Annotated in this window: 43 protein-coding genes and 3 pseudogenes (1 of these 46 only partly in view); 24 read left to right on the top strand and 22 right to left on the bottom strand. The window is 63.4% G+C overall.

Features of this window, described 5'->3' with window-relative positions; genetic code table 11:
- Positions 1-149: 149 nt before the first annotated feature.
- A complete protein-coding gene (locus tag ENE74_RS15090) occupies positions 150-2597 on the bottom strand; it encodes a strawberry notch family protein (protein WP_127691742.1) in 2448 nt (815 codons plus the stop codon).
- A 496-nt stretch (positions 2598-3093) separates the two neighbouring features.
- The gene (locus tag ENE74_RS15085; RefSeq protein ID WP_127691741.1) at positions 3094-3993 is read right to left on the bottom strand and encodes a LysR family transcriptional regulator ArgP; all 900 of its coding nucleotides are present in this window, start codon (positions 3991-3993) and stop codon (positions 3094-3096) included.
- Positions 3994-4066: 73 nt separating this feature from the next.
- Here ENE74_RS15085 and ENE74_RS15080 point away from each other — a divergent pair, with 73 nt between their 5' ends.
- The 5 genes and pseudogenes from ENE74_RS15080 to ENE74_RS15060 form a co-directional block, all read left to right on the top strand.
- Positions 4067-4687: a LysE/ArgO family amino acid transporter gene (locus ENE74_RS15080; RefSeq protein ID WP_127691740.1), complete on the top strand. Its 621-nt coding sequence runs from the start codon at positions 4067-4069 to the stop codon at positions 4685-4687.
- A complete protein-coding gene (locus tag ENE74_RS15075; protein WP_127691739.1) occupies positions 4684-4884 on the top strand; it encodes a hypothetical protein in 201 nt (66 codons plus the stop codon). The genes ENE74_RS15080 and ENE74_RS15075 overlap by 4 nt, the downstream gene beginning before the upstream one ends.
- Before the next feature lie 3 nt (positions 4885-4887).
- Positions 4888-5208, top strand: coding sequence for a DMT family transporter (locus tag ENE74_RS15070; protein WP_127691738.1), 321 nt, complete (start codon positions 4888-4890; stop codon positions 5206-5208).
- Positions 5135-5557, top strand: a complete 423-nt coding sequence (locus ENE74_RS15065; protein WP_338142993.1) for a LysE family translocator — start codon at positions 5135-5137, stop codon at positions 5555-5557. Before ENE74_RS15070 ends, ENE74_RS15065 begins: the two co-directional genes overlap by 74 nt.
- A pseudogene (locus ENE74_RS15060) lies at positions 5494-5934 on the top strand (tyrosine-type recombinase/integrase); the annotation flags it as partial. The gene ENE74_RS15065 and the pseudogene ENE74_RS15060, both read left to right, overlap by 64 nt.
- Positions 5935-6247: 313 nt before the next feature.
- Here ENE74_RS15060 and ENE74_RS15055 read toward each other — a convergent pair.
- Both ENE74_RS15055 and ENE74_RS15050 read right to left on the bottom strand, forming a co-directional pair.
- Positions 6248-7639, bottom strand: a complete 1392-nt coding sequence (locus tag ENE74_RS15055; protein WP_120253636.1) for a hypothetical protein — start codon at positions 7637-7639, stop codon at positions 6248-6250.
- Entirely contained in the window at positions 7636-12477 is a 4842-nt protein-coding gene (locus tag ENE74_RS15050) for a DEAD/DEAH box helicase family protein (RefSeq protein ID WP_120253635.1), read from the bottom strand. The genes ENE74_RS15055 and ENE74_RS15050 overlap by 4 nt, the downstream gene beginning before the upstream one ends.
- A gap of 563 nt (positions 12478-13040) precedes the next feature.
- On the opposite strand from ENE74_RS15050, the pseudogene ENE74_RS15045 reads away from it, so the two are divergent.
- A pseudogene (locus ENE74_RS15045) lies at positions 13041-13672 on the top strand (tyrosine-type recombinase/integrase).
- A gap of 168 nt (positions 13673-13840) precedes the next feature.
- Here ENE74_RS15045 and ENE74_RS15040 read toward each other — a convergent pair.
- The 4 genes from ENE74_RS15040 to ENE74_RS15025 all read right to left on the bottom strand — a co-directional run bounded on the left by ENE74_RS15040 (position 13841) and on the right by ENE74_RS15025 (position 16836).
- Positions 13841-14338 carry an RcnB family protein gene (locus tag ENE74_RS15040; RefSeq protein ID WP_051887035.1) on the bottom strand — a complete coding sequence of 166 codons (498 nt, stop codon included), beginning with the start codon at positions 14336-14338 and terminating at the stop codon, positions 13841-13843.
- Between the two features lie 81 nt (positions 14339-14419).
- Positions 14420-15766, bottom strand: coding sequence for an ATP-binding protein (locus ENE74_RS15035; protein WP_120253634.1), 1347 nt, complete (start codon positions 15764-15766; stop codon positions 14420-14422).
- The gene (locus ENE74_RS15030) at positions 15760-16497 is read right to left on the bottom strand and encodes a response regulator (protein ID WP_037522488.1); all 738 of its coding nucleotides are present in this window, start codon (positions 16495-16497) and stop codon (positions 15760-15762) included. Before ENE74_RS15030 ends, ENE74_RS15035 begins: the two co-directional genes overlap by 7 nt.
- A gap of 81 nt (positions 16498-16578) precedes the next feature.
- Complete coding sequence (locus tag ENE74_RS15025; protein ID WP_120253633.1) at positions 16579-16836, bottom strand: EF-hand domain-containing protein; 258 nt, start codon at positions 16834-16836, stop codon at positions 16579-16581.
- 224 nt (positions 16837-17060) lie between these two features.
- Between ENE74_RS15025 and ENE74_RS15020 the strand changes: the two genes are divergently transcribed.
- The 4 genes from ENE74_RS15020 to ENE74_RS15005 all read left to right on the top strand — a co-directional run bounded on the left by ENE74_RS15020 (position 17061) and on the right by ENE74_RS15005 (position 23107).
- Positions 17061-17471 (top strand): hypothetical protein, encoded by a 411-nt coding sequence (locus ENE74_RS15020; RefSeq protein ID WP_051887041.1) that lies wholly within the window; start codon positions 17061-17063, stop codon positions 17469-17471.
- A gap of 139 nt (positions 17472-17610) precedes the next feature.
- A complete protein-coding gene (locus ENE74_RS15015; protein WP_037522490.1) occupies positions 17611-18684 on the top strand; it encodes an efflux RND transporter periplasmic adaptor subunit in 1074 nt (357 codons plus the stop codon).
- Complete coding sequence (locus tag ENE74_RS15010) at positions 18681-21776, top strand: efflux RND transporter permease subunit (RefSeq protein ID WP_206517729.1); 3096 nt, start codon at positions 18681-18683, stop codon at positions 21774-21776. Before ENE74_RS15015 ends, ENE74_RS15010 begins: the two co-directional genes overlap by 4 nt.
- Positions 21773-23107, top strand: a complete 1335-nt coding sequence (locus ENE74_RS15005; RefSeq protein ID WP_120253631.1) for a TolC family outer membrane protein — start codon at positions 21773-21775, stop codon at positions 23105-23107. Before ENE74_RS15010 ends, ENE74_RS15005 begins: the two co-directional genes overlap by 4 nt.
- Before the next feature lie 14 nt (positions 23108-23121).
- On the opposite strand, the gene ENE74_RS15000 is transcribed toward ENE74_RS15005, so the two are convergent.
- The 5 genes from ENE74_RS15000 to ENE74_RS18300 all read right to left on the bottom strand — a co-directional run bounded on the left by ENE74_RS15000 (position 23122) and on the right by ENE74_RS18300 (position 26238).
- Positions 23122-23541, bottom strand: a complete 420-nt coding sequence (locus ENE74_RS15000; protein ID WP_120253630.1) for a hypothetical protein — start codon at positions 23539-23541, stop codon at positions 23122-23124.
- A gap of 176 nt (positions 23542-23717) precedes the next feature.
- Complete coding sequence (locus ENE74_RS14995; protein ID WP_051887045.1) at positions 23718-24023, bottom strand: hypothetical protein; 306 nt, start codon at positions 24021-24023, stop codon at positions 23718-23720.
- A gap of 31 nt (positions 24024-24054) precedes the next feature.
- A complete protein-coding gene (locus ENE74_RS14990) occupies positions 24055-24720 on the bottom strand; it encodes a DUF4410 domain-containing protein (RefSeq protein ID WP_080727357.1) in 666 nt (221 codons plus the stop codon).
- Positions 24717-25559 carry a hypothetical protein gene (locus tag ENE74_RS14985; RefSeq protein ID WP_120253629.1) on the bottom strand — a complete coding sequence of 281 codons (843 nt, stop codon included), beginning with the start codon at positions 25557-25559 and terminating at the stop codon, positions 24717-24719. Before ENE74_RS14985 ends, ENE74_RS14990 begins: the two co-directional genes overlap by 4 nt.
- Positions 25560-25776: 217 nt before the next feature.
- The gene (locus tag ENE74_RS18300) at positions 25777-26238 is read right to left on the bottom strand and encodes a hypothetical protein (protein WP_164847498.1); all 462 of its coding nucleotides are present in this window, start codon (positions 26236-26238) and stop codon (positions 25777-25779) included.
- A 607-nt stretch (positions 26239-26845) separates the two neighbouring features.
- Here ENE74_RS18300 and ENE74_RS14980 point away from each other — a divergent pair.
- The 4 genes and pseudogenes from ENE74_RS14980 to ENE74_RS14965 all read left to right on the top strand — a co-directional run bounded on the left by ENE74_RS14980 (position 26846) and on the right by ENE74_RS14965 (position 30802).
- The gene (locus tag ENE74_RS14980; protein WP_127691736.1) at positions 26846-27604 is read left to right on the top strand and encodes a hypothetical protein; all 759 of its coding nucleotides are present in this window, start codon (positions 26846-26848) and stop codon (positions 27602-27604) included.
- 38 nt (positions 27605-27642) lie between these two features.
- A pseudogene (locus ENE74_RS14975) lies at positions 27643-29019 on the top strand (NAD-dependent succinate-semialdehyde dehydrogenase).
- A 5-nt stretch (positions 29020-29024) separates the two neighbouring features.
- Positions 29025-30437 carry a dihydrolipoyl dehydrogenase gene (locus tag ENE74_RS14970; protein ID WP_127691735.1) on the top strand — a complete coding sequence of 471 codons (1413 nt, stop codon included), beginning with the start codon at positions 29025-29027 and terminating at the stop codon, positions 30435-30437.
- Between the two features lie 185 nt (positions 30438-30622).
- Positions 30623-30802, top strand: coding sequence for a hypothetical protein (locus tag ENE74_RS14965; protein WP_127691734.1), 180 nt, complete (start codon positions 30623-30625; stop codon positions 30800-30802).
- 65 nt (positions 30803-30867) lie between these two features.
- Here ENE74_RS14965 and ENE74_RS14960 read toward each other — a convergent pair whose 3' ends face one another.
- Entirely contained in the window at positions 30868-31056 is a 189-nt protein-coding gene (locus tag ENE74_RS14960) for a hypothetical protein (RefSeq protein WP_127691733.1), read from the bottom strand.
- 280 nt (positions 31057-31336) lie between these two features.
- Here ENE74_RS14960 and ENE74_RS14955 point away from each other — a divergent pair, with 280 nt between their 5' ends.
- The 4 genes from ENE74_RS14955 to ENE74_RS14940 all read left to right on the top strand — a co-directional run bounded on the left by ENE74_RS14955 (position 31337) and on the right by ENE74_RS14940 (position 36621).
- Complete coding sequence (locus tag ENE74_RS14955) at positions 31337-32020, top strand: type IV toxin-antitoxin system AbiEi family antitoxin domain-containing protein (RefSeq protein WP_127691732.1); 684 nt, start codon at positions 31337-31339, stop codon at positions 32018-32020.
- Entirely contained in the window at positions 32017-32868 is an 852-nt protein-coding gene (locus tag ENE74_RS14950) for a nucleotidyl transferase AbiEii/AbiGii toxin family protein (RefSeq protein ID WP_127691731.1), read from the top strand. The genes ENE74_RS14955 and ENE74_RS14950 overlap by 4 nt, the downstream gene beginning before the upstream one ends.
- Before the next feature lie 302 nt (positions 32869-33170).
- Complete coding sequence (locus tag ENE74_RS14945) at positions 33171-34259, top strand: AAA family ATPase (RefSeq protein WP_127691730.1); 1089 nt, start codon at positions 33171-33173, stop codon at positions 34257-34259.
- Positions 34192-36621, top strand: coding sequence for a S8 family peptidase (locus ENE74_RS14940; RefSeq protein WP_206517728.1), 2430 nt, complete (start codon positions 34192-34194; stop codon positions 36619-36621). The genes ENE74_RS14945 and ENE74_RS14940 overlap by 68 nt, the downstream gene beginning before the upstream one ends.
- Positions 36622-36657: 36 nt before the next feature.
- Here the strand turns inward: ENE74_RS14940 and ENE74_RS14935 are convergent, their stop codons facing one another.
- Together ENE74_RS14935 and ENE74_RS14930 are read right to left on the bottom strand one after the other, a co-directional pair.
- Complete coding sequence (locus ENE74_RS14935; RefSeq protein ID WP_127691729.1) at positions 36658-37266, bottom strand: hemerythrin domain-containing protein; 609 nt, start codon at positions 37264-37266, stop codon at positions 36658-36660.
- A gap of 175 nt (positions 37267-37441) precedes the next feature.
- Entirely contained in the window at positions 37442-37804 is a 363-nt protein-coding gene (locus ENE74_RS14930) for a hypothetical protein (RefSeq protein WP_127691728.1), read from the bottom strand.
- A 187-nt stretch (positions 37805-37991) separates the two neighbouring features.
- Here ENE74_RS14930 and ENE74_RS14925 point away from each other — a divergent pair, with 187 nt between their 5' ends.
- From ENE74_RS14925 to ENE74_RS14905, 5 genes are all read left to right on the top strand, one after another.
- The gene (locus ENE74_RS14925; RefSeq protein WP_241242026.1) at positions 37992-38366 is read left to right on the top strand and encodes a response regulator; all 375 of its coding nucleotides are present in this window, start codon (positions 37992-37994) and stop codon (positions 38364-38366) included.
- 207 nt (positions 38367-38573) lie between these two features.
- Entirely contained in the window at positions 38574-39569 is a 996-nt protein-coding gene (locus ENE74_RS14920; protein ID WP_127691726.1) for a tetratricopeptide repeat protein, read from the top strand.
- Positions 39554-42067: an NACHT domain-containing protein gene (locus ENE74_RS14915; protein ID WP_241242025.1), complete on the top strand. Its 2514-nt coding sequence runs from the start codon at positions 39554-39556 to the stop codon at positions 42065-42067. The genes ENE74_RS14920 and ENE74_RS14915 overlap by 16 nt, the downstream gene beginning before the upstream one ends.
- Positions 42068-42215: 148 nt before the next feature.
- Positions 42216-42653 (top strand): hypothetical protein, encoded by a 438-nt coding sequence (locus ENE74_RS14910; RefSeq protein WP_127691725.1) that lies wholly within the window; start codon positions 42216-42218, stop codon positions 42651-42653.
- A gap of 100 nt (positions 42654-42753) precedes the next feature.
- The gene (locus ENE74_RS14905; RefSeq protein ID WP_127691724.1) at positions 42754-43776 is read left to right on the top strand and encodes a hypothetical protein; all 1023 of its coding nucleotides are present in this window, start codon (positions 42754-42756) and stop codon (positions 43774-43776) included.
- Between the two features lie 58 nt (positions 43777-43834).
- Here the strand turns inward: ENE74_RS14905 and ENE74_RS14900 are convergent, their stop codons facing one another.
- The 5 genes from ENE74_RS14900 to ENE74_RS14880 all read right to left on the bottom strand — a co-directional run bounded on the left by ENE74_RS14900 (position 43835) and on the right by ENE74_RS14880 (position 51100).
- Positions 43835-45982 carry a topoisomerase DNA-binding C4 zinc finger domain-containing protein gene (locus ENE74_RS14900; RefSeq protein ID WP_127691723.1) on the bottom strand — a complete coding sequence of 716 codons (2148 nt, stop codon included), beginning with the start codon at positions 45980-45982 and terminating at the stop codon, positions 43835-43837.
- Between the two features lies 1 nt (position 45983).
- Positions 45984-46757: a PP2C family serine/threonine-protein phosphatase gene (locus ENE74_RS14895; protein WP_127691722.1), complete on the bottom strand. Its 774-nt coding sequence runs from the start codon at positions 46755-46757 to the stop codon at positions 45984-45986.
- The gene (locus tag ENE74_RS14890) at positions 46735-47412 is read right to left on the bottom strand and encodes a vWA domain-containing protein (protein WP_127691721.1); all 678 of its coding nucleotides are present in this window, start codon (positions 47410-47412) and stop codon (positions 46735-46737) included. The genes ENE74_RS14895 and ENE74_RS14890 overlap by 23 nt, the downstream gene beginning before the upstream one ends.
- A 250-nt stretch (positions 47413-47662) precedes the next feature.
- On the bottom strand, positions 47663-48865 hold the full coding sequence (gene nhaA, locus ENE74_RS14885) for a Na+/H+ antiporter NhaA (protein WP_127691720.1): 1203 nt from the start codon (positions 48863-48865) through the stop codon (positions 47663-47665).
- Between the two features lie 210 nt (positions 48866-49075).
- The gene (locus ENE74_RS14880) at positions 49076-51100 is read right to left on the bottom strand and encodes a PAS domain-containing protein (protein ID WP_206517727.1); all 2025 of its coding nucleotides are present in this window, start codon (positions 51098-51100) and stop codon (positions 49076-49078) included.
- Between ENE74_RS14880 and ENE74_RS18545 the strand changes: the two genes are divergently transcribed.
- Positions 51062-51643: a hypothetical protein gene (locus ENE74_RS18545; protein ID WP_241242024.1), complete on the top strand. Its 582-nt coding sequence runs from the start codon at positions 51062-51064 to the stop codon at positions 51641-51643. The genes ENE74_RS14880 and ENE74_RS18545 overlap by 39 nt on opposite strands.
- Before the next feature lie 101 nt (positions 51644-51744).
- Here the strand turns inward: ENE74_RS18545 and ENE74_RS14875 are convergent, their stop codons facing one another.
- On the bottom strand, positions 51745-52519 hold the 3' portion of the coding sequence (locus ENE74_RS14875) for a DUF7146 domain-containing protein (protein ID WP_127691718.1). The gene runs 74 nt beyond the window's last position; the window shows 775 of its 849 coding nt (coding positions 75-849); its start codon lies off the right edge, out of view — the gene reads right to left on this strand; its stop codon occupies positions 51745-51747.

Here is a 52519-nt window from a genome sequence, read left to right as displayed (position 1 = left end):
GCCGACAATCCTAACGGCCCCAGCATTCAACCTTGTCAGGCAATTATCTGGAGTGAAATCATGGAAAACCGAAGGAAACCTGCGCCTCCCGCCACCACGCTCGACATAAACTGCGACTGCAAAGAATTCCTGTAATGTTGAGCTCAACATTACACATATTCGCGTGGGGAGAGGTCGATCTCGAGATCGGCGCGCTCGTCGGGGCTGAGCTGCCCCAACCGCCGATCAAGGATCGATTCCGCGGTCGTCACGAGCTGCAGCACCACCGATTGTCCCGCATCGAGATGATCCTTCACCGCCGCGATCACCGTCGGCAGCTTCATCGAGAGAAGGAGCTGGCCGAAGAAGCGCTGCTTGGTCGATTCGAAACGCGACCGGGCCGCCGCCTTGGCGCCGCTGTTGAGCGTGGCGTTCTCAAGCCGGTCAACCACCGCCGTCAGTTCGAGCGCCATTTCCATGTTGCGATGGATGATGGCCCAGGCATCGGCATAGGCGTCGTAGACAGCGATCTGGGCGGAGGTCAGTTCGTGGCGCAGGATGTCATATTCGACGCCAGCGAAGCTCAGCGCGCGTGCGGTGTAGAGGCCCAGGGCCTTGAGGTCGCGCACCACCAGTTCCATCGCGGCGATCCCGCCCTTGCGGATCTGGCTGATGAATTGCTCGCGATTGGCGAAGGCGGTTTCCGGTCCCCAGAGTCCCAGGCGAACCGCATAGGCGAGATTGTTGACGTCCGATGCGCCGGTCGCCGAGGCATAAAGCACCCGGGCACCGGGCAGATTATTCTGGAGCAGAACGCCGCAGATCCCCTGCTGCGACCCTTCCTTCTTGCCGAGCGCGCCTTCGCCGCCCGCGACACCGCCCATTTCATGAGCCTCGTCGAAGCCGATGACGCCTTCGAAATCCTCCCCGGCCCAGTCGATGATCTGCTGGAGACGGCTGGCATCGCCCCGCGAAGACCGCAGCGTCGGATAGGTGACGAACAATACGCCCTGCTCGAGCCGGATCGGCTCGTCGATCTTCCAGTTGCCGAGTGGCTGGATGTCGGCCGCAAGACCGCCGAGCGCATTCCAGTCCCGGCGCGCATCCTCGAGCAGAGCCTCGTTCTTCGAGACCCAGATATTGCGGCGCCGGCCAGCGAGCCAGTTGTCGAGGATGCAGGCCGCTACCTGCCGGCCCTTGCCCGCCCCGGTGCCGTCGCCCAGGAAATAGCCCTTGCGATAGGCCTTGCCGTCCTCGGCCTCCTCCAGCCCGACGCCCTCCCTGGCAGGCCGGAAACGCCCGGGGAGGAACTGGCTCCAGGCGTGGCCGGCATAGACCACGGTTTCGAGCTGCGAAGCAGACAGCAGGCGTTCGCTTACCGTGCGTTCGGGCAGGTTCGGCACATAGGCCGGCACCGGCGCTGCGATCGAACCCATGGCGACGGATTCGACAAGGGCGGTGGGATGTTCGCCGGCCGCCTCGAAGACGATCCGGCTGGGACGATAGGGGAGATAGACTCCGACCTGGTCGAGCAGCGGCGCCGGCGTCTCCAGCGTGCGATAGGCAACCGGCAGGACATTATTGCGCGCGGGGGCGTGGAATGGCCGCGGCGCCGGTTTGCTGCTCTTGACCGCGCGGAACAGCGAGAGAGTGGTGGAGCGCTTGGGGTCAGGTGCAGGTGCCCGGATTGCCCCCCGCTCAGGCACCTCGATAACCCCGATCAAGTCGCGGATCGAGGCGCGCTGGATCGTCGCAGGCATCGTTCCGCCGGTCACCTTGTCGATGACGAAGAGCCTGACCGCGATGGACGTACCATGTTTGACATAGCATTTTTCGAGGCGGACGGACGTCCTTACACTGACATCACGCAGGCTCGTCTCGAAAAGATCGCGCATGCGCGCATTGGGCCCGAACCAGTCGGGCATGATGGCGACAAGCCGCCCGCCCGGCATCAGCCGCCGAAGGGCAGCCTGAAGATGGCGCACAGCGGCATGGCTGTCGGCGCCAAGTCCGACCGACCGCGAAAAAGGCGGGTTCATGAGAATGAGGCTCGGCCGCGCGGCTGCCGCGAGGGTCGAATTGATCGTCGCGCCGTCATGGCCGGTGACGATGGCATCGGGAAAGACATGGGCAAGGCGGGCCCGGCGCACAGGCGCATATTCGTTGAGCTGCAGCGCTCTATATCCACGACATTGCGCGACGAGGAGCCCATTGCCGGCGCTGGGCTCGAGGATAACATCGTCGTCCTGCACATCGGCGAGCAGGACGGCGACAGCCGCGAGATCGATGGGCGTCGAGAATTGCTGCCATTCGATCTGGTCCTCGCTGCGCACCGTCTGGGTCGGCAGGCGGTCCAGCAGATCGCAGGCGGCAGTTACATCGGACAGAACGCGCAGCGGATAGGGAGCGAACTGGAGATAATGGGCGAGCGCATGTTCGAGCATTTCGAAGCTGTCGCGCTGGGTCCAGCGGCCATCGGCGTCGGAACCGCCGAAAGCCTCACACATCGCCGCATTGAGGTCTCCGCGCCCAAGAGGGCCGTCCGCGCGCAGGCGATCTACAATGAGGGTGGCGGCGCGGCGCTCGGAGGCAGGCGTGACATCGAAAAGGTTGGACATGGCGGGGTCTCCGGGACTGGCTGCTCCCATCGGCAGCTCCAGACCCTCGATCCCCCTTCCCTCTTCCTCGCTTGCTTCCGCCCTCGACTAGATCGGCGTAACCACATGCGAACAGCCCGTTTTACCAAGGTTCTGGCGGCCCCGGGTTTCTCAACCGTGTTTCCGGACTGATGATCAGGCGAATGCCCACGCAAAGTCATCGGCAACAGGAGAGCTACAACGTCGCGCCGCCCTGTGTCCGCTCAATGTGATTTCAAGTATGCAGCGACGTGCGACGTTAGGTCATCGACAGCGGTGCCGCCGCGCCGGAAAGTGGACTTCCCATTTATGACCGGCCTTGGGACGAATCCGTCGTTCGCGAAACAGCACCAGACCGGCAGGTATCGCCCGAAGCTGCCCTTCGATAATTGAGCGCCAAACAGTCGGTATCAAGTATTCTGGCGAGTGAATGATATCGGCGAGATTCTCCGCTGAACAAGAGAGTTGATCGACGCCCTCACGTCGGTTGCATCAGTCTCGATCGGGCGGTCCGGCGGACGGCGTCGGTAAGCGTTGTCAAAGCTGACGCGTGCAGTCGCGTCACGGTCCAGTACAACATCACCGAGATAGATGTGCCAGGCGTAAGCTCTGCGAGTAACCCTTGCTCGATCCGTGGCTGCGCCAACATGACCGGATGCATCCCCCAGGCCATGCCTTCGAGCGCGAAGTTCAAGAAGCCGAACGTGGATGGCACCCAGTGCATGGGGGCGTTCAGCTCGATGTTGTGGTTCTCGCGCGCCCAGCGCGCCTGTAGCCCGTCTCTGCGTTCAAAGCGAAGACAGGGCGCGCGGAGCAGCGCCTGCTCCGTAACCCCATCGGGGAAAAAGCGGTCGACGAAATCCGGGCTCGAGCAGGCCCGGTATTCGAGGCCGCCTAGCGGGATCGTCCGGCAGCCTTGAACCGCGCCAGGATCTGTAGAGACCGCAGCGACCACCTCGCCCGATCGTAGCCGATCGGTGGTATGGGCCTCGTCCTCGATGATGAACTCCAGCAGGAAGCCGGTAGCACGCGCGAAATCGGTCGCCGCCTCGGGGAACCATGTTGCGATGCTGTCAGAGTTGACAGCGACCTTAAGCGTAACGGGCGTATCCGCGGCGTTCGCCGGAAGTGAAAGGGATGGAGTGAGATCAGCTTCCAGGAGTTGGACCTGATCAATGTGCGCGCACAGGCGCCGTCCCAGATCAGTCGCGATGCAGGGCTGCCCCCTCACGATGACAATGGTGCCAAGCCGCTCCTCGAGCGCCCTCACGCGCTGGGACACAGCTGAGGGCGTTACACCGAGCCGTTCGGCCGCTCGCTCGAAGCTGCCCTCGCGGACCACGGCGGCAACGGCAGCGAGGGCGGGATAGTCGAGCATGATTTAGAACTACTTCACCAAGCTTAGAAGAACAAGTTTTTCTAAAGCACGCCGTGAAGGCATAGGCTGGCCGATGACAAATATTCTGCCCACCTTCCTCACAGGCTTCGCCATGTCGGCGGCACTGATCATGGCTATCGGCGCGCAAAACCTGTTCGTTCTGCGCCAAGGCCTGAAACGTGAGCATGTAGGGCCGATCGTCCTGTTCTGCGGCTGTGCCGACGCGATCCTGATCGCCGCCGGCGTTGGTGGTGTCGGCGCGCTCTTGGGTGCAATGCCTCAGTTGACCCTGACGCTCACCATCAGCGGCTCCGCATTTCTCGCGTGGTACGGGTTCAAGGCCTTTCAGAGGATGATGGCTCCGGAATCCATGACAGTGTCCGCGCAGGGAACGCTCACCGTAGGCCGCGCACTAGGAGCGACAGCGGCGTTCACCTTCCTCAATCCGCACGTTTACCTGGATACGGTACTGCTGATGGGGGCCGCCGGATCCGCTCATGCGCCAGCCCTGCGCCCGATCTTCGTGGCCGGTGCCGCGACCGCAAGCATCACCTGGTTCGCGGCGCTGGGTTACGGAGCACGCATCCTGACACCACTCTTTGCGCGGCCCTCGGCCTGGAAAGTCCTCGATGCCATCGTGTGCGTCGTGATGCTGACCCTGGCCGCATCCCTGATCGGAAGGATTGTCCTGTGACCAATTTGACGATGAAGCCTAGCAGGCCGGTACGCCAAAGCCGCAACGCCTTGATTCGGGGACAAACATTCTCGGTCGTGGCATGCTGGCAGTTGATGATCGCGACATCGCAGATTGCCGTCGAGCATCACTATGCCGCGCCCTGGAAGGGCGATGCCGACCGAAGCCAGGCATTAAGAACGCAGGCAAAAGGGTAAGCAATGGCGTGGATCGTACTCGGGATTGCAGTGATCACCGAGATCGCATGGGCGCTCACCATGAAGTGGGCGGCAACGCAGGCAAGCTGGAGCGCGGCATCCGTCCCGCTTCTCCTCAACTTCGTGAACATGGGGCTGCTGGCCTTCGCCATGCGCACGCTCCCCGCGGGAACGGCCTATGCGGTATGGACCGGTCTCGGTGCCGTCGGCGTCGCTATCATGGGTGTGATCCTGTTTGGCGAGCGGCTGAATGCCGTGCAGATCGGCTTCATTTCGCTCGTCATCGTGGGCGTCGTCGGCACCAAACTCTTTGCGAGCGCATAAGATGTGGAGAGATTTGCTTCTCGTTTACGGCGCCTACGTGCTGACGGCTGGAAGCCCTGGCCCCAGCACGATGGGAATCATGGGCGTCGCCATGCGTGATGGGCGCAGACCTGCCGCAGCGATGGCCGCCGGCGTCGTGACGACGTCGTTTGCATGGGGGCTGATCGCGGCGATGGGCCTTGCGACGCTGATCGTGCGATATGCCCAAGCACTCGTACTCCTCAAGATCGCCGGCGGGGCATATTTGCTCTGGCATGCCTTCAAGTCAGCACAATCCGCCATGCGATCGGATACCGGGTCAGTACCGGTTGCCGCTGGCGAAGCCAGATTCGCTTCCGTGCGATCGTGATGCAGCAGAAGACCGGACGACCGGTTCAATTCGAGCTGCTGCCAGACACCCGCACCAGCTTGCTGGCATGGCTAGAACATCGTGGCGGCACGGTAGGCGATTACGTTTTTCCAAGCCGTGTTGATCGTAACGGCCATCTTAGCACCCGCCAGTATGCAAGGCTGGTTGATGAATGGGTGACGGGAGTGGGGCTGATGTGCAGCGAGTATGGCACCCATTCGCTGCGCCGAACGAAGGCCTCGATCATCTACCGAGCTACTGGAAACCTACGCGCAGTCCAGATTCTGCTCGGCCATAGCAAGATCGAGAATACGGTGCGTTACCTCGGCATCGACGTTGAGGACGCGCTTGCCCTCGCCGAGAACACTGAAATTTAAGAAGCTAGTTGGCTCCTCATACCGATGAGGAGCCAACCTTACCGGGCTTGGGACATTTCTGCCGTACATCGGCGACGCGACGAACGACGGGTCCTATCAAATGCCGACGTTCAGCGATCTCGCCTTTGATTTCATTGGCCAACTGAGGTTGGGCCGACTACGGACCGACCGCTTTAGAAAAAGCGAACTGCGAAAGCGGACATGAAGCTCCCGATCCGCTGAACGGCACACATTGCAATCGACTCACTATCCTGTCGCTGTCGTGATCGGTCGCGTAGGTCAATTCTTCGCCATTGCGCCGAGATCTTGAGCGTCACGCGGCCGCAACGCCCGTGCCGCAAGGCGCGGCCTTCAGCTTTTCCGAGCTCCAGCACCAATCCTGCAGGGTGCAGGCGCGGCAGCAGAGCTTGGCCTCGAACACGTCGATCGGGCATGCGGGGGCACCGCGTTTGGCGTTCTGGATCTGCCGGTGGGCGCAGTGATGCGCCTCGTTGGTGATGAAGAACGATCGGCGCTCGTACGACCGCGCGGTGACCGGTTGCGGCTCGTCGGCCATATTGGCGAGCCGGCAGACTTCATGGCTGTGATACGCGCAGTCGACGACCGGACCTGCGCGCAGATAATGCGCCTCGAGCCCCGTCGCGACGAGATAGTTGCTGCCGGTCCTATCGCGCCGGACGGGCGAATTCGCCGTGTCGCTGACGAAGTTCGGAAACGCGCCGATCGGCGACAGTGCCGGCAGCTCCACCGGATAGCTCGCGCGGAGCTCGGCCAGCATCTGGTCGGAGCGTTCCAGCAGATCGCCGAGATGATCCTCGAAGAATTTGGGGTTGGCCGGGAGGATCAGGGCTGGCTCGCGTGCCCGGATGGTCAAGAGAGCGCCGTCCTTGCGCTGCGCGATCAGCCACGCATTGACGTAGATGCTGGGTTGAGGGGCATAGGGGTCGGTCGACACATCGCGCGTCACATGCGTGGCGCGGAACAGCCGACGGATGTCTCCTCCATTGGGTAAGTGGAGCACGAGCTCGTCGGGGTGAACGGGTTCGCGCTGCGCGGTTTTCAGCGCTTCAGCCGACAGCAATTGGTAGATATGGTCCGACCGCTCGACCATCTGGTTGGCCTGTAGCGCCAGCACATCCTCGGCCTCGATCACCTTCTTGAGGAAGGCCTTGCCCGGATCCTTGAGGATGACAATCCAGCGTGCCGATCCGATCGCGGCGCGCTGGACGATCGCGCCGCCTTTCGCCTCGACCCCGACGACATAATCGCGGACCTGCTCGAGCCGCTTCAGCCATTCCTTGGTGACCGGCGAGTCCTTGGGAGCACCGCCGTTCAAATGGTTGATCGCCGCCGCGACCACCTCGGCAGTTGGGCGGCCGGCATAGTCGCCCTGGCCGATAATCCACGAGGCATTCAAGGCCTTCGCCTCGAAGATCATCTCGGCGACGCGCGTGTGTTCGTCGACGCCGAGATAGTCGATGAACAACGTCGTCTCGCCGACTACCCGGGCCTCTTCGGCGCGGTTCTGGATTGACCAGCCCAGTGCGTCGAGGAAGGGGTCGAGCGCGACCCGCCGCACGTTGTGCTCGAGCATGTCGCCGACCGCCGCGCCGGCGAAATCAGGCTGGGCGGCGGCGCGCTCCGCGCGGGCGAGGGTGTCGATGACGGTCCGGCGGAAGGCGTCGAGCGTGGCTTCCGATGTCACCGGAACAGTTCCGGCAACTCGTACAGCAGTCGCCGTGCCTGGGGCCAGCCGCGGTCCACGAACAATTCGAGGATCTCTACCAGCTGCGCGCGGCGCGCCGCGTCGTCGAAGATCCAGCGGTGATCCGCGAGCGCACGGCCGACGACCTTGACCACGCGGTCGGCGCCCAGCGATTCGTCCTGGTAGCCGAACTTGCTGCCCGCGCTGAGGATGCCGTGGGCGATCAGCGCGAAGCAGCGCGCCGGCTCGCTATCGAGCAGCGTGTCGAGAAACTCGATCAATTCATGGAGCGCGCGGGGCGGCGCGACGTCGCCAATCCGATGCAGCGTCGGCGCCAGATCGTCGAGATAGTGCGCGCGCGCGGCCGTTCCCTGAAGGCCGTTGCCTTCATCCGACCGACCGCCGAGTGCCGCCGAGCGAATCCGCCGAACCGCATTGTCGAGCAGCTCGACGCTCGCCTGGATCCGGTCCTGATCCTGTTGCTCGCGCGGCAACGCTAGTTGCACGTCGAGCGCTGCCGCGGCGCGTTCGATGATCGCGGCCATGAGCGCCTGGGCACGTTCCCGCACCGCGATCCGCTCATCATCCTCATAGCCGGCGCCGATCAGCTGGCCCGCAACGCCGGTCGCCTCGAACAGGAAATCCTTCGCCTCCAGCAAATCTTCCGCGAGTTTCGCGGTGACGCGGGCATGGCTTTGCTCGCGCGCTGGCAGCAGCCAGAGCGCGGTGATCAATTCGGCGACATGATCCTCGATGGACCGACGGCTTGTTGTTCCCGATGGGAAGGTGCGATCGGCGAGACACAGCACGATCGGCTCGAGCGTGTCCGGCTCGGACAGCAGGCGCGACAGCACATGGCCCGCAAAGAAGCGCAGGACACCGGGATTGGGTTCATGGTTAGCGACCTTCACGATCCGCGGCCACATCAACTCGCGGTCGACAAACCACAATGCGGTCAAGCGTTGCGCCACATTCAGCCGGACGGCCGGGTGCGGATCGTCCAAGGCTGCATCGATGAGCGGCAGCAGGGCGTCGCGCGCCTGCGGATCGATCTGCAACAGGTCCATCGCCAATTCGGCGGCGTCGACCCGCGGTGCTGGCGACCCCCAGCTCGGAAAGTCGACGAACTGCTCTTCTGTGGTCTCGTCCACGAGCGGCGCGGCCAGCGTTCCGAACCAAGCCGTGAGCGCAGTCAGGCGAGCGACAGCGTCCGGTATTTCCTGGAGCGCCGCGCCCGAATTCGCGACGAGCGCGTGCGCACCCTTGACGATCGGCTCGCTCGCATTGGCGAGCACTTGGCCGTCCGTCATCCCGGATTTCTCGATCCGCGTGCGCAACTGCTCGATGTCGCTGAGCAAAGCGGCGGGATCGCCGATATCGGCATCGTCGCCGATCAGCGCGTAGCGCTCGCGCACGGCATCGACCTCGGCGAACAGCGCATTGCCCTCCGCGTCGTCCGGCGCGATGCCCGCTTCCTCGGCCCAGCTGCGTGCGCGCCCGTGGCTGACCGTGACCTTGAACGGGCGCGTATTCTCGACCGGTGCTGCTTCCTCGCCCGCGGCCTGGATCCAGGCGCGCGCCGCCTCGGTCACGAGGTTGTCGGCACCGATCGCGCCGAGTGTCTTGCGCAGGAGCATGGCGTGGGCGCGGTCGGGGTCGCTGAACCCGCTGACGTCGAGGGCAAGCATCGTCGCTTCGAAGCCGACGCGCTCGGCCGGCGACCGGCTCGGCAGGATCGCAAGCGCGGCGTCGATCGCATCCTTGCTGGTCTCGTTCGCGGTGATGAAGCTGCTGGCGCTCGCGATCGGCCAGGCCAAATCGCCCAGCACTTCGGGCCGCTCGGCGGCGGCGTGCAACAGGCGCGACCAGACGATCCCGTATCGGGCGCCCGCGCGGATCAGCGCCGCTGCTTCGCTGGCCCGCTCGGGCGGCGCCTCCGCCAGGAAGGTCAGCGTGGCCTGGAGGAGCTTTTCGGCGTCCGATGGATGCCGATCCTCGATGTCCCACGCCCAGACATAGCTGAGGTCGGCGACCAACGGGAAGGTGCCCGCGCTCGTTGCCACGTCCTCGACACGGGCAAGGTCGGCGCCGGTCTCACGGCCGGCCTGGCTCTCGACCGATGCGAGCATCGCCGTGATAGCGGCGGCGGGATGGGCCGCGAGAAAATCGGGAAAGGCTTCCGCCAGCGCGTAGCGGGCGAGCGAATAATCCTGCCGGCGCGTCGACGTCAGCGCCAAAATCTGGCTGTTACCGAGACTGGTCTTCGCTTCGTCGGTGACGTCATAGGCGAAGATCTGTTGGTAGATCGCCGCCGCGAATTCGGGATCGGCCGCGCTGATCTTGCCGATTTCGCGTGACAGAGCGGGCATGTCGGTCGCTGCATGAACCGCCAGCCGCTCCGGCGTCATCAATTGGCCGAGCGCCGCCCGCGATGCCGCGATATCGGTGTCGAACGTCTGGCCGACGAACTGGATCGCCGATTGGGGGAAGGCGCTCGGATTGACGAGCGCGATCGCCAGAAACGCGCGCGCGGCCGAGCCCAACTCGCTGCGCTCGGCGGGCGAGAGGTCCTTTTGCTTGAGCAGGACATAGAGCAGCACGCGGAGCGAGCCGATCGGCTCGTCCCAGCCGGCCGCGATCAGGGCGGGCAGGGCATTCGCGAGGGTCAGCCACGGCGCGACGACGATCGCGGCACCGTCTTCGGCGCGTACCGAGAGCGCGCCCAAGAGGTTGCGCACCACGCGGACGGCAGCCTCGCGCGTCGCCGGCACCTTCATGGCGTCAACGAGCGCCGCGGTGTCGGCGCGCACGACCGGCAATTCCGCGGCTTGGCGGGCGATGACGCTGCGGGCAATCGGGTCGGCCGCGCTGTCGCCGGCCACCGCGAGCGCGATCCGCCAGAAATCGCGATGGTCTTCGTTCGCGGCCCAGGCCTCGTTGAGGACGAAGCCGAGCGCGGGCGCCAAGGCGAGCGCGGCCGGCCCGACCAGCCGCGCGCCAAGCGCCTTGGGGTCGGACGGGTCGAGCAGCAACCGGCTGGCGGCGAAGTCGAACAGGATATGATGGCGAAACGCCAGGTCCCGGCCGTTGTTCGAGCGGACCAGCACGCCCTCATGTTCCATCTGATCGAGGTCGCTTGCTGACACTTGGCGCGCCACCTCGAGGGTGGCGGCGTGCAGGCCGCTCGTGGCGATCATCGCGTCGATCGTGGCGCGCAGGCATAAGGCCGCGCCGCTGCCATGGGCTTCGACCCGCTCTAGCCAGAAATAGGCGAGCAGGCTCGCCTGCGTGCCGATCCCGGCAAAGGCGCTTGGGCTGGTGCCGCGCGACAGGAGATCGGCCAGCAGTCGAGTGTTGAACGGTACGCGGGCCAGGGCCGCCAGCGGCGCCCCGCTCGCCTCGATCGCGGTCCCGATATCGGGCGAGCGCTCGAGGATCGCCGCGAATTCGCGGTCGGTCCATTCGGGCACCGATACGTGCCGAACCATCTTGAATGCCGGGTCGGCTAGGTTCGCGCTCGGCGGCTCGCCCTTGAAAAGCTCGCGAAACTGCCGGCCCAGGCGAAGATCGAAGCTGCGGATCGAGACGATTACGCGCCAGCGATGGCCAGCGAGGTCGAGTGTGCCCGCGATCAGCGCCTTAAACACCGCCTCGGCCGGGCCGCCGCGCGTCGCGTCGAGCGCGTCGATCACGACATAACACGGGCCGCTGCCCGGCCAGTTGGCCAGCACGTCAAGCATGGGATGCTCAAGGCCGAGCTGATCAGACAGTTCGTTAAGCGTCGCGACCGGCAGCCGATCCACCCCCAGCGCGACGACCGGTGCGCCGTCCGCGGCCAGCGCGCGCGATAGCGAATTGAGTACGCCGCTCTTTCCCGAGCCGGGCTCTCCGGTCAGGATCAGCGAGCCGGTCCTCGCCGCTGCCAGAATGTCGGGCAGGCAGTCGCGTTGCAGCGTGAAGGGATCGCCTTCCTTGGGCGTGAGCTGTTCGTAGGCGGCGAGCTGCACGGTGGTCGCAGCGGAATAGTCCATGAGCCTGTCGATCGACCGCGCAAAGGTTGGGCTCGCTCCTGGCGAGACGCCGTGCCGCGTCAATTCGGATCGGAGCAGCGCGCTGTCGAACCCGCCCCGGCGTTTCATCTGTTCGATAGAGATCTGCGACAGCACATCGAAGCAGCGATTGGCCTCGTCGCGCGAACCCAGCACCGGGGTCAGCGCCTCGATCGCCAGTTGCCGATCGCGGTCGGCAGGGTCGAGCTCGATGAACGCGATACAGCGGATGAGCCGGGCGATCTCCTCGGCGTCGGCTGCTTGGCCGTTCTTGGCGAACGACTGACGGATCAGATCTTCGAACGTATCGCGCAGTTCGCCCAAGGGACCGTCCGGCCGCATGCCGGCCAGCGCATGCGCAAGGCGCGCGATCTTAGCACCAGAACCCGGACCGTGAACCATCAGCAGCCGGTCGCGTGCCGGGTCGAGCGGGCGCGCCCAAACTTCGAGGCTGCTGCCACCCTGCGCTGCGATCCAGAAGCGGACGAACTGATCGACGACCGAGCCCAAAACGCTATCAAGCGCCGTTCCCATCGTGATCGTCGACTTCGCCTGAATCGCGACGATCCCCCCCTGGTCGGTTTCGAGGAGGATATCGTCGACCGGCGCGTTCGTCTCGAACCGGATCGATTTGATCCGTGTATCGGCGAGGCCGAGCAAATTGCCGAGCGGCAGTTCAACGAGCATTCGCGATGCGAACAGCGCGCCGACGCCGCCTTGATAGAAAATGCCCGAGGCCGTCGCGTTGCCGCCGCCGCCCTTGCGGGGTCGTTCTGTTGATGCGGGCAAGCTCGATATCTCCAGTCAGTCGGCGGCAGTTGACGCTATTTAGCGCGGCCGTCGTCGCAATGTCAGCGGCATTGGCGCTACAAGCCCATATTTTCTGATCCGGACATAGGGCGTCGACGGAAAGTCCTTCGGTGACCGGTAGAGATCGAGCAGCTGCTCGACGAGAGTCATCACTTCCGAACTATGCCCGGACCGCCGGAACTCGCGGTGAATGATCGAGATTGGTGCGCGTAGCTGCCGTCGCGCTCCAGATGAACAAGCGTCCGCTTACGCCATCTTGCCGCTGCAAAGCGGCGAGTCTCCAATTTTCCCCTTATCCTATCTGCGCCGCCTGAACGAACGTCGGCTTCGGTAACGGCGGCGGTCCGGTCGAACGGCGACTATTGAGGCGCGTTGCAGTCCGGCGGCTTTATGTCCGCCGAACGGTGGATTTTGGCACGAGCCGACGTTCCCGCACCTGCCGATCAACGGCGTATGTTGGTCGGCAGGTGCCTCGAGGCATTCCTGCTCATTAGCCTCCACAGCGTTCTTCAGAAGGCCAATCCGGACATTGGAGATTGATCATGGAGATGTCTGAAACTGAACCACCGCCACCAAGCGCCCGGTCTGGAATGCGGGAAAAACCGTAGGCGCGAAGCGCGCTCTGAAACCGAAGCAAATCTGGGAGATTCGTTTCTACCTCAATCAGCGCCGGCGCTTGCGAGATCGGGCGCTATCTGATCTGGCGATCGACAGCAAACTTCGGGGCTGTGACCTAGTGCAGATGAAGATCGGCGACATCGTCAGCGGCGGGCAGATCCGAACGCGTGCGATCGTCATGCAGCAGAAAACAGGTCGACCCGTTCAGTTCGAACTGCTCCCCGACGCTCGGGCCAGCCTGCTGGCTTGGCTCGATCGCCGGGGTGGCACGGTCGATGACTATGTCTTTCCCAGTCGGGTTGACCATAACGGGCATCTTAGCACACGTCAGTACGCCCGGCTCGTCGATGAATGGGTAACAGGGGTCGGTCTGATGCGAAGCGATTATGGTACGCACTCACTTCGGCGAACAAAGGCATCGATCATCTACAGGGCAATCGGCAATCTTCGTGCCGTCCAGATCCTTCTCGGGCATAGCAAGATCGAGAATACGGTGCGTTATCTCGGGACTGACGTGGAAGATGCGCTTGCTCTCGCCGAGAATACAGAAATTTGACCAATCGGCTCCTCGCCTTCGGCGAGGGGCCAACTTCGCGACGCGTGGGACATTTCCGCCGTTTCCGTAGCAAGGAGCCGAGCGGCGGAATTCGACGAAAGCTGACGTTAGCGGAAAGACCGTATGGGCCGCTGGCAGTCAGAAGCACTGCCAGCGAGTGTCGCTTTTTCACCAACCACCGGCAACGGACTGAATGATGACGCCGGTGTTTCGGGAGATCAGCACGAAATTCGTTCCCGCATAGCACCAGATATGGCCGGTCGGTGCTGGGGACAGTCCATAGCCGACCGGATTGACGACGACATAATGGCGCATCGACAGGGGGAGGGTGCCACCGACGATCCAAACGCTATGCGCATGTCTGGGCGGGATGGGGTAATAGCCGTAGCCGGGCGCGAAATAATGGCCATGGCGCGGCCCGTGATAATGGACAAATCCGGGGTGGCCGCGCCACCAGCCGGGACGGCCGCGATCGACGATGACGGTGCGGCTGTGCACGACCCCGGCGCGGGGCGCGACGGTCGTATGCCGGACGACCTGCGCCTCTGCGGCGGGACTGGCCATGATGGCCATGACGGACAGGAACAGGGTCGCGCTGCCTGCAAAAGCGGCGCTGACGCTGACACCGTGCTTCGTGAGGGATTGGGGATTGAAAAACCGGGGCATGATCGGACTCCTTGGGTGGGAAGCCTGATATGGATGGCCTTTGCATCATCCGGTCGGGTGCCATGTATCAGTCCGTGTCGGTCATGCCGGTCCGGTTCCTCCTGCACTGCGGAGCAACAGGATGGCGCGAAACCCGCCTTCCGCGCGATTTTCCAGCACCAGGTCGCCCCGGTAGCGCTGGGTCAGTGCCTGGACGATCGACAGGCCAAGGCCCACGCCCCCCGTCCTGCGCGCGCGCGACGGCTCGAGCCGCTCGAACGGTTCGGTCAGGCGCGGCAGGCTGGGTTCGGGTACGCCGGGGCCGTCATCCTCCACCATGATGCGGATGAACGGGCCGTCGGGTTCGACAAGGATACGCGCCTGTCCGCCGCCGTAGCGAACCGCATTGTCCAGCAGGTTGGCCATCATGCGCTGGAAGGAAATATGGGAGACATGGGCATGGACGGCATGGGGCAGGGGCGCGACGTCCACATGCTGGTTGCGCTGTAGGCGCTCTTCGGCGACCAGCGCCAGTTCGGCGCGAATGTCGCATGTCGCCATGTCCAGGTCGGTCGCGGCCGATTCCCATGCGAAGGTAAGCGTGTCGCTCAGCAGGTCGCGCATTTCCTCGATATCCTTGGCCGCCAGCGCGCGCTGCTCCTCATCCTCGATAAATTCGCTGCGCAGGTCCATGCGGGTCAGATAGGTGCGATAATCATGTGCGATGGCCGCGAGCATGCGCGTTCGTTCATCAAGCAGCGTCCGCAGATGCTGGCGCAATTGCCGGAACGCTTCGCCCAGTTCCACGATCTCGCGCGGGCCGTCGGGCTTCAGCGCATCCAGCCTGTCCTCGCGGACAGCGCGGGCCAGCCGTTCGACAGGCCGCGTCGTCTGCGCGGCCAGCCACAGGATGACAGCGATATCGACAATCGCAACCGCCGCCAGGAAGAGCATCAGATTGTTGACGATCTTGGTCAGCGGCGCTGCGACCATCTGTTCGATCATGATGGCATCGCCGCCGGACAGGGCGACCGATATCCGCACGGGGTTCATCGTGACGGCGGGGCGCATGTTGAGGTCTGCGGGGCCGATATCGCCTGATGTTTCGATGCGAAATGGCCTGCCGCCCAAAGCCTCCTGATAGCGGGACAGGGTCGCGGGCGTGGCAGAGGATGCCTGGCCCGCAGGCAGTGCCGCCAGCATGGTGACGCGCATGGTCGCATCGGAAAAGGCGCGGACAAGATCGGGATGCGATCTGGGCGGCGTGCGTTCGAATGCGGTGACGACCAAAGCGACCTTTTCGGGAACGGGCACCCGATATAGCGGGGCCATCTTGCGCATGTCCGTCTGTTCTAGGAACAGCAGAATGACGGCAATCATGGCCAGCAGATGGAGCAGGACGATGAGGCCTATCCGCTCTCGCAACCGGGGCGGGCGCAGCTTCAGCATCGGGTGACGGCCGGTGCGAACAGATAGCCGTCGCCCCGCACGGTCCGGATCATCACGGGTTCGCGCGGATCGTCGCCCAGCTTGCGCCGAAGCCGGCTCATCTGCACGTCGATGACGCGATCGACCGGACTGGCATGACCGCCTCGTGTCCAGTCGATCAGCAGTTCGCGCGACAGGATGCGGCGTGGGTGTAGCACCAGCGCATGGAGCAGGTCGAATTCGCTGGTGGTCAGGCCCACCGGCTCGCCCGCCGGGTTGGTCAGATCGCGGGCTCCCAGGCGCAGCAGCCAGCCGTCAAACCGGAAACTGTCGCCATTCTCCTCGCTGACGGCCGTGTCTATGTCACGGGTCCGGCGAATGATGGAGCGCAGCCGCGCCAGCAATTCCCGCTTGTTGAACGGCTTGGCGAGATAATCGTCGGCGCCGATTTCCAACCCGATGATCCGGTCGATCGGATCGTCCTTCGCCGTGACGATCAGGATCGGCAGGCGCGGCCAGCGGGCGCGCAGGCGCTGGCATATTTCCAGCCCATCCTCGCCGGGCAACATCAGGTCGAGGATCAGGCAATCGAGCCGTTCCAGCACGCCATCGACGTCGAGGCCGGCCGAATTTTCCATGGCCAGGACTTCAAACCCCTCACGGGTCAGCAACATGCGCACCAGATCTCGAATGCCGGGATCATCCTCGACAATCGCGACCTTGCCATTTGATGCCTGCGTTTCGGCCACCATGCCATACCTCTTTGTCGTCAGCGCCTGTGCCGATGGTGCAGCGCCCCCGGAACCATCTAGCATGGTTCCAGGGGCAATTGATCATTTGCCACGTTTTGCGGCGGCGGCGCGCAGTTCGTCCGGTGTGATCTTGCCGTCCTTGTCGGCGTCGATCATCGCGAAACCACGATCGCGGCGACCGGCCGCCTTCCATTCTTCCAGCGACAGCGCGCCATCCTGATTGGTGTCGGCCTTGATGAACATTTCCCTGGCCTTTGCCGACGCATCCTGCGCCATGGCGGTCGGGCTCTGGGCGATGACCGCGGCGGCCAGCGACAGGGCGATCGTCAGATATTTCATGTCATTCTCCTTGTATCAGGCCCAAAATGAGCGTGGCCGATATAGCGCGCGCCACCGCAGCATGTTCGATCCCCAGGTGAAGACAGATTACAGTTTGTAACAGCGCGATCCGGCGCCCGATCCCGCTGCAAATATCCGACACATTATGCGGCAAGGCCGTTCACGGCCCGGTGCGACATGTCCTGTCCCGCGCCTTTTGCTGACGCGGAGAAGGAGTATGCTTCATGACATTGCGCCAATTCACCACGATCATCGTTTCGACCCTGGCCATCGCAGCCAGCATATCGACGGCCGAAGCCCGCAACCGTTCCTTTCAATATAGCCACAGCCGCAACGTGCAGGGGCCGAATGGGCGAGGGCTGCACAGCAGCTACAACGCCTCGCGCGGCGGCGGGCAGGCAGCCATGACCCGCAATGTCCAGACCAATGACGGACGTGGCTTCAGCAGCCAGCGCGGGTATCAGGCGCAGGACGGGCAGTTCCACGGCTCCACCAGTCATGTGACCAACAGCGGAAAAAGCTGGGGGCGATCGACCAGCGCGACAGCCAATGGCGATGGGACCGCAACCTATCATCGCAACATGACCGGTCCCAATGGCGGGTCGGCCTCATGGTCCGGCACTATCGGCGACTGACCAGGCTGAACGCGCGCCTAGCGCCGCGAGCCTGTTACATAGCGTTACAAAGTGCGTATCAGATGGTTGCAGACCTGCTCCATTCCCTTGGCCTTGCATGAACCGGCCTGCCTCGGCGGCCTTTTCCCATGGGGATGGAATGGCACGTTTTGCCCATATCGTACCGATCGCGTTGCTGCTGCTTCCGGCCTGTCGGGATGAGCCGCAGGTCAGGGATGAACGACGCGCCGTGGCCGTCCAGCGCATTCGCGCCGATGCCGGCATCGGCACAACCTATGCCGGCGAAATCCGGTCCGCCTTCGAAAGCCAGATCGGTTTCGAAGTGGCGGGCCGGATCGTCGAGCGCAGGGTCGACCTTGGCAGCAGCGTCCATGCGGGCCAGACGTTGCTGCGTCTCGACAACAGCGATTATGCGCGGGCGCTGGACAGCGCGGCGGCGCAGAGCGGTTCGGCCCGGACCGCCGCCGCCGTGCAGCAGGCTGATCTGGCGCGGTCGCGCGAATTGCTGAAGCAAGGCTTCATTTCCCCCGCAGAGTTCGATCAGCAGAAGGCGGCGGCCGTTCAGGCGCAGGCGCAGTTGCGTGCCGCCGGCGCCCAGAGCGGAACGGCATCGGCGCAGCTGGGCCGCACCGTCCTCACGGCGCCGCGCGCCGGCGTCGTCACGCAGATTCAGGGCGAGGTTGGTCAGGTCGTGGGCGCGGGACAGGCGATCGTGACGCTGGCCGATCCGTCCCGGCCGGAAATCGCGGTGGCGCTCCCGGAAGGCAGTCTGGACCGGATCCGGTCCGCCTCACGATTGAGTGTGAGCGTGTGGAGCAGCCCGGGCCGGCGTTATGCTGCCAGGCTCCGCAGCATATCGGGCGCTGCCGATCCTGCGACGCGGACCTTTGCGGCACGCCTGTCCGTCGATGCGCCGGCACAGGCGCTGCTGATGGGCGAAACCGCCGAATTGCGGGTCGAAGGCGATGCCGGCGATGCCGCCGTCCGCGTGCCGCTGACCGCCGTGCTGCAATCCAACGGACGCGCGCAGGCTTGGGTACTCGACCGGCGAACGATGGTGGTGCAGCCGCGCGCCGTGCAGATCGGCGCGGCGCAGGGCGACATGCTGACCATCCGGTCCGGCCTGAAACCGGGCGAGACCATCGTCACGGCCGGGGTGCATCTGCTGCGTGCGGGCGAGAAGGTTCGTATCGTGCAGGTGCCGCAGTCATGAGCATCGACATGAAGGGCATGAACCTGTCCCGCTGGGCGCTCACCCATCAGCAGATGGTCGGCTTCCTGCTTGTGCTGGCGGCCGTTGCGGGCCTGTTTTCCTACATGGCGCTGGGGCGCAAGGAAGACCCCGAATTCACCGTCAAGACGATGATGATTACCGTCGGCTGGCCCGGCGCGACGGCGCAGCAGATGTCGCAACAGGTGATCAAGCCGCTCGAGACGGTGTTGACCGAGAATATCGCCGAGATCGATTATGTGAAGAGCAAGGCCCGACCGGGCCAGGCGACGCTCAACATCACGCTCATATCGACGGTCAAGAGCAGCGCCGTCCCCGATATCTGGTATCGCATCCGCAAGACCGTGACCGACAATCGCGCAGACCTGCCCGACGGGGTCGTCGGACCGGCCTTCAATGACGAATTCGGCACGACCTACGGCAATATCTATGCCGTCACGGGCGACGGCTTTTCCTATCCGGTGCTCAAACGCTATGCCGAGACGCTGCGGGACCGTATCCAGGCGCTGCCCGATGTCGCCAAGACGCAGATCATCGGCGCGCAGGATGAAGCTATCTATGTCACCTATGACAGTGCGCGTCTCGCCATGTCGGGCATTTCTGCGCAGGCGATAGCCGACGCGCTCGACACGACCAACGCGGTCGCTGCATCAGGGATCGTAGAGGCCGGCGCGGAACGTGTGCGGATGCAGGTGACGGGCGATTTCGCATCGGTGGAGGCCATTGCCGCAACGCCGATCGTCGCCAATGGCAAGAGCGTTCGGCTCGACGCCATAGCCAGGGTCGAACGCAAGCCGGTCGATCCTGCGACGTTCAGGATGCGTTTTGGAGCGAAGGATGCGGTCGGTGTGGGCATCAGCCTGCGGTCGGACGGTGACGTTGCGCGTCTCGGCGAGGATCTGAAGCGCACGATCGCTGCCCTCCAGTCCGAAATGCCGGTCGGCGTGGGCATTCATACCGTGTCCGACCAGACCCATGTTGTCGACGAATCCGTCGGCGAATTCACGACATCGCTGATCGAGGCGATCGTCATCGTGCTGGCGGTGAATTTCCTGTCGCTGGGCTGGCGGCCGGGCATCGTGGTGGCGCTGTGCATCCCGCTGGTGCTGGCGATGACGTTCCTGTGCATGTTGTATATGGGCATCGACCTTCAGCGCATTTCGCTGGGCGCACTCATCATTGCGCTGGGTCTGCTGGTTGATGACGCGATCATCGTGGTCGAGGCGGTGGCGACGCATCTGGAGGCGGGATGGACCCGGACGCGGGCGGCCGTCAGCGCCTATAGCGTGACCGCGGTGCCGATGCTGGTCGGCACGCTCATCACCGTCGCCGGTTTCCTGCCGATCGCCATGTCGAAGGCGACAGCCAGCGAATATGTGATCTCGCTGTTTCAGGTGATCGCCATTTCGCTGGTCCTGTCGTGGATCGTCGCGGTCATTTTCACGCCGTTCATCGCCTATCATCTGCTGCCCCAGCGCGCGGATGCGCGTGACGACGCGGGAGAGCCCGAAGAACAATATGAAGGCCGCTTCTACGGCTGGTTCCGGCGCGTGCTCGACCGCTGCCTCGACCGGCGCAAGACGGTGGTGGCGGTCGCGCTCGCCATGTTCGTGGGGTCGATGCTGCTGTTCCAGATCGGCGTGCCCCGTCAATTCTTTCCCGCGTCCGACCGACCCGAACTGGTGATCGACCTTCAGCTGTCGCAAAATGCAAGCTTCGCCCAGACGCAGGCGGTTGCCGCCCGCATGGAAAAGCTGCTGGCGTGCGATGACCGGGTGACGTCCACCACTGCCTATGTCGGTGGCGGGTCGCCGCGCTTCTACCTGCCGCTCAATGTCCAGACGCCCGATATCACGCTGGCCGAACTCGTGCTCCAGACCAGGGATGAGGAGGCGCGCGAAGGCGTGATCGCCAGCATCCAGAGCCTGTTCGCCACGCATTTCCCCGAAGCGCGCGGCCGTGTCAGCCGTCTGGAAAATGGCCCGTCGGTCGGCCAGCCCGTGCAGTATCGTGTGGCGGGACCGGACCTTGCGCAGATCATGCCGGTCGCGAAGAAGCTGGAGGAATTGATCCGTGCGGACAGTCACGCGCGCGACGTGAACAGCGATCTGGGCGAACCGCTCAAGGCCATTCGGGTCGACCTGGATCAGGATAAGGTTCGCGCGCTCGGCCTGTCGACGCAGGCGGTGCAGCAATCGTTGCAGGCGGCGATTGGCGGGGCGGGTACCACCAGCTTTCGGGATCGCGATCTGGCCCTCGACGTGGTGCTTCGCCTGAGCGCGGCTGAGCGGACCGACCTTGGCCGCATCGCCAACCTGCCGATATCGACGCCCAATGGCGCGGTGCCGCTGGCCCAGCTTGGCCATGTATCGGCGGGCAGCGAACCGGCCGTGATCTACCAGCGCAACCGTCAGCCGACCATCACCATCTCCGCCGATGTCGAAGGCGAGCAGGCAAGCGACCTGACGAAGCGGATCGAACCACAGATCGCGGCGCTGCGCCGCGATCTTCCGTCCGGCGCCTCCATCGTCAAGGGCGGGTCGGAAGAACAGAGCAGCATCAACCAGAAGGCGACCATGGCCGCCGTGCCCTTCGCCATCTTCGTGATCGTCATCCTGCTGATGCTCCAGCTCCAGAATGTGAAGCGGATGCTGGTGGTGCTGGCGACCGGGCCGCTGGCGCTGATCGGCGTGGCGCTCATCATGGCCCTGTTCCGCATCCCCTTCGGCTTCGTCGCCATGCTGGGATCGCTGGCGCTGTTCGGCATGGTGCTGCGCAATTCGGTCATCCTGATCGCGCAGATCGACACCTTGTCGGGCCATGGCCTGGCGATGCGGGAGGCCGTGCGCGAAGCCGCCGTCCATCGTCTGCGCCCGATCCTGCTGACCGCGCTCGCCGCCATCCTCGCCATGATCCCGCTCACCCGGTCGACCTTCTGGGGGCCGATGGCTTGGGCGATCATGGGCGGCCTGATGGTCGCCACTATCCTTACCCTCATCGTCCTGCCCGCGCTCTACGAGCTGGTCTTCGACCGCCCGCAGCATCGCGCCGACAGCCAGGAGATTTCCGCATGAAACGCCTTTTCCTCTGTACCGCAGCGGCCATGCTCGCGCCGCCCGCCCATGCGACCGACCTCATGGAAGCATGGCAAGCAGCGGCGGCGCATGATCCCGATCATCTGGGCGCGCAGGCTGAGCGCGACGCGGGGCAGGAGGCCGCCGTTCAGGCGCGGGCGCTCAAGCGGCCCAGCGTACAGCTTCAGGGCGGATACCAATATAATGTCACAGAAACCAACGCCCGTTTCCCGGAAGAACTGGACCCGGTCTTTACCGGAAGCCGATCGAGCGGCCGGGCGACCGTTGGCGTGCAGGCGGTTCAGCCTTTGTATGATGCATCTAAACATGCACAGTCGATCCAGCTGCGCGAAAAGGCGGCAGGCGCCGATGTGCAGTTTGCCGGCGAGCAGCAGCAACTCATCCTTCGTGTATCGCAGGCCTATTTCAAGGTGCTGGCGGCCGAGGACAGGCTAAGCTCCTATCAGGCGCAGGTCGATGCGGCGGAACAGCAACGCCGCGGCGCGCAGGCGCGTTTCGATGCCGGGCGCGCGCGCATCACTGACGTGCGCGAGGCGGAGGCCCGCCGCGACGCGAGTGAAGCACAGCGCATCGGCGCCGAGGCCGAGTTGGCCTATGCCCGTGCCGATTTTTCCGAACTGACGGGCTTGCCGGCGGAAGGGTTGGACCGACCCGCCGGGAATTTCGCCGCGCCGTTGCCGCTCGTGACGCTGGAAGCATCCATCGAGCAGGCGGAGCGTCAGTCGCCGCTGGTGAAGGCGGCCGAGCATCAGGCAAAGGCCGCAGGAGCCGATATCGACCGCTACGGCCTTGCGGGACGCCCCGTCGTCGAAGGCGTCGCCGGTTATCAGGGCCAGTATCGGCTGGGCGGGGAAGGGGGCAATGGCATCATTCCCGACCGCATCCAGTCGGCGTCGGCCGGGCTGCGTATCACCATTCCGCTCTATGCCGGTGGGGCGATTCAGTCGAAGGAACGGGAAGCCCGCGCCAACGCCGTCAAGGCCGAGCGCGCCCTGGATGCCGCGCGGCGGGATGCTCGTCTTCAGGCGCAGCAGGCCTGGCATGCCGTATCGACCGGCGCGCGCCGCATAGCTGCCCTGAACACCGCAAACCGGTCGGCCGGCTTGCAGCAGGATGCGGCCAATACCGGGCGAGAGGTCGGCATCCGCACGCAGGATGATGTCCTGAATGCGCAGAGCCAGAGCTTTTCGACCGACCGCGACCGGCGTCAGGCCATATATGATTATATGACGGCCCGGCTCCAGCTCGCTGCCGCGACTGGCGATCTGGGCGATGAGACGCTGGCCGGAGTGAATGCGCTGATGAAATGATCGCCGCCTGACGATCAGGCGGCGATCAGGCCGGTCGAAGCGACGGCACGCTTCACCGGCTCGCCGCTGTCGATGTTAAAGGCCATGTCTATCATGATGTGCAGCGACCTGATGGCATGGCGGAAAGCGCTCGCCAGCGCGACGCTGCATTCGTGGACCAATTGGCGCTCGCGCCCTTCGATCATGTCGAGCAGTCGCCATTCATCCTCCGACAGGGCCAGGCCGGTACCGCAGCGAAACGGATGCCCCAGTACGAGTTCGGATAGCCTCATCAGGCTGTCGCAGGCGGGGGCCAGCTGTCCGCAGCCATGGCGGGCGAGCTTGCGGTAGAGATGCGGCTGGGCAGGGATGTGCAGGTGCCGCGCCCGACGCCACTGACGGGCGGCGGTCAGCACCAGCTGCTGTTGAATGCTGAAGGAAAATGTCGCAGCCATGGGCTGTCCTTTCGGGGCAAGATCATCTTATCGGGGCATGTGGGTCACGCGCTGTATGGTGTGTGCCGCACTGGAGCCCGACCATCGGATCGAAAATCGATAGCGGCATGGCGGCATGAGCAGTGCGATGTGGTGGCTGCGCTTGTGTCCGATGAGATGCAGTAACGGGAAATAGCTCATTGGCAGCGCATCTCCGTTTCCGCGGCCAGGGGATTGACCTGATGCTGGCTCAGAAATTGATAAAGGCCGCAAAGCAGCGCCTGTGCGGTCGGAATCGGCATGCCGATCCGGCCGACGATGACACGTTCCAGGCTGGGATCGGGGCGGCCATGGTCGGCCCTTGGATTTTCCAGCGTGACCGTTACGATGCCGTTGAGCAGTGACAGGCCAGTCAGGCCGCCAGCCAATATTTCCGGTGCGAACATATTGTCGACCAGCGGAATTTCGGGAAGCGGCGGCTGGATGGGGGGATGCATCTTCATTGCGGGAACCTTGCTGGCAAGAGGGGGAGGGTCAGCCCTTGTCGGATGGCCAGGGCCAGCCGGACGCGCGGTAAAATTGCCGCGTTTGCTTGACGATGAGAGCAGCGGATCGCTTGGCGCCTCTGTGCAGCCCGCTGCGGCTTCCCATCAGCAGGCCGACGCCACCACCGATGGCAAGGCGCGACAATTCGCCGGTGGCGGCCGCCACAGCGCCCGGCACGATCAGGCCGGGCTTGCGCCCATCCTTGGCGGTGGCGGAAAAGGACATGGCCGGGCCGGCTTGTCCGGCGATGTCGAACGAGGCTTTGGTGAGCAGGGCTGATCGACCCGCGCCGAAGCCGATCAGTAACCGTTCGGCACTGTTGCCGGGATCGGCCCGGACGATCTGGACTCTTACCGTGGCTCCGCCGGGAGAGGGCTGCCCGTCCGTCGTGACGGAGGCGGGGAGGCCAGCCTTGCGATAGGCCTTGACGAGTTCGGCCAGCAGACGATGTGCGGCCCTGCCCGCATCGGGATCGGACCGGATGTCCGGCGCCAGCGTCACCCGCACCCCAATGGCGCCGGGTATCTGCTGCGACCGCGCGGGCGCCATGCTGAGGTCATGGACGGCTGTGCCGGCGCACGCTGGCAACAACAGCAGGGCGCCGACCAGCGGTATCGCCGCTGCGCGCATCCGGCCGCTTCCCGCCATGGTCATTCGCCGCCACCTTCGCCGGCAAGGTCGACAGGCAATGCCTGGACGCCGGGCGCGTCCGCCCTTGCCGCCGCGGGCACGGGCGCAGGCACGCCGATGCCCGAGCGCGTCAGGCGAAATCCGAAGGCATAGACCCTGCCGTCAAAGGCGACATTGACCCTGATATCTGCCGGATGGCCGGCGTCCCGATCGATCGGCAGGATGACCATGCCACCAAAGCTGCTGCCGGGGTCGATCGTGGTCGTCTGTAAAATCTCGGTTCCCAACTGGTCCAGCGTGTAGTCGAGCTTTCGGTCGATGCCGCCGATTACCATCGCGCCGCCTGCGACCGCGGCCGTCGCGCCGATCACGCCGGGCGTATCGTCCTGCCAGTGAATGGCCTGGGTGAAGCCGCCGCGCGGGCCACGGACATGGCGATAATAGCTGCCCTGGTTCGATGCGGTGGATGCGACGCCTGCCAGCACGCCGGCGAACAGCGCAGTACCGATCTTCGCCTGACGTGCCTTCCGCTCGGCTGCTTCCGCCAGTTGCGCATAGGTGGGAACGGGTGTTGGAATGCCGTTCACGACAGCGGTGATATTTTCCATCCCCAGATTGGCGGGGCGGCCGTCATGGTTGAAGATGGCAATGGAAAAGGCGGCGCGTCCGTCTTCCACCGGCAGGGGCCGAATTTCGACGGTAGCCGTCGGTGATTTCAGGGAAATGGTCGCGCTGCCATGCTGATAGCGCGCCGTTTCCGCGCCAATCTGCTGTGGATAGAGCGTCATGGCCGGGGCAGCATTGGCGATAGTCGACACGCTGGCGAGCAATGCGGTCGCGACCGCGATCGGATAATGGTTCATGGTGAAGCCTTTCGGACAAGAAGACGCGGTGCGGATCCGGGGGGCGAGGATCCGCACCGCGTCGGCGCTGGCCGTCCAGGGGGAGGAGCAAGGAACAACGGCCAGCGCAAACAGGAACTAGCGGTATGCAATCAAGGGGACGGATCGGGCCGCAGGATGATCCGTGTCCAGCATCGCTCATCCTGCCGCATAACCGCCTCCTTGATGTCTGAGGCTGTTATCGGCTCGTCAAGCAACAGGAGTTGGCGACGATTGTAAATCTTTGTGACGCTCGGTCGGCTTTGGGCATGCGCAGCGTGCTGGCCGAGTTGGGTATCGCCATTTCGGTCGGGATCTTTGATGGCCCTTCAGATGGTAGGCGAGATCGCTGACGGGGAGTCCATGCTCGACTTTCCAGACGCACTGAACATCGTTGTCGTGCTGGGAGGGCATGGGTGCGCTTGCCGTCCGCGTCGACGACCGTGACATAGAACTGAGTGATCCAAGTGAACCGGTCGTTCCCGTTGTCCTTTAAAAGCAGAATCTCATTGCCGCTGCTCGCCGCGTCGACGGTGCTGCTACCCGGAACATTCAACGGGCGGCCGTGACGGTCATCCGTGGCAGTGAAGCCCTTGCTGTAAGCGCAGGGAAATATCTCCGATTCACGACCAATCGACGGCGGCCCCTTCTTGCCGGTCATCTAGTAGCAGTCAGAGTTGAGGCAATAATCTTGTGCGCGCGACCGTCTCGGGGCGTCGCCGTCGCCGACATGGTGGAGTGCAGTGCCGCTGGACGGTCTCGCCAAGCCACGAAATACAGCGGAGGATTGTCTGCTGAGCGCGCTATGCGATGCGCTATTGTCCAGCCATGCCGCGCTTGCACTGCGGCACGCTGATCCCAATGCCTCCCTCTAGAAGAAGGTCGATCTTGGAGAGCTGCACCGGATCCTCCATCGCGACGCACAGACCAAAAGCCATACCGGCGTCGCAGTGATTGTAATACCTTGCTGGGCGGCCACGAAGGTTCGCAACGAGCAAACGGCAGGTTCTGAAACAAGCTGCCGTTGGGAGCCCGAGCGGCGAACGACGCATTTTGGTCGGAACCGGAAAATCTACACCTGAAGGGCGCTGGACGGGTCGCGTGGAACGCAGTCCCGCCGTCACTGCAATCGGTCCGTCAAAACTTCCCTTCTGCCTTGATTTCCTCGCTGTCGAGGCCGGGAGAGCGGAACCACCAACTTCTTCCGCACTTGTGCCAATAGACGGCTTGTAACACGCGTCGGACACGAACGAGCGGAGATAAAGCCCTTGAAGCAACTAGCTGACGACTTCTGGAATTTTCGGGGCACGTTCAGGATTGCAGGCTTGATCGACGTCGGCACGCAGATGTCCCTCATTCGCCGCCCGACCGGGCGCTTCCTGCTCATAGATAGCTATGAGGTCAGTGGCGAGGATCGCGACGGCCTTCTTGCATTGACCGATAATGGCGACGCGATCGACGCAATCATCAATGTCCATCCCTTCCACACGCTGCACTGCCAAGCCGCCCATAAGTTGGCACCGAAAGCGCGTCTGTTCGGGACGCAGCGACACCGCGAGCAGGCGCCAGAATTGCCGTGGGAAAGAACTATCATCGAAGCGCGCGCCACGCAGGCAGCTTTCGAAGAGTTGGAATTCGAGATCCCGGCAGGTCTCGATCTGGTCGCCGATGACGACAGCGTCCATGCAGCATCCGTCCTAGTGCGCCATCGGAAAAGTCGCATCGTGCACGTCGACGACACGCTCATGGTGCTGGCGGCACCCGGTGTCCTTGGCCACATACTGCCCCAATCTCGCATGCGATTTCATCCCAAGTTGGAGAAGGCGTTGCAGGCACGCCCTGGGGCCGCCGACGACTTCGCCGAATGGGCCAGTGGGCTCGCGGAAAGTTGGGCGGACACACCGATCGTCTGCGCCGCTCACTCCGCCGTACGCGAACTGCCTCCCGGTGGTTGGCGTGACGAGATCACCCAAGCTCTATCCGACGTTCGAGACACTCTGGACCATCACCGATCGCGCCACGGCTGACGTCACCGCGCCGTCCATCAATCAGGAAATTCGACCCTATGAGCGATAAGACTGTCCGCACGATCAATCCTCTCTCCGAGGAAGTGATCGCTACTTACCCGCTCATGTCAGACGAGGAGGCTGCGGCAACCGTGAAGGCGAGCCACGAGGCGTTTCTGGAGTGGCGCCTTCGCAGTCTCGACGACCGCGCCGAGGTCATGGGCGCGATTGGCCAGGCTCTCCGGGCTTCCAAGGAGGAATTTGCGTAGTTGATGACGCGAGAGGTGGGAAAACTCATCAGCGACAGCCGCAGCGAGGTCGATCTCGTGGCGGCGATCTGTGACTATACGGCCGAACATGGTCCCAAGGTGCTGGCCGACGAGGAACGCTCAGCAGAGGGCGCCACCGCCTATGTCGTCCATGCGCCGATCGGCGTGATCTACGGCATTCAACCGTGGAATTTCCCGGCTTATCAAGCGGTGCGATATTCCATCGCCAGTCTGATGGCCGGCTACGGAGTCCTGCTAAAGCATGCTGAGAGTTGCACGGGCAGCGGCCTGTTCCTCCGCGATCTCTACGAACGCGCTGGGCTTCCCAAGGGCCTGTTCGGCGTCCTGATCATCTCGCATGAGCAATCGGACAAGATCATCGAGAATGATCTCGTGCGTGGGATAACTCTGACGGGTAGCGATCGGGCGGGCCGCGCCGTGGCCGCCAAGGCGGGTGAACTGGTCAAGAAGACCGTGCTCGAACTCGGCTCGAATGATGCCTACCTCATTCTCGACGATGCCGACCTCGATCTTGCGATTGAGACCTGCGTCGCAGGCCGCATCTACAACAATGGCCAGACGTGCGTGAACGCCAAGCGCTTCATCGTCACCGAGAAGAACCACGACGCCTTTGTCGAAGGCTATGTCGACAAGTTCCGCGCCATCGAAATGGGAGATCCCACCGACGACGCCAAGAAGCTCGGCCCCCTCGTGAGCGAAGCCCAGAGGGATCAGCTCCACAAGCAGGTGGAAGAAAGCGTCGCCAAGGGCGCACGCGTGCTAGTCGGCGGCGAGGTTCCAGACCGCACCGGGTGGTTCTATCCCGCGACTGTCCTTGTCGACGTGGCCCCCGGGCAGCCTGCCTATGACGACGAGCTGTTCGGACCGGCCGCTTCTATCATTCGGGCGAAGGATGACGAGGATGCGATGCGCATCGCCAATGACAGCCGCTACGGCCTCGGCGGCGGTATATTCAGCCGAGACGTCGACCGCGCGCGCGAACTGGCTGCGAAGTATTTCGACACCGGCATGATCTTCATCAACACCTTCGACGTGGCATCGCCAGATTTGCCATTCGGAGGCGTCAAAACGTCCGGCTACGGCCGCGAACATGGTCCAGAAGGACTGAAGGAGTTCGTGAACGTCAAGTCGATCAAGATCGGCTGAACTGGATGTCGCAGACCCTCCAATGTGACGTCGCGGTGATCGGTGCCGGCACCGCCGGCATCGCCGCTGAGCGGGCAGCCCGAAAGAACGGCGCATCGACGTTGCTGATAGACCCCGAGTTCAACGGCACGACCTGCGCGACCGTGGGCTGCATGCCTTCCAAACTGGTGATCGCCGCTGCACGAGAAGTCGTCCGCATACGCCGCGCAGGCCTGTTCGGCATCGAAGTGGACGGCATGCGGATCGACGGTTCGGCAGTGATGCAGAGGGTGCGGGCGGAGCGGGACAGATTCGCAGCGCTCACACGAGAATCCTTCAATGATATTCCTAAGCAAGTCCTGCTGCGCGCTCGCGCCCGGTTTGATGGACCGAACATCCTCAAGCTCGACGACGGCCGACGCATCGAAGCCCGAGCGATCATCATCGCAACTGGTTCCGTTCCGATCCTGCCCGACCCTTTCGCCGCTCTCGGCGATGCGGCGCTGACCAGCGACCGTGTGTTCGAATTGGAGGATCTGCCCAAGAGGCTGGCGGTCGTTGGATCGGGGGCAATCGGTCTCGAGCTGGCGCAGGCCTTCGCTCACCTCGGGGTCAAGGTCGCCTTGTTCGACAAGGGTGAGCGGATGGCCAAGCTCCGCTGCCCGAAGGTGCATTCGCGCCTTCGCGAGTTCCTGGAGGAGAGCCTCGACCTGCATCTCGGCGTCGATGTCAGCCCGCACCAGACGCGGGAAGGCGCGAAATTACTTTGGCGTGGGAAAAGTGAAGGGGAAGCCGTCTTCGACAAGGTGCTCGTCGCGGTCGGCCGCAAGCCCATGCTCGGTGGTCTCGATCTCGAGAAAGCCGGCCTTGACCTCGATGATCATGGCATCCCGATCCATGATAGAAAGACCATGCGCTGCGGCGAGACGGCAGTTTTCCTTGCAGGGGACGTGGCAGCAGACTTGCCCCTTCTCCACGAGGCATCACATGACGGCGCCATTGCCGGCCGCAACGCCGCAGCGTTTCCCGCGCCAATTCCGGTCTCGCGCAATACCGCGTTCAGCATCACGTTCACGGAGCCCGCACTGGCGACGATCGGCGAGGCAGAGGAGGACGGTGCCATCACCGGCACCGCTGAATTTGGCGATCAGGGACGAGCCCGTGTCGACGGCGTAAACCGAGGTGCACTCACACTGTATGCAGCAGCGCCCAATGGTCGCTTGATCGGTGCCGATCTCATTGCCCCAGCTGGCGAGCATCTGGCGCATATGCTGGCATGGGCGATCCAAAGTGGGCAAACTGCGACGCAGCTTTTGGCCATGCCATTCTATCATCCCACGATAGAGGAGGGGTTGAAGCAAGCGCTGCGAACGATCTGCGCTGCAACGCCAATCGATCTGCCGAGTGATCAGGATAGCGGCACCCCTTCGGGCGCATAACTATTCACATTTACTACAATTTATCCGTTCCACCCTGCTTCTACCAGAGCAGAGCACAGGATGTGCTCGAAAAGCTGCGGTTTTGTCGAAGCCAATATATGCGACCGCCAACAGCCTCTGCTCGGGAACGAGCATTCGTCCGAAGTGTTCTATAGAACGGAATACAATCTCATACGGAGAGCGACATGAGCATCGAAGGAAAGGCCAAGGAAGCCGCCGGATACGTCAAGGAAGAGCTGAACGAGCACGGCAAGACCCCCGAGGCGCAGAAGAAGGCCCAGGAGGGTCGCGACCTGCGCAACGAAGGGCGGATCGAGGACGGCAAGGCGCCGAAGACCACGCCGGTCGGCAGCGGCGCGGAGTAAACTTTCATCCGCTCCCAAGCAAAGCGCCGCCCCTCACCGGGCGGCGTTTTTCATTTCGGATTTGCCTATTTCAGCGGCGTGTAAAGGCGATGAAAGGGGCTGACCCTGAGGTGCTCCGGTGTCAGGCGGATATGCAGCCCGTCGTCCAAAGGCCCATCCAGCGCAAAGGCCTTTTCCGCCTCGTAAATGTCGTCGCGGCGCGCATCCTTCCAGTCTGAAATGCTTCCAAACGCGCGCTCCTTTTGCTCCTTCATCGTGGTCGCAACCACGAAACTTCTCGGCCGCCAGGGGCCGCTCCCCGGTCGCGTCGATGAGCGCCGGGAAGTGTCTCCGGTCGCCATCGATGGTGACGACCGCGCCCGCCTCCGTTCCGCGTGTTTCGATCCTGCGGACCCGCCCAAATTTGCCTCGGCCTTCCAGCGCTCGGTTGGCGTCACACCGTCTCAATGGACACAACGCATGCGGCACTGACCCAGTTCAGGCCTTTATCAAAAAATTCTGGAAACTTGCAGATTTTGGAAGTATTGAGAATTTATGCCTTCTCTCGCGCAGATCGTTTCGGCCGCTGGGCTTTCTGACCATATTCTGAGCGAACGCCAATTGGATGGGTTGCTGGGCGGAAGCGCCGCACGCCGATACGGCCTCGTAAATCGCGGATTGAAAGATGGATCACTCGTCCGGTTGAAGCGCGGCGCCTATCTGCTTGGGAAAAACTATCGAAGCGGCTCCACCCATCCCTTTGCCATCGCTCAGGGATTGGTGTCCGGGAGCTATGTGTCGTTTGAAAGCGCGCTTGCCTATCATGGCTGGATTCCCGAGGCCGTCTTCCTGACGGCAAGCGTATCACCGGGTCGCAAGAGCCTTACCTATGAGACCAGCGATTTTGGTCAATTCAGCTTCCATCCTCTCGCCATCGAGAAGTATCGTTTCCTGGAGGGCGTGGATCGCGTAAAGCTGGGCGCAATGACGGCGTTTGTCGCCCAGCCTCTCCGCGCGCTCATGGACCTCGTCGCACTCAGAAAAGAACCCTGGTCCGGATTGGACTGGCTGACCTCCGGCATGAGGATCGATCAGGACCTGCTTCTAGGCCTCAGGCGCCATGATTTCGCCAAGCTCCGCCCCGTTTACAAGCACAAGGCCGTAAGACTGTTTCTGCTCGAGTTGGAAAACTGTGTCCTGAAAGCGAAAACCACCGCAGCCGGCAAGGACGTGCCATGATCGACATCATCAAACAAAAGCTGCGGCAATATGGAGCCGCCAACGCGCTCGAGGAGGAGAATGCAGTCAAGGAGATCCTGCAAGAGATTGCGTTATATGCCCTGTGGCGCGCCGACTTCTTCGACCTGGCGCTTTTTCAGGGCGGCACCTCGCTCCGGATCCTGCATGGTTTGCCACGATTTTCGGAGGATCTCGATTTTCTCTTGCGTGCGCCCGATTGCGGTTTCGACTGGTCGCCCTATCTCAAGACCCTCGTCGCGGTCTTCGCGCAGTTCGGCCTGAAGCTCGAGGCGCAACCACGGGCCAGGATGGAACAGGCCATCCGCCAGGCGCTCATCAAGGACGATTCTCTCGCCAGCCAACTCGACCTGTCTTTTGCGGGCTCGGGGCGGCCCAGGACGATCCGGATCAAGCTGGAGATCGACGTCAATCCGCCGGCAGGTTCCGGAGAGGCAGCCACCTATCTCGATTTTCCTGCTGACCATGAGGTTCGCCACCAGGATCTGTCCTCCAACTTCGCGCTCAAGATCCACGCGCTTCTGTGCCGCGGCTTCCTCAAGGGCCGAGACTGGTATGACTTCTCCTGGTATGTGGCCAAGGGCGTCACCCCCAATCTCGCATTGCTGAGGAACGCGCTGCTTCAGGCTGGTCCATGGGCTGGCGACGGAACAGTTACTGCGGACATGCCATGGCTCAGAGACGCGCTGAAAAGCCCGATCTCACGCATCGACTGGGGAGCCGCAGCCGACGATGTGCGTCGGTTTCTCAAGCCAGCGGAAATCAAATCGTTGGACCTGTGGAGCGAGCGCTTCTTTCTTGCGAAGGTCGACAAGCTTGTCGCTGGCTGAGACGATCAGTGAAAGAACAGCCAGAGGAGCAGAATGATCGGAATCGGAACGCCAATCAGCCAAAGCAGAATACTTTTCCCATTGCCAGTCTCCCGTCATTTCATCGGGAGAATGACCGGGCTTTTCCTATGTTCCGTCATGGAAGACGCAGAGAGCCTGGAATGAGCAGGGCATGGCGACACGGTATGATCCGATCCATCCTGCCCCTCTCCAGCATTTTCGATGGTCTTCAGGCGAGGTTCCGGTTATCCCCGCGGCAAACGGGGGGTGTATCGCGGCTTAAACCACGATACATGGGGAAGATGGCATCGGCGCAGCAACTCATTGGTCTCGTGAAGAGCCACGCGGAAGGCGATTCCGAGCGCTTCTTCGACCTCGCCATGCAGCTTTCATCGGCCGAAGAGCAAAAAGGCCATAAGCGGCTTGCCGAACAGCTTCGCCAATGGGCCCATGCGGGACAATCACCGCCAACCAGTGTCGTCGGTGCCAGCCGTCCGACGGCGATCGCTGCGCCGCGCGGTGACCTCGCGGAATTCCTGCTGGCCTCCTATCCGGCCGAGCGCCTGGGTAGCGTCATCCTCCCCTCGCCGATTGCCGAGGAACTGGCCCATATCGTCGTCGAGACCCGAATGCGGGAGAAACTCGAGGAAAAAGGCCTGAAGCCCAGGCGCCGCCTGTTGCTCTCGGGTCCTCCGGGGACAGGCAAGACCCTGAGCGCCCACAGCCTTGCCGGAGAGCTTCAGTTCCCGCTTTTCTCCGTCCTGCTGCACGGGCTCATCACCAAATATATGGGCGAGACTGCGCAGAAACTGAAACTCGTTTTCGACGCGATCAAGACCACGCGGGGCGTCTACCTGTTCGACGAGATCGATGCGCTTGCAGCGGCGCGCGGCGATGGCAACGATGTGGGCGAAGCGCGCCGCGTCCTCAATTCCTTCCTGCAGTTCCTCGACGAGGACACCGGCCCGTCGATTGTCGTGGCGACGACGAACCTCGCCGAAATTCTCGATCGGGCCGTGCTGCGGCGTTTCGATCTCGTCCTGTCCTATGAACTGCCCGATGCCGCGGCGATCCGGGAAGCGGTCGAGCGGCGTCTCATCGGATTTTCCATTTCCAGACTGTCCTGGACGAAAGTGACCGATGGTGCGGCGGGGCTCTCGACGGCCGACGTCGTGGCGGCCGCGGAAGATGCCGCCCGCCGCGCGGTGCTTGGGGACAGGCTGGCCATCACGACACAGGATCTGCTCAATTCGCTGGAGCGCCGTCGCTCGCTACAGGGGCTAGGAAGAGGCGGGCATGCCACGGGATCGACGTCATTTTCTGTTGAAGGATCTGGGAAAGCCCCATCCCTTTCAGGCCAAAAGCGGAGGCGGCGGAAAGTCGCCGAGTGACGTTCTCGACCGGGCAGGCCATGCCCAGGCCCTCCTGAAGGCGATCGACGCACTTCCCGGCATGGCAGCAGAGCATCTGCCTGGCCTCTATCTCGAGGTGCAGAGCCGCCCGAACGAAAAGCTGAAAAAAGACAGTCTCAACGCGAGCGGCGTGGCGTTGCTCCGCTGCAATTCTGAAACCCACGAAGGCATCGCAACCGAATCCGCCACGCTCTTCGCGACAGCAAGAGGCGTCGAAAATCTTCGCAAGAAGGTCGAACAGTTCGAAAAGGAGGACATGCCCGCCAGGGAGAAGGATGGCGAGATCATCCCGGGCCGCCCCAGGAACGCCGACCTCGTCCAGAGCCTTGCCGCGATCACCGAGGCGGGCCTCAGGGCGTTGTGGAGGGGTCCCCAGGAGCGCTTCCCCGAGGCTGATGGCGTGATCGCCTGGGAGCTCTGGCTCGAGCCAGGGGAGGCGGATGCCTTCATCGCGAAAGCCGCCGACTATCAAGTCGAAATCGGCGGTGACCGGCTTGTCTTTCCCGAGGACGTCGTTGTCATTGCCCGGGCGCCGCGGAACAATATCGCGCTTGCGGTAAGACGCCTTGGGTCGGTTCGGGCTCTCGCCGAGCCGGTCGTGACTGCCGATTTCTTCGACGCGATGGACGTCCAGGAACAGGCGGCCTGGGTTGCCGAGCTGGGCGAGAGAACAACCTTTGCGGGTCTTCCGGACGGCGGCTATGTGACGCTTCTCGATACCGGGGTGAGCCGCGCTCATCCTCTGATCGCTCCGGTGCTTGCCGCCGAGGATCGCCATGCGGCCGATCCCGCTTGGGGCCTTGACGATGTGAAGGGCCACGGCACCCAGCTGGCCGGCCTGGCGCTGTACGGCGATCTGACGAATGTTCTTCAGACGATGCAGCCCGTGACGGTCGCTCATCGCCTGGAATCCGTGAAGCTGCTGCCCGATGCCGGCGTCAATCCGCACCATCTCCTGGGCGCTGTCACGCGAAGGGCAATCGATGCCGTCGAGCTCACGCCGCGTCGCCGCACCTTCACCATGGCGGCGACCACGGACGAGGACAGTCCGCACGACGGCGCGCCCACGTCCTGGTCCAGTGAGGTGGATCAACTCGCTGCAGGCGTTTCGGGAGCGCAGCCCAACAGGCGGCTTGTCCTCGTGTCCGCGGGCAACACGGATAATTTCGCGTTCGGCGCGGGGCCTTATCTCGATGTCTGCGACCACGGCGACAATGAACTGGAATCGCCGTCCCAGGCCTGGAATGCGGTCTGTGTCGGTGCCTATACTGAAAAGACGATGGTGCCGCCCGGGGAAGGCCTCGTCATCGTCGCGCCGCCGGGCGACCTTTCGCCGAGCTCCCGCACGGCGTCATGGTCATCGACCTGGCCGCTCAAGCCCGATGTGGTGCTCGAAGGAGGCAACTGGGCCGTCGGTCATGCGCCGCCGCCGATGCGGCATGGCTGGCTTTCGCTGCTGACGACGCATCATGGTTATCCGCAACGATCCTTCAGCTTCACCTATGATACGAGCGCCGCGACAGCAATCGCGGCCGGTCAGGTCACCGAATTATGGTCTGACTATCCGCAGCTCTGGCCGGAAACGATCAGGGGCCTCTATGTCGCCTCGGCGCGATGGACCCCTCAGATGCGCTCGCATCTTCCGGCCAATCCCAGCAAAGGAGACTATGCCCGGCTGTTTCGTCGCTACGGCTATGGCGTTCCAGACCTGGCGCGCGCCCGGCGCAGCGCCGCAAATGCGCTGAGCCTTGTCGTTCAGGACGTGATCACGCCCTATGGGTTGTCGGAAAAGACCGGCGGCGACGTACACAAGGAGATGCGGCTCTTTACCCTCCCCTGGCCGGTCGAGGCTCTGCGTAAGCTCGGCAATACGCCCATCACGCTACGCGTGGCGCTCAGCTCGTTCATCGCGCCCAATCCCTCCGAGGCTTCGCGGGGATCGCGTTATCGCTATGCCTCCCATAATCTGCGTTTCAAGTTGAACCGTGCAGGCGAGAATGCAGGCCAGTTTTTGGCACGGATCAGCAAGGCGGCGGAGCCTGCCGGACCGCAGATCGAGGAGGATGATCTCTGGGACTATGGCAGCGACCGCCGCGACGTCGGTTCACTTCATATCGACCAGCTCACGTGCAGGGCGTCCGACCTCGCCCGCCGCAATCTCCTCGCCGTGCATCCCGTTGCGGGCTGGTGGAAATCAAAGGCCCTCCTGCAGGGCGGCTTGCCGGAGGTCCGTTTCGCGCTGATCGTCGAAATCGATACGCAAGGGATCGAAGCCGAGCTCTATGCCGAAGTCGAAGCAAAGGTTGCCGCGCTGACGCCGGCCCAGGCCGTCGTTATTTGATCAGGTGCACCCAGGCCCTGCGAAGGCCCTTGGGCTTCAGGCGATCGGCGACAGCGCGATTTTCTTCTCGATCTCGGCCGAGGCTTTTTCCGCCTTTTTGCGACGATTGAACACTTGGCGCATATAAGTCTGATCCTTGGGGGTCAGCACTTTCTCCGCTTCCACGAACTGCTCGGTTTCTTCCTCGAGGATGTGGTCGAGATATTCCTCCTTGAGCGCCGCGAAATGGCGTAGCCAACCTGGCGCAGTCATGTCGCGCGCGGCTGCATCCGCCATCAGCTTGTCGAGCTTGTGATGATCGCCGACCGCATGCCGCGCGAATTCCGTCGTATCGGGATTGCGCATGACGGTCGACCAGAGCGCCTGCTCCTCAGCCGCCGCATGGCCATGCACGTCGCGAACGAATTCCTCGAACAGCGTCTTGCGTTCGGGGTCTTTCGGCCCGGTTGCATCGATCATGGCGAGCAGGGCGCGATGCTTGTCATGGTCCTCGACCAGCCGACCGAAGATAGCCGGATTGCCGCGAAATTTGGTCGCTGGTGTCGACCCGATCCGGGCCGGGACATCGGGGGCAATCGATTTGGCGCGCGCGACAGACGCGGCTTTCGCTTCTCGCTGCTTGGTCGGGCTGGCCTGGCGCGGCATGATGGTTCCTCCTGCCTGTTTTTGGGAGCGCGAGGCTGTTGCGCTACCGTATCGTCGCATAACGAATCCGGCCCTCCCGCGTTCCTGCGGGGAAACAGCCATCATGACGATGCCTAAAAGGCCGCAAGGCGAGGAGAACCTTCAGAGCGAACGGTTGCAGCGCTGACGCGGCCCCTTAGTTCAGCGAGAGGGACGGATAGGCGTCGCGCTCATAGACGACGACGCCGTGCGATGCTTTGGCGATACGGCGCTCCCAATCCTGCCGGCGCACGAAGCCGGGCAAGGTCGACTGCGCGGTGACCATGAAGACCGTCCATTCAGGATGAACCTCGGTAAGGACGGCGGTTTGGGTCTTTGCGCCAGTATCGAAGGTGATGGCCGCTGCAAGCGCTGTGCCTTCGCCCCACTCGACCTGCGCCAGCAGCACTAGGCTGATTGCACGCCAGGGTTCGACCCGGCTGCGGTTTCCCGAACGCAGCGTGAGGCAGGTTCGCTCGACGGCTATGATCTGAAGGGGTCGGGGCAGTGGCTTGGCCATGGCGTCCCCATAAGACAGAGCGGCAGCATCCGACCACGGTCTTTACTCCTGAAGCCGTGGCCAACACAGGCCTGCCTCTATCGAATTGCGACAAGCCGTACCCTGGCTTTGCCTGGACGCCGAAACCAAAGGGATGCGAGCCAGTTAAGGCCGCATGGAGAGATCGACAGTTCCTTTTGCCCTCGTCGTGGATGATGACGCCCTGATCCTGATGCTTGCCCGCGAGATACTGGAGGAAGCCGGATTTCGCTGTCATGAGGCCAAAAGCGGCGATGAGGCGATCGCGCTTCTTGAGACGCATCACGATTCCGTCGTGCTGCTCTTTTCCGATGTCGAGATGCCGGGATCGACGAACGGTTTTGCGCTCGCCCGTCATGTTGACACCCATTGGCCGCATATCGAGATCGTGATCGCCAGCGGACGCATGACGCCCGAGCCCGGCGACATGCCCGATCGCGCGACCTTCATCGGCAAGCCCTTCGCTTTGGACATGGTCCATGCGCATTTGCGCCGGACGCTGCCGGACGGCAAGAAGCCCGCGCCGCTGCGCCAGGCCGTCTGAAAGGGGCGCAGTGCTTCGTGCACGGCAAGCCATCTCTTATGCGCGATGCTGCTATTCTGCTCCGATCAGCGGCGCCGGCATCATCATAACGATCCCCTCTGCGCGATAGTCTATCCGGCAATCAGCGCGGCGACGCGCCGACGAAGCTCCCCGGGTGCGCGAACGCCGACGCCCTGATATGCAGATGCTTTGAGATGTTGGAGCGGCATGGGAATCGGTTTTCACGTTATCGACGGCGACGGGCGTTTGATTGGCGACGAAGCCCTGGACGAGGCTGATGGCGAACTGGAGGAACTGCTCGACCGCTATTCCGAGGGCAACCTGTCGCCGGCGCAATATGTGGGCGATCTCAAAGCGATCGTCGCGCGTCATCCCGACTTCATCGACGGACATCTCCACCTCGGCCAAGCTCTGGCCGAGGCCGGTCGGACGGGTCCCGCCCTATCCGCGTTCATGCGCGCAATTGCCGTCGGCGAAGCGGCGATGCCGTCGGACTTTGCGGGACCGCTTCCCTGGCAGGACTATAGGAACAGGCCGTTCCTGCGCGCGCTCCACGAAGCCGCCCTGACGGAACTGCAGCGCAAAAAGCGCAGATCGGCCATTCGCCTGATGGAGCGCATGATGGCGCTCGATCCGGACGATGGACGCGGGATCCGTTTCCTGCTGGGTTCACAGTATCTGCGCGTTCGCGAACCCGTTAAGGCGCGCTTTCTTCTGGAAGCCTGGGCCGATCGCTATCCGCCTTGCGCCTATGATCTGGGGCTGCTCTATTTCCGGGAGAACCGATTCCGGGATGCCGCGACGCAGCTACGGCGGGCCTTTGTGGCCAACCTCTACATCGCCGAAATGCTCTGCGGTCATCCCGATCCAAAGCCTCTCGCGATATGGCATGGGTCGAACTTCGCCGAACGCGAAGTCGCGCGCCATTATGTGGAGGACGGCGCGAAACTATGGAGCGACACCTGCGATGGCCTCGCCTTCCTCCATTGGCTCTATCATCATCCCAGGGTCATGGCCGAGCGTGCCGGCATCCTGGATTGCTGCGAACGGCTGAACTGGGAATTCGATTTCCAGGCCCGGAGTGACATCCTCAACCACCAGGAGAAATTGCTCGGCGCGATGGATGACACGCTTTCCGATGAGATCATCACGAGGAGATCGACCCGCGATGAACGTACGGTCTATCCATGGTGGCAACTGTGAGCGGCGGCCAGACGGGCATGAGCACGACCGAGCAGGGCAACGGGTTTCGGGACACGGTCGCCCAGGTGCTGCGCGCTGCAGGCTTCACCAATGCCGAGACCGAAGTCCAGCTCGGACACAAGAACGCCGATGTCGCTGCGGTGTGGCTCCGTGACGAGATGGCCGGCGAGCAGCGCTACGCCTTCGAAACCAAGGCCTATTCGGGTAGCCTGAAGCTCGGCGAATGTTCGCAGTTTGCCTATGATTACGGCCCGCTGATCATGAACGGTACGATCGATCAGGCCTGGCTCATATCGAGAGGCCCCATAACGCCTGAAGGCCGCAAGGCCGCCCAAAGCCAGCGCGGTCTCCAGGCTATGACCTTTGCCGAGCTGCAGCGCCGACTGCTCCGGCTCGACCCCTATCTCAATGAACTTGCTGCCGCCCATGCGCGCAGCCGGCTCCCTGAATATTATGTTCGGCCCGAAACAGCGGATGGCGAGGATCTGGAAGCCTGTGTCACGAGCTGGTTGGAAGAGGCCGATGCCCCTCCCCTGTTCGTGCTTGGGCCTTATGGCAAAGGCAAATCGACCTTCGCCAACCATCTCGCGGCGACCATGGCAACTCGGGCGCTCGAGGATCCCACGGCGCGTGTTCCCATCCTTGTTCGCCTCGGCGAAATCGCGGACGAACAGTCGCTTGAAGGATTGCTCGGCAAGGTGCTCGCCAGCCAGCACCGCGTGCCCGGCTATCATTTCGACACGTTCTCGGCGCTCAACCGCAACGGCCGGTTTCTCGTCATCTATGACGGCTTCGACGAGATGAAGCACGGCCTTACCCCGTCCAAATTCCAGACCGTCCTGGGCGAGCTCATGAAGCTCGACGAAGGCGATGCCCGCATCCTCGTGCTCGGCCGAGATACGGCCTTCCATGACGATGTCGAATTCAGGGCGGTCATCGAGGGCATCCAGGTCACGCCGGCCGGACGGCCGATTCAGAAGCCGGGCCGACGTGCCTATCGTCATGTCGAGATCCGCGGTTTCACGCCCGACGAAGCCCGCTCCTATGTCGAGCGTTACTTCCCGATCCGGGCGGCGGAAGAGAAGGAAGGACCAGCGACGAGTCCGCAATGGGTCGAGCAGCGTGTCTCCGAACTCATTTCGGGACGCTTCGACCGGCTGCTCGAACGCCCTGTCCATGCCCAGATGCTATGCGAAATCGCGGTCCATCCCGATCAGTTGCGGCCGGATATGTCGGTTTACGAACTGTTCGACAGCTTCGTCCACTATCTGCTGCTACGCGAACTCGACAAGCGCGGCCGCGACAAGGATTTCCCGATCGACATCCGTCGCCGCTTTAACGCCAGCCTCGCATGGTGGCTTTGGGAGCGCGGCGGCGCCTCGACCACGACGCTCGGCGATATCCCCCAGTCGCTGTGCGATGAGGCCGCGCGCGACATCAGCCATTCGCTCCAGAAGGAGGAGATGCGGCGCGAACTGATCCAGGGATGTCTGATCGAGAAAGGCCAGCAGACGATTTACTTCCATCGCTCGATTCAGGAGTTCCTCGCAGCCGAGCATCTTATCGAGACCGATCTCCTGCAGCGCGGAAGCTACGGGGCGGGATGGCTCCAGACCGTGACCACCGCCCTAACCCCGGAGGTTATCGAGTTCGTCGTCGCCGGCGCCAATATCAGTCGCGAGAGGCGCGAGCGCGCGCTCAAATGGTTTGACGCGTTATCCGATGCGCGCGCGGCGCGCGTGTCGCTTGCGGGGTTCGATCTTTTCATTCAGCTCGCAAAGTCGCTCGACGGCGCGTTGCCGGCCGTCCCCGACGCCCCGTTCCTGGTCTGGCTCGCATTCTTCTTACGCAATGGCGGCCGGGATTTTGCGCATCGCGGACGTAATACTTTCGCGGCTCTCGCCGATATGCTGATCGACGCAAGGAACGCTGACCGGGAAGTGCAGGCGGCCATATTATACGCCCTCGCACGGACCCTGTTTCACGGCCGGCGCGGACAGGACAACACGCTCGCGCTCGCCATTTCCGCGCTCATCCCGGTTCAGCAACTCAAGGCGCTTGTAGGCGATGCCGCGGCGAAGAAATCCGAACGGCAGATCGTCCGCTACAACGAGGATTATCTGTTCTGGAGCCTCTTGCGCAGCTGGCGCATCGATCGCAACGAGAGCGACGTCCTGACGCTGACGATCGATCTCATGCGCATGCACAGCGATGCGATGGGCGTCATGCCCGACGGGTTCGACAGTGATATCGAAGAGCCCGAGCAGACGATCTCCCTGCCGGTCCAAGCCCTCTACGTAGCCCTGGCGAGCCGCCAGCCGCCCGTCCACGAGCGCGACATCGATGCCATCCGGCCCTTCTTCAACGATCCCAAGGTGAGGAATGCTTTCGCGCCGGTCGAGATCGTCCACCGGCAGACAGCGCCGGTTCTCGATACCCCGGCAGCCGAGCGCGCGCCAAGACCGAAGCTCGGCATTCGCACGAGAGGCCCGCGCTGAAGAGCAGCCAGAAGATCCCGATCCAAGCGCAAGACAGGGCCTTCTGCACGAAACGTCAACCTGGAGATGGTAGGCAGATGTAATGCCGCCTTCCCCAACCTCCTTCGATCATCAGCGCTCGGCGCGAAGGGATCTGTGGGTTTGGGCGATGCTGCTCGTCGGCGCGATGTTCATTCTCACGGCCCATACGGTCGATCCCCTCAAAAACTGCGATGAAGGCGGAAACTGCGCGTCTTGGCTGGTTCCCATCGCCGGGATCATAGGATGGAGCGCGCTGGCGATGGCGCTCGGCCTGCTGGTCGTGAACCCGAACCGAGGCTGCCGGATCGATTCGCTTACCGGCGATCTGTTGTGGTGGCAGGACCGAACCCTTCGTAGCGAGGGAAACACCGGACGTATTCATCCCTCGCGCATTGCAAGGATTCGCGTCGATCTGCGAGGCGACTCTGACAGTGTCAGCCTCTACGACGTTGATGGCGAACGTCTGGCCTGGTTCGATGAAACCACGATCCCCTGGCCATATGATCGCTGGGCCGCCCGGTTCCATCGAGCCTATCCTCACATTCTTCTCGACAAGCTGGAATAGCGTCCCCGACCGGTCGCGCGATTGGATAAGTTCAGGTCCCTCCCCATATGCGCCAGGTCTGTGCGAGCGCCTCTCTGCCGTGAGACAGGAGGCACGCCAAATGGACGAAATCGACTGGGACAACCTGCCGCCAACCACCGCGCCGACAGTGCCCGTCACCGTCAAAGGCTTCACTAATCAGGAAGCTGGTGCCGAGCTTGGCAAGGTCGTCGGCGAATGCATTATGTCCCTGGGCAGCTTCATCGACCTTTCGACACTCGAGGGCGTCACGATAGCGATCGACTATGACGCGGCGCTGGCCGAGGCCGATCAGGGCATGGAGGGCCTCAGACCACTCGATCGCACGGACACGGAAGAAATGCAGGGGGTCGCCAAGTCCTGCCAGGTTCTGCGGGACGGGATCGTAAAGACCCATCTCGTTTTCAGCGCCGAGATGCTGGTACCGCTCATTGCCGGCGACGCCGTGACCGAGGATGATCGCAAGACGTCCATCGGTATCATCGCCCATGAGTGCGGGCATGTCGAAGTCAATGCCCGCCTCGAGGCGCTGGTCCCCGATGCGCGCCTGGGAGCCAGGATTGCCGATTCCGAGCGCGCTGTGCTTTTCCAGATCGCCGAGATCTGCTGGAGCGAATATGCCGTTTGCCGCCTGACGGCTCGCTTTGCGCCAATGCAAAACAGCCAGCACGCGGAAACGGTCGCAGCCGTGGCGATTGGCGCACGCGAAAGAGCCCGCGAGCATATCAAGTCCTACCGCCTGCATGGCGACGATTACAGGGTGATAGGCGAGGCCGGCAGCGAGCTGTGCCAGCCGCTCAAGGCCGCAGCCTATCTGCTCGGCGGCATGGACGCCGATGGCCTCTGCTGGGCGGCGTTCGCCGCTGCGCGTGATGCCGTCGATACGGGAGGCTTCGGGGCGCTGATTGATGAGCTCCATGTCGCCTGCCGTGATCTGTGGGACCGGGCAGAGGACTGGACGGCCGACGAAGACATGATGGCGCCGCTCATCGCCGTTGCCCGCCGTGCCTTTCGCGACGGCGGGATCATCTTCTGGCAGGATGCAGCCGGGGAATGGGGCATTTCGGTTCCCTTCACGCCCGACACGATGCCAGACGCCGGCTAAGCGGCCCAGGGTCGCGCCTGTCGCTGCTCATGTCGCCAACTAGCGGGCCCATGCCGCCTCAATTCCGTGTTCCCCTGCATCCCGGATAGCGCGAGCATCCCCAGAACTGCCGTCCTGATCCGCGTCCCCTTCGCGCCGTTCGCCGGCGCATGGGCGCGCTGCAGAGTGGACAGGAGGGAACGCCACCAGCGGCCTGAGGTGAAGAAGTTGGCCGACCGGCCGATGCCTGGGAAGCCGGCTGCACCTTCACCGCAAGCGTGATCGGCGCCCTCAAGGGAACCTTGAAACCGAGGAGCTCCAGATCATGCGCTGCCCTTGCCCGTTCACCGAGCGCATATATCAGGGGCTGATCGTCGCCTGTCGCGCGCGCCGCCAACCTCGGAGGGCCAGCCTGCAGCGCGGCCGCGCCTGACCGGATCTTCGCCTGCAGATCCGCACGCCTGGCCGCATGGGCGGAACGCACGGCATTCTCTGCCTGCACGTCCGATGCATCAGGGGCTGGATTGTAGCAGAACTTCGCTTCATGGCCGCTGCGCCAGGTGAGGAGCTTGGCCGTCATCGCGTCGCCAAAGCCGGGCACCGCCATCACCGCGTGCCGAGTAATGTCGGCGGCAGTCTCAATGCCATAAGAGGCAAGCGTCGCGGTCTTGGCTGGACCGATGCCCGAAATCTTGGCCCGGCGCAGCGGAAAGCGATCGAGGAATGCAGCGCGTTGCCGGGCCTCGCGCGAGGATTTGAGCAGCATGAGCTCTCGCGTCAGCTCGCTCTCCAGACGGCGATAGTCCGCAACCCAGTGCTCGAGATCCTCGCGGACCTGCGCCAATTCGGTCAGGCCGATGCGCGCCAGATAGGCAAGTTCGGCATCGCGGGCGCGCTTATCCGCAGAGGAATAGGCCGTCTTGAAAGGCCCTTCGTCGATCCGCGCGCCTGACAGCTTGACCAGCCCGAATATGCCGATGCCGATCCAGAGGATCGCAGCGTTGGAAGCATAGAAGAACCCGGCCAGCGCGCCGATCAGGGCGGCTATCGCCAATGCGCGCCCGCCTAGCACCGCCTTTTTTGCTTCGGCAACTGCCGGGCTGCCGGTGCCGACATCGCCTGTCCATCGCGGCAGGAGGTCTTCAGGGCGAGGCAACTTGATCGCGCTGATCTGAGCCCAAAGACGGTCGAGATCGAACGGACCGCCCGCCGCCGGCGCTGCAGCTCCGATGAGATCGGGAAACATGTCGACGCCCGACTGCCCGGCAAGCCGGCACCACAGGCACTTGCCGGCAGCCGAGGGATAATAATGGCTCTTGACGGCCGTACACCGGCTCATTCCGGCCTCGAGTTCCTTGAGCACGAGAATCCATTGCGCTGCGTCCGGACGCAACGCCGGATCGAGACCGAAGGCGGCTTCGAAAGCTCTGGCGACAGGAAGGGGGAAGTCCTTAAGGCTGACGGCACCCGGGGGCGGGACAGTGCGCGTCTCTGCCTTCCGAATCTGGGAGAAGGCGAAGCGATTCTGGGCGATCGCCTCGCTCATGGTGAGATCACCGCCGGCGAACCGGCCCGCATAGGGATGCTTGCCCATCGCGAGCAGATGGAAGATCGCGACGGCCAGACCGAAATGATCGTGCGCGTGCGTGCGGGTTGCGGTTGCGAGATTGACGCTGTGCAGTTCGGGGGGCGTGAAATCGGGCACACCCACGGCGCAGGGGAAGACCCGTCCTTCGCGGCTGAACTGGAAGCTATCCGCGTCGATCAGCGCGACCGTCGCATCCTTGGCGACCAGGACACCCGAATGGTTGAAATCGCCGATGACGCAGCCAGCCTGATGCACCTTGCCGACGGCTCGCGCGATGTTGATCGCGGCCCGGACCAGGAAGCGATAGTCCTTGTCGGGAAAATGGAGCTTGCGCGATTTGGGACTGTAGAGTTCGTGCACCGGCTGGAAGCCGCTCACCAGCCGCATCACGAAGCCGACGAAGCCGCCCTTGGCCGCGTCGACCGTCGCGTCGGGGAATGCCACAAGGTCGGTGCCGGAAGCGAGCTTGCCCTCGACCATGGCCCTGACCTTCGCCTCGCGCGACCCGCGGAGCGCCTCCTTGTAGATCTTGACGGCGCGATCGGGCTGGGCTGCGAGAAGAAAGACATCCCCTTCCCCGCCCTTGCCGATCTTCTTGCCCAGGTTCTGGACCTTGCCGCCAATCCGCACGACGTCCATGTCAGGCCCGCGAAATGAGAATGAGCGTCTTGTCGTCGTCCGTACGTTCACAGATCGCGGCGCCGTCGAGATAGCGGCCGAGAGCGCCTGACAGATCGACGAGCTTGCCCGCGCCCGCTGCCTGATCGACGGGCTTGATCATAGGATCGAAAAAACGGGCATGTGGCTGAACGCCCAGATGGTCGAGCGCCACAGTCTCGATGCCGTCGGAGAACAGCGCGAAGGCGTCATAGTCGAGGTCCAGTCTGGCAGTGCGTAAGCGCACTTCGGGATCGTCGGTCACGAAATAGGTCGTGGACGCGAACTCGCCATTTTCCGGCCAGCAGATAGCTTCCCACTGCCCACCTCGTCGCCCGACCATGGCGCTGTCGCCGATCTGGAGCGCAAGCAGTTCGCCATCCTGCACGGCGAGGAGAACAAGCGTCGCGGCAAACTGGCGACGCGACAGCCCACGCTTCTGCGCGACAAGGGCCAACCGGTCGCGCAGTTCGTCGATCCAGGCCATGACCTGTTCGTCGTCAGGCAGACATTCGTGCGAGGCGAACCAACTCCTGAACCGCTGCACAAGCGAGCGACATACGAGCGAGGCCCCCTGCCCCCCATGGCTCGCACTCCCCGCCCCATCGCTGACGACGACGCATAGACAGCTTTCAGACTGAAGGGAGATGCCGTAGGCATCCTGCTTGCGTGTGCCGGCTTTAAGGTGCGAAGTCCCCGTTTTCGATGCAGCTGCCCACCTCCACCGGCAGGCGCTATCCGGCAACGGCCCAGCCATCCGGCCCAGTGGGATTGGCGAGCGGGACCTGATCGCCCGGGTTGGACTGCGAGACCGCGCTGAGCGAGCTCGAAAGCCACTGGAACAGCTCCCTGAAGGCCAGGCCTCTCAGCCGCAATGGCTGGCGGGTCGCGATCTTCGAGAGGACATCCATGTCGGCGCCATCGACAGCGGCCGCGTAGAACATGAACTCCTTGCGCTCTTCGCCCTCGTGAACGCGGCGCTTGGCTTCCTGCCAGCTATCGGTCGGTGCGCCATCGGTGATAAGGAAGACCCAGGGCCGGTAATATTTGACGCCGTTCGCGCGGTAGCGATCTTTGCGCTCACGAAGCATGTCGAGAGCACGGACGATAGCCTCGCCCATCGGCGTAGCCCCGCTCGCCTCAAGCGTTTCGGGATACCATCCATCGACCGTCGTGAAATCGGCCCGGGTCTCTACGGGGCCAAAGGTGACGACGGCCAGTTCCACCCGCTTGGCTGCCATCGCGTCGCTGTGCAGCTCTTCCTTGAACTCGACGAGGGCCTGGTTGAGCTGGTGAATAGGATCGCCGCGCATCGAGGTGGACGTGTCGATCAGGAGAATACAGGGGCAACGCTGCTCCGGGTTTTCCGCGAATTCCGCGTCAGCAAAAGGTTGTTGCTCGAAATCGTCCACGAATCACTGCCCCTTTGATTGCTGATCAGACCCACAAAAGTGGTCCGTTGATAAAGACACATATCGTCCGCTGGATTGCAAGGCGCAGGTCAAGTCCGTGGTTCGATTGGAGTGTCCAAGTCCTGCGACAGAGACGCTCCCTACTGAAACGCCGTTCAGGCCGCCTGCAGAGATTGAGAAAGGCAGTCGCCTGTCGCATTAGCGAACTGGGGGATTCGTGGTGGATCAACGTCCGGCTAGACAGGCTCGGCTAAACTCCGTCTCCTGTTTCTCCGGCCCTGTGGTGCTCGTCACCCTTGGCAAACCGCAGGATGCCATAGCCGAGCAGTCCCGAGACCAGGGATCCGGCGAGGATCCCGATCTTCGCTTCGGCCTGCAGCAGTTCGCTTCCTGAAAAGGCCAGCAGCGTGATGAACAGGCTCATCGTAAAGCCGATGCCGCACAGAAGCGCCGTTCCGGCGAGCTGCAACCGGCCGGCGTGGGCGGGCATATCCGCGATGCCGAGGCGAACGGCGATCATCGCCGCGCCGAAGACGCCGACAAGCTTGCCGGCAAGGAGCCCGAGGCCGACGCCTACCGTTACGGGCGCCACGAAGGCCTGCGCAGGCAAGCCCATGACCGACACGCCGGCGTTCGCCAGACCGAATATGGGGACAATCAGGAAGCCCACCGGCAAATGCAGCAGATGTTCGAGATGATGGAGCGGGCTGTGTGCTTCCTCATCGGGTCGCCCCGGCGTGGCCTGAAGCGGGATAGTGAAAGCGAGAATGACGCCGGCGAGCGTCGCATGGATGCCCGATCGCAGGACGAAGACCCACAATACCACTCCAAGGACGAGATAGGGCCACAGCGCGCGAGCCCCGAGCCTGTTCATCGCGAACAGCAGCGCCGTCACCACCCCCGCGCCTGCCAGATCGAGCCATGAAAGCCCGGCAGTGTAGAAAAAGGCTATGATGACGACGGCGCCGAGATCGTCGATGATGGCGAGGGCCGTCAGGAAGATCCGGAGCGATACCGGCACCCGCTTGCCCAAAAGCGCGATGACCCCCAATGCGAAAGCAATGTCGGTCGCAGCCGGTATCGCCCAGCCTCGTGCCGCGGGACCCGGATTGAACGCCAGAAAGAACAGCGCCGGGACCAGCATCCCGCCGAGCGCCGCTATCCCAGGCAGGATCCGGCGCGACCAGTTCGAGAGCTGCCCGTCCAGAACCTCGCGCTTGATCTCAAGGCCGACGAGCAGAAAGAAGACGGCCATGAGCCCGTCGTTGATCCAGTGATGGAGCGATAGCGGGCCGAGCTTCGTGTGGAGCAGATGCTCATATCCGGGGCCGAGCGGAGAATTGGCGATAACCAGGGCCGCCGCCGCCGCCGCCATGAGAACGAGCCCGGCCGAAGCCTGTCCTTGCAGGAACTCGCGCAGCGCGCTCAACGGTTTGATGGCAGAGATGGGCATAGCGTTTGTCCAGGCAGGCTTGTACGGTCGCTGGCGGCCCGACCAGCGTGAACAACCTGCCTGCTTTCACGAGAATGCCGACACCCGGTCCCTTTGTGGCGGATGCCGCGCTGCAGCACAACCCCGCACAACCCGGAATGACAGCCAAGCGTCATGGGGGTGATGTCCGGCCTTTTCTCCGTTCAGCCCCTGGCTTGGGGGACCTGAACGCTAGCGCTCGAGAACGGAGCGCATTTTCGCGGCGAGCTGTTCCACGGTGAACGGCTTGCTGATGAGTTCGACGCCGGGATCGAGCACGCCGTTATGAACTACCGCATTGGGGGTGAAGCCAGTGGTGAAGAGGATCCTGATATCGTCTCGCCTCCGCTTCGCTTCGTCCGCAAGCTTGCGCCCATTGATATCGGGCATTACGATGTCGGTGAACAGCAGTGATATTTCGGGATGGGCGTCGAGAAGCCGCAAGGCGGCAAGCGCGCCGTCCGCCTCGAGAACCCGGTAGCCAAGCTCGTTCAGCGCTTCGACGCTGAACTGGCGGACGGTCGGTTCGTCCTCGACGACGAGGACAACCTCCTGAAGATCCCCGAGCGGCAGATCCTTCAGGGCGGTACGCGGCGCTTCGAGCGCCTCCCCGAAAAATCGCGGCAGATAGATCTTGATCGTCGTCCCCTGCCCCGGCTCCGAATAGATCTTCACATGGCCGCCCGACTGGCGGACGAAGCCATAGACCTGGCTGAGGCCAAGCCCGGTCCCCTTGCCCACCGCCTTGGTCGTGAAGAAAGGGTCGAACGCCTTGGCGATCACCTCGGCCGGCATGCCGGTCCCGGTGTCGGTGACGGCGATCATGATATACTGGCCTGGCGGAACGCCGAAATTCTCCGAGACATAGCGGTCGTCGAAATGGACGTTCTGCGTCTCGATCGTGAGGCGCCCGCCCTCGCCCATCGCGTCGCGCGCATTGACGGCAAGGTTGAGCAGCGCGTTTTCAAGCTGGTTGCGATCGGCATGAGTGCGCCACAGCCCCGCACCCAATACTGTCTCGAGACGAATGTCGCCGCCGAGCGAATGGCTGAAGAGGTCCGACATGCCAGCCACGAGCTTGTTGGCATCCAGAACTTCGGGGCTGAGCGGCTGCTGGCGGGAAAAGGCGAGAAGGCGCTGGGTGAGCGCGGCGGCGCGCTGCGCGCCGTCGGCGGCAGCGTCGATGTAGCGCTCCGCCCTCGCATCGGTATCTCCTAACCGGCGCTTGAGCAGGTCGAGCGACCCGATCACGACGGCGAGCATATTGTTGAAGTCATGGGCGATACCGCCGGTCAGCTGGCCGACAGCCTCCATCTTCTGGGCTTGCCGCAAGGCGTCCTGCGCCTGCCCCCGCTCGGAAATCTCGCGGGCGACGCGCAGCTCGAGACCCTCGTTGAGCTCGCGCAGTTCCGCTTCGGCGCGTTTGCGCTCGGTGATGTCGATCGCCGTGCCAAGCACCCTTATGCACTGTCCCTCGTCATCGAAGATACCGCGCCCCTTCGCGGCGACCCAGCGAAGAAGGCGATCTTCCTTGCCGACAGTACGATACTCAACGTCGTAGAGCCCGCGCACCACAGGATCGCAGGCCGCTGCAAAGGCCGCGCTGGTCGCTTCGCGATCATCCGGATGCAGGCCCTCGTAAAAGTCGCGCATGGAAACCGGCACATCGGCGGAAATGCCGAACATCCGTTTGACGATCGGCGGCCAGGTGAGGATGTCGTGAATGACATCGACGTCCCAGAAGCCCACCTCGGCCGCCTGGGTCGCGAGACGAAGCCGTTCCTCGCTTTCGGCGAGCTCGGCTCGGGTCCGCTGCTGTTCAGTGAGGTCGAGCATGGCCCCGATCATCCGGACCGCCGTGCCCGCTTCGTCGCGGATCACATGACCGCGATCGAATATACTGGCATAGTCGCCATCTGCGCGCCGGAAGCGATATTCGTCCGACCAGCTATGGGCCAACGGGTCATCGATCACATTATGGATGCTGTGGTCGATCCGGTTCTGGTCTTCGGGATGGATCTGCGAGATCCACCACTCGCCCGTGGTCTCGATGGCGTCCAGGCCATGTCCATAGGCGGAAGCCAGGGCCTCGTTCCAGGTCACATGGTTGGTGACAAGATCCCAGTCCCAGATCGCATCGTTGGTCGCCCGGTTAGCGAGCCGCAGACGTTCTTCGGTGTGGCGCAGCGCGGCCTCGACCGTGGCGCGCTGTTCCATCTGCGTGCGCAATTCTTCGGCCCGTTCCTGCTGGGCCCCGAGCGCACGGCGCAGTTCGAGCTGCGTCATGACCTGCCGGGCCAGGACCTCGAGCACGAGGCGCTGGTGCGCGGTGATGCCCTGGGGTCGTGGCGAACGGTCGAGCACGCAAACCGTTCCGATCGGCAGGCCTTCCGTGCTGCGCAGGAGCGCGCCAGCGTAGAAGCGCAGGCCCTCCTGCGCCGTGACGAGCGGATTTCCGGCAAATCGGGGGTCGTCCCGCGTGTCGGGAATGACCATGAAATCGTTCTGGAGGATTGCGTGCGCGCAGATGGAGACGTCGAGCGGCATTTCGCGCGCGCCGATGCCGGTTTCGGCCTTGAACCATTGCCGGTCCTGCGCGACCAGATTGACGACGGCAATGGGCGCGTCGAAGACTTCCGCGGCAAGCCTTACCAGATCGTCGAATTCGGGCTCGGTCGGGGTGTCGAGGATCGCATAGCTTTGCAGCGCGGCAACCCGTTCTGCTTCCGTCCAGGGGGGCGATGCGGGAATTATGCCTGAGTCGGAAGATTTGACCCTTCAACCGGACTAGCAGGCGGGCCCGACCTTCGCATCGGAATGTTTGCCACTGCTGTGAGGCGAGGCAGGGAACCGGACTGGACCTATCCGGCAGCAGAGCATTCTTCGAGCCATTGCGCCCAGTCCTTTACCGTGGCGGGCGGCGCCGCGCGCTCGATAGTGAGCCCCGGCGCGGCATAGACAAGGGCAGCCCGATCGGCGGCGCGTCGGCCCTCCGCATCATTGTCCTGGGCAAGCACGATCCGGGTCAGACCACCCGGCAATCGCAGCTGGTGCAGTCGGCGTGCGCCGAGGCTCGCCCAGCAGCCGATGCCATGAAGGATGCTGAACGCCCGCGCCGTCTCAAAGCCCTCGGCGATCGCGAGGGCCGGGCTCGCCTCCCCTCCCCCGCGCCATGCGCCGGCGCCGGGCCGCCCGAGCATGACTTTCGCGCGGCATCTGGCCGTGATGGGATCGAGAAAGATGCGCTGGATGGCGGTAAGGCGCGAGCCTTCGCGAACCGCAACGAGCAAAGCGGGTTCGAACCTTGTCCATGGCCGCGGCCGATAGGGGCAGCGCGGATGGAAACGTACGTCGGCAACGGGTGGGCCGAGCCACCTGCCGGCGAGATAGCGCTCCGCGATGGTGCCATGGATGTCCACCGCCGCGTCCCAGAGGCCCTGGACATTGCGGGATGCCCCGGCCGGATACCCGGAATAGGTGAAGGCGCCGCGTAACGGGACCTGCCGCAGCGCGCGAAGCACGTCGCTGCGGTCACATCCTGCGAAACAGGTGACAAGGATGCCGCGATCGCCCTGGCGGAGCGATAGGCTCGGGGTTCGGTCGGCATGGGCGGGACACCGGCACATCGCCGTGCGT

The sequence above is a fragment of the Sphingobium algorifonticola genome, from assembly GCF_004005485.1.
Classification (GTDB): Bacteria; Pseudomonadota; Alphaproteobacteria; order Sphingomonadales; family Sphingomonadaceae; genus Sphingobium; species Sphingobium algorifonticola.
The sequence above is the reverse complement of the archived record's forward strand: the minus strand, read 5'-3'. Positions and strand labels throughout refer to the sequence as shown.

Excerpts from the sequence above, each read along its gene's own strand:
- ENE74_RS14955 (WP_127691732.1), top strand. The coding sequence starts at position 31,337 with ATGCCTTCTCTCGCGCAGATCGTTTCGGCCGCTGGGCTTTCTGACCAT.
- ENE74_RS15085 (WP_127691741.1), bottom strand. The coding sequence starts at position 3,993 with ATGCTCGACTATCCCGCCCTCGCTGCCGTTGCCGCCGTGGTCCGCGAG.
- ENE74_RS15030 (WP_037522488.1), bottom strand. The coding sequence starts at position 16,497 with ATGGTGGCCGAAACGCAGGCATCAAATGGCAAGGTCGCGATTGTCGAG.
- ENE74_RS14930 (WP_127691728.1), bottom strand. The coding sequence starts at position 37,804 with ATGGCCAAGCCACTGCCCCGACCCCTTCAGATCATAGCCGTCGAGCGA.
- ENE74_RS15000 (WP_120253630.1), bottom strand. The coding sequence starts at position 23,541 with ATGGCTGCGACATTTTCCTTCAGCATTCAACAGCAGCTGGTGCTGACC.
- ENE74_RS14985 (WP_120253629.1), bottom strand. The coding sequence starts at position 25,559 with ATGAACCATTATCCGATCGCGGTCGCGACCGCATTGCTCGCCAGCGTG.
- ENE74_RS15070 (WP_127691738.1), top strand. The coding sequence starts at position 4,888 with ATGGCGTGGATCGTACTCGGGATTGCAGTGATCACCGAGATCGCATGG.
- ENE74_RS15080 (WP_127691740.1), top strand. The coding sequence starts at position 4,067 with ATGACAAATATTCTGCCCACCTTCCTCACAGGCTTCGCCATGTCGGCG.
- ENE74_RS14935 (WP_127691729.1), bottom strand. The coding sequence starts at position 37,266 with ATGCCGCGCCAGGCCAGCCCGACCAAGCAGCGAGAAGCGAAAGCCGCG.
- ENE74_RS14995 (WP_051887045.1), bottom strand. The coding sequence starts at position 24,023 with ATGAAGATGCATCCCCCCATCCAGCCGCCGCTTCCCGAAATTCCGCTG.
- ENE74_RS15040 (WP_051887035.1), bottom strand. The coding sequence starts at position 14,338 with ATGCCCCGGTTTTTCAATCCCCAATCCCTCACGAAGCACGGTGTCAGC.
- ENE74_RS15010 (WP_206517729.1), top strand. The coding sequence starts at position 18,681 with ATGAGCATCGACATGAAGGGCATGAACCTGTCCCGCTGGGCGCTCACC.
- nhaA (WP_127691720.1), bottom strand. The coding sequence starts at position 48,865 with ATGCCCATCTCTGCCATCAAACCGTTGAGCGCGCTGCGCGAGTTCCTG.
- ENE74_RS14910 (WP_127691725.1), top strand. The coding sequence starts at position 42,216 with ATGCTGCTCGTCGGCGCGATGTTCATTCTCACGGCCCATACGGTCGAT.
- ENE74_RS14990 (WP_080727357.1), bottom strand. The coding sequence starts at position 24,720 with ATGACCATGGCGGGAAGCGGCCGGATGCGCGCAGCGGCGATACCGCTG.
- ENE74_RS14965 (WP_127691734.1), top strand. The coding sequence starts at position 30,623 with ATGAGCATCGAAGGAAAGGCCAAGGAAGCCGCCGGATACGTCAAGGAA.
- ENE74_RS14950 (WP_127691731.1), top strand. The coding sequence starts at position 32,017 with ATGATCGACATCATCAAACAAAAGCTGCGGCAATATGGAGCCGCCAAC.
- ENE74_RS15035 (WP_120253634.1), bottom strand. The coding sequence starts at position 15,766 with ATGCTGAAGCTGCGCCCGCCCCGGTTGCGAGAGCGGATAGGCCTCATC.
- ENE74_RS15020 (WP_051887041.1), top strand. The coding sequence starts at position 17,061 with ATGACATTGCGCCAATTCACCACGATCATCGTTTCGACCCTGGCCATC.
- ENE74_RS14905 (WP_127691724.1), top strand. The coding sequence starts at position 42,754 with ATGGACGAAATCGACTGGGACAACCTGCCGCCAACCACCGCGCCGACA.
- ENE74_RS15015 (WP_037522490.1), top strand. The coding sequence starts at position 17,611 with ATGGCACGTTTTGCCCATATCGTACCGATCGCGTTGCTGCTGCTTCCG.
- ENE74_RS14915 (WP_241242025.1), top strand. The coding sequence starts at position 39,554 with ATGGTGGCAACTGTGAGCGGCGGCCAGACGGGCATGAGCACGACCGAG.
- ENE74_RS14880 (WP_206517727.1), bottom strand. The coding sequence starts at position 51,100 with ATGGAACAGCGCGCCACGGTCGAGGCCGCGCTGCGCCACACCGAAGAA.
- ENE74_RS15005 (WP_120253631.1), top strand. The coding sequence starts at position 21,773 with ATGAAACGCCTTTTCCTCTGTACCGCAGCGGCCATGCTCGCGCCGCCC.
- ENE74_RS15090 (WP_127691742.1), bottom strand. The coding sequence starts at position 2,597 with ATGTCCAACCTTTTCGATGTCACGCCTGCCTCCGAGCGCCGCGCCGCC.
- ENE74_RS14960 (WP_127691733.1), bottom strand. The coding sequence starts at position 31,056 with ATGAAGGAGCAAAAGGAGCGCGCGTTTGGAAGCATTTCAGACTGGAAG.
- ENE74_RS14895 (WP_127691722.1), bottom strand. The coding sequence starts at position 46,757 with ATGGCTGGGCCGTTGCCGGATAGCGCCTGCCGGTGGAGGTGGGCAGCT.
- ENE74_RS15025 (WP_120253633.1), bottom strand. The coding sequence starts at position 16,836 with ATGAAATATCTGACGATCGCCCTGTCGCTGGCCGCCGCGGTCATCGCC.
- ENE74_RS14900 (WP_127691723.1), bottom strand. The coding sequence starts at position 45,982 with ATGGACGTCGTGCGGATTGGCGGCAAGGTCCAGAACCTGGGCAAGAAG.
- ENE74_RS14945 (WP_127691730.1), top strand. The coding sequence starts at position 33,171 with ATGGCATCGGCGCAGCAACTCATTGGTCTCGTGAAGAGCCACGCGGAA.
- ENE74_RS14920 (WP_127691726.1), top strand. The coding sequence starts at position 38,574 with ATGGGAATCGGTTTTCACGTTATCGACGGCGACGGGCGTTTGATTGGC.
- ENE74_RS18300 (WP_164847498.1), bottom strand. The coding sequence starts at position 26,238 with ATGACCGGCAAGAAGGGGCCGCCGTCGATTGGTCGTGAATCGGAGATA.
- ENE74_RS15065 (WP_338142993.1), top strand. The coding sequence starts at position 5,135 with ATGCCGTGCAGATCGGCTTCATTTCGCTCGTCATCGTGGGCGTCGTCG.
- ENE74_RS14970 (WP_127691735.1), top strand. The coding sequence starts at position 29,025 with ATGTCGCAGACCCTCCAATGTGACGTCGCGGTGATCGGTGCCGGCACC.